The sequence below is a fragment of the Paenibacillus sp. B-A-8 genome (assembly GCF_048572915.1).
In the GTDB taxonomy this organism is placed as follows: domain Bacteria; phylum Bacillota; class Bacilli; order Paenibacillales; family Paenibacillaceae; genus Paenibacillus_AQ.
The window spans coordinates 4,094,680-4,152,350 of the sequence record NZ_CP183882.1 but is presented as its reverse complement, the minus strand read 5'-3'; the positions used below and the strand labels follow the sequence as shown (position 1 = coordinate 4,152,350).

Sequence of the window (57,671 nt, the reverse complement as noted above, 5' to 3'; positions counted from 1 at the left end):
CTAAAGAAGAATATTTCTATGCATTTTCCAGGCCGTGTTTTTCGACGATTTGATCGTTTGATTGAGGCTGGCCTATACCCTCGCTAATCAAGCTTCGCAGGCTGCCATTGATGTTTAAGCCCCAGGCGTCCGAGCAGACGGTGTAGCATTCGTACGCTGGGACGAGCCCCACGTGCGTAAAGTTAACCTCCGTTTTGTCGCCCTTCTTGACGATTTCAAAGATTACGTCAGTATCTTTCCATTCGCTATTGTCCTCTATGAAGTTGAAATAGTTGTCTACGATGTGCCAAACCACCTTTTTACCTGGAACGAGTTCAGTGATCTGGAGGGTGCAACGGTGGATATCCTGGTAGTGATGCTTAAATTGACCGAGCTCGTCGGTCTTGCCTTCAATTTCTTCTGACCACCATCCGCGGACATTATTAATGGCGCCGTATACCTCCTCAGGGCTCTGATCTACCATGAAAGAAGTCCTGTAACTATGATTCATGTGAGTGATCTCCTTCGCTCATTTGTTGAGTTGCAAACAGAGTATAGAATACGTACTTGTAAAATGCAAGTACAAATAGTATAATTTTGCTCATGAAAAAGCGAACTTCAACCGTTTGTCCCATCGTCTATGCGCTCGATATATGGGGAGACCCGTGGAGCCTGATCATCCTTCGTGACGTCCTAATCCATAACAAGCGGTATTACCGCGAGTTTCTTGCTTCAACAGAGCGCATCTCTACCAATATTTTGAGTGCGCGGCTCCAATCGCTCATTGAAGCAGGCCTGCTCATTAAAACAGAAGGCAAATCAAACCGCGCACAAACGATGTTTCGCCCAACGCAAAAGGCACTTGATCTGTTTCCAGTCGTATTTGCCATTATGCACTGGGGTCTTAAATACAATACCAATACCGATATGAGCATACCAATCATGCAGGAGCTAACAACAAACGAAGAAGGGTTGAAGCAGCGCCTTTTGCGGAATTTCGACGATTGTACTTTCTAAAATTTTCGCCCTATTTATGATACGGAGAACCGTACCACAAGTAGAACGAAAAGACTTTTTTTCGGATTATGGAAAGACGGTCTCGTTTATAGCAGAAGTTCCCTCTGTAAGTCGTTTGTTCCTAGCGGGACTAGCGGTCTATGAGGCGTCAGATCTTACGGTTGGTAATCACACTATTACTGCAAGCTACAGCGGCGATAGTCACTATAAAGATTCTACAAATAGTTGGCTACAAAACGTGAATAAAATATGCTCTCAAATCAGTATGAATATCTTACAATCTACTATGGTGGGGGCTCGGTCGATGTACAAGTCGGTACACTCGGCATGTCATCCCTACTCGATCTTACTCCATCCAGCGCCTAGAAAATTATTTGCTCATATAAACATTTTCATATTCATTTCCTCATTGAGTTCCTGGAGACATTTGAATATTCCTTCATGATCGTCATGCTCTGAGATTCCTTGACACTCACTCCCCGACCCGAAGATCGGTTTCATCCGTATGAATCAGCGGTTTTCGTAACAAAGTGGAGCGAATCTCCCATTTTGGCCGCTAGCACCTTAATGATATATTGTTATACTCTATGCGCTGGAACGCAAAAGAAGACAACTTCTACTGAAGGTGCTCCTAGAGTGTCGATAAAGTCCAATGAAATAGTTAGGGGAAGATGAGCTGCACGGGAATGACGGCGTTCTTAGGTGAATAAATATTCTCTATCTGTTCAAGTAACAGCTTTACGGCTGTTCGTGCCATTTCCTGTTCATCCTGCTGTACATAAGCTACGAATGAAAGATGTGGATTATCGAAAGATAGCAAATCGATATTTGAGTGATTGTTCAGACGGCTGATAGCAGCCGATGTAAGGCGTGCGGTTTCTTCGGTTAAGGAGAAAGCCGCCGAAATTCCACTATGCCCCTGCAAGAAGTCGCTTACATAGTCCAATGCTTGCTTACCGCGTAGAATGTCGAGAGGGATGTGACACCACAAGCTCTTGTCGATTGATATACCTCGATCTGTGTAAGCCTTCTCGAAGCCGAGCGTGCGATCCTCGATGGCTGTATTGGCATTCTCAGGTGAGATGAGCGCAATCTGATGATGACCCTTGGATAGCAAATGAGAGACAGCCTTATACGCACCGCCGTAATTGTCTGATGTAATCGTGTATGTCTCAATGTTGCGTAGGTAGCGGTCGATGAACACACATGGGAATTTATCGAGCGACAGACGCAGTAGTGATTCGTTGTACTTCTCATCTTCTGTTGGAAAAACGATCAGTCCCTTCACACCGAGCCCCGTTAGTGTACGAATGGCGTTCGATTCGATAGAGGAGGACTCTCGCGTGATGCTTAGTACCATGCTGAGGCCAGCTTCAGACAGGAATTGTTCCGTGTAGTCGACGAGCTTCTGAATGACACGGGTTACCATCGTCGGAATAATGAAGCCGATGAGCGGCAAGGACGACGCGCTGTGTGGAGATAATGGAGAATCAATGCTAGAAGAGACGAATGTGCCTTTGCCTTGTACGCGTATAATTAATCCTTCATCAGCTAGCTGGGTTAAGGCATTTTTGACGGTTATTTTACTTACTTTGAATTCGTCCATTAATTCTTGTTCAGAAGGGACGCGGTCCGTTGGCCGGAGCTGCCCAGATTTAATTTTCTGTACAATATCTTCTTGAATTTGCTTGTAGAGCACCAACTTTTTCAAATAAGTACATCTCCCTTAAAATTTAATGAATTTTATAATCAATTGGTTATATAAAATATATTACGTATATATTATAATGCAATTTATAAAGCGCTTACAATACAGAATTAGGAAATTTTTACGAAGGGGTCTTTTCATTGAAAGGTTAGAATCATGTTAAGAAGGTTGGTAACGAGACGTATTGAAACCGCTTAAATTAACAGAAGTGACCAGTCACCCAGCATCTCAAATGAGTAACAAAAAAAGAGAGGATGACGAACAAATGAAAAAACGCATTACATTAATCTCCATCGTTACAATCCTTATGATGTCACTAGTTTTGTCGGCATGTAGTAAGTCTTCTAGTTCATCAACTGAAACACAGCAGTTAGGCGCTGATGCCGGTGAGAATGCAACAGAAATGTCATTTTGGACATTCGTAGATTTGCATGGCAAGCATTTGGATAAAATGCTGGGGTTATGGAACCAACAGAATCCAGACAAACAGATTAAGTTGAATGTAACGGTTATGCCTTACGATGATATGCACAACAAGCTCTTATTGGCAGTTACAAGCGGAAAAGGTGCTCCTGATATTGCGGATATCGAGCTTGGTCAATTCCCTAAATTCTTGGAAGGGGACAACGTTCCACTGGAATCTTTGAATGATGTATTTGCACCATACAAAGACGTTGTCGTTCCTTCACGTGTCGATATTTACACCAAAGCTGACCAGGTTTATGGCTTTGATTATCACGTAGGTGCTACGCTTGCTTTCTACAACACGGAAATTCTCGAACAAGCAGGTGTTGACTACAAGACAATCAAAACTTGGGAAGATTACAAACAAGCAGGTATCAAGGTTTATGAAAAGACTGGTAAGTACTTAGGTACTGCTGATACATCCGCTACGTGGCAAGCCTCGCTGTTACTTGCTCAGCAAAACGCTGATTTTACAGATGAAAATGGCAATCCAAAAGTTAACTCACCTGAGATGATTAAAGCGTTTGAAATGTTAGTCGACCTGCAGAAAAATAATGTTATTCATACGATCCCAGGCGGACAACCCGACACAGAAGAAGCAAAAGGCGAATACAACAAAGGCAACTACGCAAGCGCATTGATGCCTGAGTGGTACATGTCCCGCTTTGTAAACGAAATGAAGGACCTTAAAGGTAAGTATGCAATTGCTCCATTGCCTGTATTCGAAGAAGGTAATCCTCGTTCCGTTGGCTTAGGCGGTACTGGCACAGTTGTTACTAAGACTGGTAAAGACGTTCAGTTGGCAAAAGAGTTTGTAGCTTTTGCTAAGCTTTCGAAAGAAGCTACTACTGAAATCTGGAATACACTTGGATTTGACCCAATCAATATGGAAGTATGGAAAGATGAGGCTGTAACGAAAAACCCAGATAACGAATACGTCCAGTATTTTAAAACAAATGCATTTGATACTTTGAATGAAATCAAAGACGAAATTCGGGCTATCAAATCCGTAAAAGCTTCACCGACGATCGGCAATGTGCTCAATACGGTTACTCTGAATGCGATCTTTGAAGATGGCCAAGACGTGAAGGAAGCTCTCGATGAAGCACAGGCAGCAATTGAACAAGAATTGAAATAAAAATAATAAGTAAATGGTTATGATTAAGCCTGTCGGCAAGAATGGTGCTCGGCAGGTTTAGTCATAGTCAAGGGAGAGTGGGATTATGATAAAGAAATTTGTATACTCTCAAAAGGTTGCACCTTATGTATTTGTGTTGCCATTCATAATCATATTCTTGATATTCTGGTCTTATCCACTTGTAAATTCATTTGTAATGAGTTTTCAAGATAGGATGTTGGGACAGGATCCAAAATGGGTTGGTGAAGCGAATTATTCGAAGTTATTCACAGATAAAGTGTTTTTGACGGCTATTAAAAATAGCGTTGTATACATGCTAGGAACCTTAGTGCTGTTAATCCCTTTCCCAATGTTATTTGCAGTTATGATAAACAGTAAGTTAATGCTGGGGAGGGAGTTTTTTAAATCTTCGTTCTTTCTTCCTGCATTGACATCTGTCGCAGTGGCGGGTACTATTTTTCGCCTAACATTCGGCGAAATGGATGGTTCATTAATGAACAGTTTTCTAGGTCTATTTGGTGTAGAGCCTACTAAATTCTTGAAAGATGCAGAATGGAGTATGGCTGCACTATTAATTCTTGCATGTTGGCGATGGACAGGTGTTAATATGCTGTACTATCTATCTGGTTTGAAAAACATTGACAATGATTATTATGAGGCTGCTTCAATTGACGGGGCATCTGCTTGGCAGAAGTTCAGATCGATTACAATGCCATTATTGAAGCCGACCACGATATATGTTACGACAATTAGTGTTTATGCAGGTTTGGCAATGTTTACCGAGAGCTTAATGATGTTTAACGGTAACAATTCACCGAAAAATATTGGCCTAACTATAGTGGGATATTTGTATAGACAAGGAATTGAGAAGAATAAGCTCGGTTACGCTGCAGCAGTTGGTATCGTTCTATTAGTCATTGCTATGATTATCAATTTAACGCAGCTGAAACTAAGTGGAATGTTCAAAAAGGAGGAGGATTAAAATGGACACTAGTCAGATGAAGAACAACTTAATTGCTAGAATAGTCATAATTAGTACCTTTATTATACTATTCGTTATAATTATGGTTCCATTCTATGCAGTGGCCCTCTCTTCCTTTAAACCAGGTGAAGCTTTAATAAGATATGGTCTTAACTTAAGTTTGAATTTTGAAATAATGAGTTTTGATAATTTTATCTATTTATTTACTGGACAACATGATTATTTTGTATGGTTTTGGAACAGTATGACGTTAACAATCATTCAGGTTGCTTTAACACTGTTTGTAAGCGCTTTTGTTGCATATGGTTTTGCAGCGTATGATTTCAAAGGTAAGAACTTCCTCTTTGTATGTGTGTTGCTCATTATGATGGTGCCATTTGAAATATTGCTGGTTCCTTTGTACAGCTTAATAAATGATTTGCAAATGGTGAATAGCTATTCGGCAATCATTATGCCGGGTATAGCTAATGCCGGGACGATATTCTTCTTTAGGCAATATCTCAGAAGCATACCCAAAGAAATTATTCAATCTGGGCGAGTTGATGGAGCAAACGAATATGCGATATATTTCAGAGTGATTATGCCGATTATGAAGCCTTCCTTTGCGGCAATGGCCATTCTGAATGGTATGAATAGCTGGAATAATCTATTGTGGCCATTCATGGTGTTGGGAGATCAAAATAAATATACACTGCCAATCGGGTTAAAAACATTGTTAACTCCTTATGGGAATAACTATGACCTTCTGATCGTGGGCTCCTTCTTCTCCATCATTCCAATCTTCATATTGTTTATCGCTTTCCAGAAATATTTCATTGATGGTATGACTGCGGGTGCTGTTAAAGGTTAGTATCTATTACTTATGAAATAGGTGATAAGATGGGAGTCCAACAAGAGGAGTTACGCGTCATTAAACCATTGATCGAGCAACGAGCTGATCCTTTTATATGCCGACATTCAGATGGTTATTATTATTTCGTGGCCTCGGTTCCAGAGTATAATCGGATTGAAATCCGTAGGGCACAGGACCTTGAAGGGCTTATTACATCAGCTCCTATAGTGATCTGGAGAAAGAGAGAGACTGGCATTCTTAGCGCCAATATTTGGGCGCCAGAGCTGCATTTTATTGATGGAAAATGGTACGTATATTTCGCTGCCGCGCATACGTCGGAAACGACAGAAGGCTTGTTCGACCATCGGATGTATGTACTGGAGAATGAAAATGCAAATCCGCTCGAAGGCAGCTGGACGGAAAGAGGACAGGTTCGTACCGCGTGGGAAAGCTTCTCCCTCGATGCCACTACCTTTGAGCACAATGGTAGCCTCTATTACGTATGGGCACAAAAGGATCCGGAAATCGAAGGCAACTCTAATCTCTACATATCTAAAATGAGCAATCCGTGGACGTTGATTGGGGCGCAAACGATGATTACGATGCCCGAATATGACTGGGAGATCATCGGGTATAAAGTGAACGAAGGCGCGGCATTTGTTCGCAAAGATAATCGGGTATTCCTCACTTACTCTGCTAGCGCTACTGATTTCAATTATTGCATGGGCTTGCTTGAAGCCGATGCGGACTCGGATTTGCTCGATGCTGCCTCATGGCGCAAGTCGAAAGTACCGGTTCTCACGACTGATGAGAGCATCTCGATGTATGGTCCTGGTCATAATAGTTTCACGGTGTCAGAGACTGGCGAGAAGACGCTGTTTGTGTTCCACGCAAGAACGTATAAGCATATTGTAGGAGATCCGCTATACGATCCGAATCGCCATACATTTGTAGCGGAGCTGTTGTGGACGGAGGACGGTAGACCTGATTTTCGCGGCTCTGTTGCGGCACTTGCACGTTCTGTACAATACGAATAGATCTGCAAGCGCCTTACAAAATTCTAAATGGATTGGATTAGTTGAACTTATGTCGTACACGGGGAAGCCTTTATAATTAGAAATAAAAACAAGTACCCATCCAATCGATGGGTACTTGTTTGCAATGCAATAGAAGTGATGAATTACGTAATGTTGTACTAACTATTTGGTGATCGGTATAGACGAAATAGTAATCATAGCATTACTGATTGGATAAATGTGTTGCTACTGTCATGAGTGTCATGCTAAGTTAAAAACAATCTATTTCATGAAGCAATAATCAATACGATGTGAGTAGTACAGACATAATAGTGATGTGGACGGAATCCTGTAATGGTTCAAGGAACAAATCAACATCTTATATTAATCGTGTTAACGTAAATATATATGTATTGTATGAAAGTGGGTATACCTATTGGATTCGAAGATAGCAGCATATATAACATTAGTTTGTACTTCGGCTGTTCTGAATTTGTCTATACTTGTCTTTACTTATTGGAGGAGACATTATTATACAAATATCGCTAATTTGTTCATGTGGAATACATTAACTTCAATGATTTATTGCTTTGGTTATGCCTTTAGCTTAACATCGACTTCGTTAGAACAGCTTAGATTTTGGAATATTGTACAGTATGCAGGGATGCCATTTTTCCCTCCGTTAGGATTAATGTTTGTCATGCAATATTTGGGTTATAAAATAACGAGAAAAAGAATAATCGCTCTACTTACAATGCCTTGTATTACTTTTCTCATCAATGTAACTAATGAATCCCATCATTTTTACTATAGAATATATGATATCCATTCGGTGCTTGGGGCTCCATATAGTGAGATTGAGTATGGGGCATGGTTTGCCGTACATAATATTTACATTTTCAGTTGTATGTTAGCTGCGCTCTTATTGCTGCTTTCACGCTGGAAGGAAACCGTTAGTGTATATCGATCTCAATTATTTGCCCTCATCTGCGGTCAATTGCTTCCAATAGTGACTGCATTTTTATTATTCATAGGAGTGACACCCGATGGTATCGATCCTGTACCCATGGTTATTTGGTTTTCTTCTGTTTTGTACCTTTGGTCTATTACCTCCTCTCGAATGTTATCAATAATGCCAATTGCGAAGGAAACGATCTTTAATAGTATGAACGATGGTGTCATTGTGCTTAATGATACCTATCAATTAATCGAATATAATCAAGCTTGTAAAAATATGTTTAGTGAATTGGATCGATCAACGTTAGGGCAGCCATTTGATCAAGTTTGGTATATGCTAACGGATCAATCATTCCCTGTTCAATTAGATACGATCTCAGATAAATTGAATGTTACGATTCATCAAGGTAATTATATATATCAGCTACGTATTTCTATGCTTCAACAATCTAATAATAACTCTGGCTTACTAATTATATTTACGGATATAACAGAGCTACATACATTACAACAAAAGTTAGAGCATCAAGCCTATTATGATGATCTTACACAAATATACAATCGTCGTGCCTTTTTCCAGAAAAGTGAGCAAAGCTTAATGAAAGCAAAGGGTGAATTATCATCCTTTGTGATTATTCTATTTGATATTGATTTTTTCAAAAAAGTGAACGACACTTATGGGCATCAAACCGGAGATCAAATACTAGTACATGTGGCTCAAATATGTAAGGCTGAGATGGGAGAACATATACTATTTGCTAGATATGGTGGTGAAGAATTTGTACTTGCTTTACCTGGTTATACACTATCGGAAGGGGAAAACTTCGCTAATTACCTTAGATTTTGCATTGAACAGAAGCCTCTAGTTGAAAATGACAAATTGGTAACGATTACCTCTAGTTTTGGGGTATCCGTAACGACAGGAGCTGTGGAGGAAACAATCCATCAACTTCTTCATAAAGCTGATGAAGCACTTTATGCTGCCAAAAGAGCTGGTCGAAATCAAGTGCGGGTTTTTATTGAAAAGTACGAATATGTGGAATAGTACAGCAAATTAAAATAGAGGCGTACATCGGAGCCGTGCTTAGTTTAGTAACTTGGTGGATTGAGAGCAAAATGCCTATCAATCAAGAAGAAATATACTTATGAGTGACTGTTTCAACAGGATATAACAGTCAGTTATTCTGATATTGAAGGATCATATGCTAGTGATGCTATTAGGCAATTTACAGAAAGAGGAATTGTAAACGGTATAGGTATGAGAATTACCTGTATTTCGCTCTATAGATGTTACGGTGAGCCGTATCATAAGTAACGGCAAGTTTCTTTTGGGTAACCCAACAAAACTGTGCATGAGATGTCGGATGGGTACTTCCGAATCTTGTTATTCTGTACCTGAAGGGAGGTCATTTGAATGGATTGGCTTGCAAATCTGAATAGAGCTTTACACTATATTGAAGAGAATCTTGATGAAGACATAGATCTGAAGGAAGCAGCGAGGCTGGCTTGTTGTTCGGACTATCATTTTTCAAGAATGTTCTCCTTTCTTGCAGGCATTACACTATCGGAGTACATCCGCCGGAGACGCCTGACCCTTGCGGCATTCGAGCTTCAAGCCGGTGATTTAAGAATTGTGGACGTGGCAGTGAAATACGGTTATAGCTCGGCAGATGCCTTTTCTAGGGCCTTCCAAGTCTTGCATGGGGTTCCGCCCTCTTCGGTTAGGTCTCATGCCCCATCTTTAAAAGCCTATCCTCGAATGACCTTCCAATTAACTATTCAGGGAGGAAGCGAAATGAATTATCGTATCGTTGAGAAAGAATCGTTCCGTATTGTAGGTATTACGAAAAAGGTGCCTATCCAATTTAATGGCGTGAGTTCAGAAATTGCATCGATGTGGAAAGGCTTAACCAGCCTAGACATCGACCAATTGAAAAAGCTCTCTAATGTTGAACCACAGGGGTTGATTTCAGCATCGACAAATTTTTCTGAAGGGCGAATGGAGGAGAAGGGAGAGCTTGACCATTATATAGGTGCAGCTACATCCGAGGAGTGTCCTGAAAATTTTGCGAAATTAGAGGTTCCCGCATTGACCTGGGCCGTTTTCGAAGCTGTCGGACCGTTTCCCGATACTTTACAAAATGTCTGGGGGCGCATCTATTCGGAATGGTTCCCTTCCGCAAGTTATGAGGTAGCAAGGGGACCGGAAATATTATGGAATGAAGGCAAGGATGTATCTTCCCCCAATTTCAGGAGCGAGATTTGGATACCGGTTACGAAAAAATAGTATAGAGACTATGTTCATAAAATTAAGGCCATACCGCATAGGATGGCCTTAAAACTTGCCGTTACAGACAGAGCGGTGAACCGTATCACAAGTAGGGCGAATTATAACGGTCATTAATAACGAGTCAACCTTCTTCCCAATTGTCATCCCACGCAAATTCGGCTATGGGGCATGTGTTGTACAGCCGAAAGCACAGGAATTTACGACTTGAATGTCGAAGTTACTCCTAATTACTCATTTTTTGTCTTATGGAGGGCTTTCGATGATTACCGCAACAAAGATGCACATCCCTTATGTACGGCACACCTTGGTTGCTCGTACGGATCTGCTTCGTCTGCTTGATGAGGGTATGGACGCGAAGCTTACGCTCTTATTCGCTCCATCTGGTTATGGGAAAACGACGGCGCTAAGCGAATGGGCCAAACAAAGCGGCAAGCTTGTTGCATGGGTGTCACTGAGCAAGCAGGACGATGATTGGAGCACCTTCTGGAACATGGTCATCGTTTCGATCCAGAATCATGTCGAGGACTTTGGCCTGACCATTTTGCCTTTGCTGGTGGAGGGGTCCTCTGCATCTTCCACATCGATGGAGTCGGCGATGAACGTGCTACTAAACGAGTTGAATCAACTGCCGGGTGAGCTGGTCGTCATGGTTGACGATTATCATCTAGCGACGATGCCAGCAATCCAGAATTCGATGAGCTATTTGCTTGAACACCTTCCAAACCACATTCATTTATATATCGCAAGTCGCAACGACCTCCCATTTCCGACAGCAAGATTATTTGCAAAAGGCGAGATGCGGCGGATTACGATCGAGCAATTGAGGTTCCGACCAGAAGAAGTAAACGATTTCTTCCGAGAGACGACGGAGTTGAAGCTGTCGACTGAGCAGCTCAATATGCTGTATGACCAAACCGAGGGTTGGATTTGCGGCTTGCGACTTGCGGCCATCTCACTGAAACGAAGCGGCAATGTGACTGAATCGATCCGTCAATTCAGCGGCCATCAGCAGCACATATCCGATTACTTGCTCGAGGAAGTCATTCGCGATCTGCCAGAGGCGATGCGCGATTTTTTGTTGCAAACTTCCGTGTTAAGCCAAATGAATTATGCATTGTGCGAGGCGGTGACCGGTCAAGCGAGAGGTCAGCAGCAGTTGGAACAACTGGAACAGCTTCAGCTATTCATCATTCCTATGGACGATCAACGCAACTGGTATCGCTATCACCATCTGCTGTCTGATTTCCTGCAGTCGATGCTTGCTCGAACATGGCCTGAGCTATGGATTCAGGCGAATGCGCGTGCCGCGCAATGGCACGAACATAACGGGTTTATTGTAGAAGCGGCGGAACATTATTTGGCGGGACGGCAGTATGAAGATGTAGCTCGCCTGATTGAAGCGCATCTGTACGAACTTCTTGGAGGCAAGAACACCGTCGTTGCTCGTTGGGTGATGCAAGTGCCTGAGCAATATGTAGCGAGCCGACCGCTTGTTGAACTTTTTTATTTGCTCGTGATGGTCGGCGTTCGGCAGTTTCATAACATTCCGGATCGAGCGGAACGGCTTCGTGTTCGTTACCAAGCTTTGAAGGATCATATAGATGCTGACGTATGGCGCATGACCATGGGGGACATCTATTATCTCTGCGGTACTGCTGCCTATGTGAAGAAAGACCTTCTGAGCACTGCTGACTATTTTATCCGTGGAGATACGTTTGCACTCGAACAAAGCTTATTTATTCAAGGAGGCAACAATAAGCATTATTCGGTCGAAGAGTTTGAAGACCATCTGGGCTACATTAACGATTACCATGGTGCAGCACAATTTTTCATTCGGATGATAGAGTATTGGAGAGATCGTGTTAACCATCCGTATGCGACACCGATGTATGCTTCCTATGCCAAGGTATTGTACGAGTGGAATCGGCTGGAGGAAGCGGAGGACTGGCTAAACCGCATTATGCATGTAGACGGATTCGCGCCGGTGTCTCGCAATCGGTATCAGCTCTTTGTGGCAGCTTCTAGAATTCAGCAAGCAAAGGGGAACTCACTAGAAGCAGCGACACTGCTAGAACAACTTAAGCTGAAGATCGATTCACCCGATTATGAGATATTCATACGCAAAATCGAAGCGGAACAGGTGAGCTTAGCGGTGCGTCAAGGCGACATTGCGTCTGCTCAGCGATGGTTGGAGCACTGCGGGATGTCGCACTCGGACGAAGCAACGCTGGACCAAGTTTCCGAACAATTGGTGCTCGTTCGCGTGCTGGCCGCATGCGGACAATTCGAATCAGCGCTATCTCTCGCAGCAAGATTGCATCATCTGTTGGCGAAGGAAGACCGTCTGCGGGACCGCATTCACATTCTGAATTTACAAAGCATGATGTTATATGGCGACAATCAAATGGAGCCAGCACTTGCGAAGCTGGCTGAAGCTTTGCGTCTCGCCAAACCTCAAGGGTTTATTCGCAGTTTCGTGGACGAAGGCTCGGCGATGGCAGAGCTGTTGTCTATTTATGTGCAGTCGTATGGAGACAAAGGTGCGGGATCGAAGGATGCATTAAGTTATGCGCGTCTCGTGCTGCAAGCGTTCCATGTTTATGACGCACATCCACGAGTTAATATCCGATGTTTCGGACGGTTGCGCGTAGAGACAGAGAATGGCTCTGTGGTCAAATGGCGGACTTCCAAAACTGAGGAATTGATGGCATTCCTCATTTACCATCGCGGCGAGGCAGTAAGTAGAGATCAAATTCTCGATCGTTTGTGGGGAGAGGTGGAGGTAGACCGGGCAGGGGCCCAGTTTAATACAACGACTCACTATTTGCGAAAAGCTTAAGTCAAATCGGAATTGACGGTATCGTCCAGCATGTGGAAGGCGGTTATCGAATCGATATAAGCCAGTTGTACTGTGATCTCGATGAGTGGGATCGTTTGCTGGCCGCACAGGCGCAAATCGACGACTTAAAGCTGCGTGACTATGCCAGTGAGCTTGTCCAATTATACGGAGAGGGCTTTATGGCTGGCACTTCGTACGAATGGGCAGAGCCGACGCGAGTTCGCCTGGAAAGCGAGTACGTCGCAACGTTGCTTCGCCTTCATGAACGTGAGGAGAAGAAGGGGCAATATGATGCGGCTGCGGAACTGCTGCGGAAGGCGCTTGTACATGATCCGCTAAATGAGTCCATTCATGAACGGCTCATTCGCGTGCTGGTTATGGCGGATGACCGCATCTCGGCGATCAAGCAATACGAGGTATTAAGAATGCTGCTTCTGACGGAGTTCGGGATTAAGCCGAAGGAAACGGTCAGGAGATTGCTGGATATAAATTGACGCATATTCCTCCATAAAGGGAGTGTCCCAAGGTTATGAAAAATAACGGAGGGATGCTCCCTTTTCACTAGCATTTGTTTAGGATTTGTTTAGACTGACTGTGATATGGTGAAGCAGAAATCGATATTATTCTGCGGAAAGTTTAGACAAATTGCGGGAGGGGAAACACGCTTGTATAAACGTATTATAAATTTATCGCTTTTGATTTGTATGCTCGTATCCTTAGTATCACCAGGGTTCGCGGCCGCTGAACGGAGTACTGACGCACCTGCAGCAGTACAAGAGCAAGGATCTCTAAACTCATCGAGTGCTCCGATAAATTCATTTCAAGATGTTAAAACGACGGACTGGTTCTATAATGCTGTGACGTATGTGAAACAAAACGGAATATTCGGCGGTACGGATAATGACAGCTTCTCGCCCAAAGGCACAATGACTCGTGCCATGTATGTAACTGCACTTGGGCGGATGGCAGGAGTGGACATCAGCCAATATTCAATTTCCTCCTTCTCAGATGTACAAGCAGGCACTTGGTATGCACCTTATGTGCAATGGGCAATTGAAAAAGGCATTACAAGCGGTACAGGTGACCATAATTTTTCGCCGAACGCTGCTATATCAAGGGAACAGATGGCAACGCTGACTTTGAGGTATTTTGAAAGCTATAAAATACCTTATCAGACGAACGCCAGCCTGACCTCTAAACCTAACGACACAGCCGATATTTCGCCTTGGGCGGTGGATGCGGTCGTAAAGCTTTGGCGGGCAGGCTTGCTTCATGGAGATGCAAGCGGTAATTTCAATCCAAAGTCAAATGCATCTCGCGCGGAAGCAGCTGTTTTCTTCATGCGAAACAACGAAGTTGTGAAGACATGGACTACCCAGAATCGAGTAGTTCCAACACCAACACCAACACCAACATCAACAACATCAACAACATCAACATCAACATCAACTCCCGACTCTGGCAGCGGTAATGGCGCTAACCCAGGCGACACGAACGCAGGTCCATATATTATTACTTTTGAAACAAACGGCGGTTCGGCCATTAACAGCCTTTCTCTCAAGCAAGGAGCGACGCTGAATAATCTTCCGGATCCAATGAAGTCAGGCTCTATTTTCGTTGGCTGGTATAAAGATAGCGCTTTGTCGGAGCCAGTATATACAGATGCTATCGTCAACAGAAATATGACGTTATACGCAAGATATGAAGAACCATTCGAAACTCAAACTATTCCTAGTGTAACCATGTTGGATCAGGACAAAGGCTTTACGATTGAAGTAATCGATGGTACAGGAAGCATGACAGCAGATAGAGTTAAAGCTGAAATGACCTTTGAAGCGCTAACCCATCCTGATTTTGCAACTCATGTGGGTATTCGAGTAAAGGGCTCCAATGGCGAATTTACAGTAGGTGCAAATGGTGGTGCATTTGAAGAAGGCGGCACCTATCAGCTCAAGCTGAATAACGCCAATCTTTCTTTTACAGGCCAAGATAAATCCACTAGAACATACGTATTTACCATTGCTAAACAAGAAGTTCAGCATGTGACGCTGAATCCTGACTTGATTTATATTCCTTCTTCGGAAGTCACGAATATGACCCAGAATGGTAAGGCTGTTACCCCTGGTGCGATTCCTGTTATAGACTTGAATACCGGCGATGACGGAGCCGTTCAAGCGGTTGGTAACGCTACAGAGGGTACATTCCAATATAATGGGAAACAGAATATACAAGTCGGCAATACCGTTGCTATTTATAACGGAGTTGCACCGAATCAGCGTAATCTGGCAACAAGCGTCGACGATGACGGTGAAGTGGTTTATGTAACGATTCGGGCGATCGACGGCAGCACATATACATACGAAACGGCAGACGCCAAAAAAGTTCTCTTTACGCCAGACGTCTTGCCGGTCAGCGATACAGCAGATATGGATGGGGATTTAAGCAATCACTCCATCACGGTAAGCGAGAATACGATGAACTATAGCGACAGCAAATATGCACAATTGGGTCTTACTGCAAGCACCGTTGTACAAGCAGGTGACTTCATCGCCTTCTACACAGGTGTATTCGGTGATGCTTCGTCCCAGCTTGCCGGCTATGCTCAAATTACCGGAGTCAGTTCTTCGGGAACTAACGAAGTCATTACTTATACAGATGTAACGCTAGAGCAAATAACGGCTTCGATGGATTACTATACACAGCAAAATATAGAAGGAAATCAGTTGCTTCAGAACACCGATGTAGCGGCTATGGAAGCTCAAATCGAGGAGCAAGCTCTGGAAAGCGGATTTGTGAATAAAGCTACGCAGTATTTAGCAGCTTTGGCAATCGATACGGATAGCTTCAAAGAACTAGATAGCGAATTCGATATGAAAAATTACTCTATTACTTATGCCAATGACTCATCTGTCTCCGATCACAATGTTATGCGGTTGAACGGAAATAGAGTGCAAGTAGAAAATGTGAGTGTTAAAGCCGATATAGGTACAGAACTGCAACATTTTGCTGATATGTCCGGTTTAAGCGCTTCTCTTCAAGTGAGTTGCGATATTGTAGTTGATGCAGGCGGCCAGCGCAACATTGTGATTCATTTGACCGGCACCTTCGAGCAAGAAGTACGAGTTTCGCTTTCTGCCGATGCCAATACCGATTGGGGACTATTTCTGGGGTTCATCCCTTATTTGAGAGAATACGAGGTTTCCCCAACCGTAGATGCCTATACCTATACAGCGATTAATTTCGACGCTGAAATCGGCACATTTGAGAAGGATGAAGAATGGAATTGGAATGATAAAAGCAAAGTACAGAACATCGCCAAACAAATAAAAGCTCTAATGGACGCAAAGGATGCTTTGGATGAAACTCTCAGTGGCGTAGATTCATTAGACAGCTCATTGCCGGCCCTATATCAGAATATGCTGAGTAACGAGACGGACTGGGTTGACCTCTTTGATGTAAATCTTGTTGATATCAAAATGCGTCTTTTGATGGGTGTCATTCAAGTAGAGTTTAAAGGGGATTTTGTTGTAAGCGCAAATGCGAATCTCTCTATCGGTAGTACGTTCAGTTATGAGAATGGGAAGAGATATATATTCAATGTGAAACTTTTTGCTAGAGAAGCGACGAACAAGACCGTAAGTCTGCTAGATGAGAAGTATCAATTTACATTCTACATCATGGGTACTTTGGGCTTACGGGCAGGTCTTCGGCTGGAGTTGGCAGTAGGTCTATTCTCTACTGAGGCGAATAGCGTAGGTGTGCAAGCGGACGTTGGCGCTTACGCGAAGTTGTGGGGCTACTTCTATTACCAGCTGACCTATCTATCTTCTCAGGGCAAGACCTCCCATTATGCCGGAGCCATAGATCTGGAATTCGGCGTGTACACGGAAGTCAAATTCAAGGCACAGCTGTTTAAGGGTACCTTCTCGTACGAGCCAACCCTGTATGAGGATGAATGGCCACTCTATACGGTAGGTTCCCGGCAGAACATTCTTGATTTTGCCTATTCACAGGGTGATGCGCCTAGAGTTAATCTGCACGGTCAGTCAACAAAATCGGCCATTTTACCGTATAGCATCTTTGATATGAGCACGATGGATCTGCAGACAGGCGAGGTTACGGAACAATCTTATGACAGATCCAAGGATTTCACGGTAAGCATATCCAACAAAAATTTCATATACGATGCTAAGACCAACCAAGTGCTCTTACAGAACTATAATTACGATCCGACTGGCATGGATGCCACCATGACGATCACTTGGAGAAGGGCACCTTTAACTTTCGGTTCTGCTCCGATTGCGCGTACGATTCCATTACACTGGGACGATCTCAAGGATAGTTATAGTCTCTACTTGTACTCGCATGAAACGAATGATGGGAAGCTGACGCTATTAAAGACAATTAGCGGGAAGTACAATGATCCGATTCCGGTAGAGCCCGTTCCTACAAGAAAAGGATATAAATTCGATAATTGGTATAAGAATGATTCCGATGCTGGGCCAACTGTCCTACCGGGTAGAATGCCGTCTTACGACAGCATGTGGGTTGCAAGATGGACTCCGAAGACGGACACCCCTTATAAGGTGGAAGTTTACTTGCAAAATGTCTCCAATGATTCCTACACGCTTAGCGGCGAATTCACCTATAAGGGTACAACAGATTGGCCTGCAACCGCGCGGCCCCCTGCCTATGCAGGTTTTGCTACACCGGCCGAACAGTTCACTGCGGTTAAAGGCGACGGGAGCACTGTCGTAAAGTATTATTACGCTCGCAATGTGTACAAACTGACCTTTGATCCAGGCCATGGCAGAACGCCAATCACATCTTCGCTTAAGTTTGGTGCCCCTATTACCGCACCTATCGTGAACATGCCGGGCTATGTGTTTTCTTCTTGGCGCGACACGAATCTGAGCGAGAACGTTCCTGCGTCAGCCAATGTTGTTGCGCCTACGATGCCGGCTATCGACACGACTTATAAAGGGAAATATAGCTTAGATTCACATGTGCCTATTACAGTGGAGTATTATCTTGGCGATACCACAGGTTCTTATTTCCAGCTAATGGAGGCAAAAACCAAGTATGGAACTGCATTTTTAGGATTCGATAGTAGAGATATAGGGACAATGGATGCGAGATGGATGTCACCCTACTCGAAACTCACAACAACGGTACCTTCGCCTTTATCGATTTACGTAGACCCAACCCTGGATCTTCGTATCAAGTTGTACTTCGTTCCTTATTTGTTTAACCTGACATTCGATGCCAATGGAGGCATGGGCGGCACGGTATCACAGCTTGCATATGGGTCGCCGATAATTCCACCTACGGTGACAAAGCCAGGCTATACGTTTGAAGGTTGGTCACAGTCCGTTCCAAGTACAATGCCCGGTAACGATCTGACCTTCACGGCCGTTTGGCAGGCCACGGGCTATCAGGTATTGTATTATCAGCAGAATCTGGACGATGACGGCTACACAGAAGTGGAAGCCGTTGCCGGCAGCGGTGGAATTGGATCAACAGCTACGGCAACTCCGAAGGATTATACCGGCTTTACCTATGACAGCAGCAATCCTAACAACGTTACCTCGGGTACGGTAACCGCTGACGGAACGCTCACCCTTAAGCTATATTACACACGTAACAGCTACACGTTATCATTCATTGATTCAGTAACGAGTACTAACTATTCGACAGCTCAAGTCAAGTATGGGGCGACGATCGTACCGCCTGCTGATGTAACACCTTCAGACTTTTATCCCCCAGGCTTTGTACTAATAACTTGGGACCCGTTGGAAAATGATACGCCGTCGTTGGAGACGCCAGAAGGAGCAACCATGCCGGCACACGACGCGAGCTATAACGCAAGGTTTGGATTTCCGGGCGGTCAGATCGGACTATAGTTTTGGCGAGTTTCGGTCATTTGTACAAGCAGATCGAAATGAAACAGTGATAAGGATTATTGAAGGGCACCGTTTAGGGTGCCTTTTGAATTCGCACTATAGATGTTATTGTCAAAAGAAAATAAAGTATTAGACTGAAAAATAAAGTGTTAGACTCGGAAAATAAAGTTATAGACTAAGAAAATAAAGAATTAGACTGGTAACGTCCCATTACGCTAACGGGCAGGATACTGACAAAATATACCGAATGTTAAAATAAGAAAAACAAGACGTGGAGGGATAAGTTTGACTGAGGATTTTTATTGCGATGAGGTATTAAGTGGTCGTACTTCTGTACAAAAAGTATTTGAAACTGATAACGTTCTTGCATATCATCACACTCGCCCTTTTTATCCCGTTCACATTGTTACGATTCCGAAGAAGCATATCTCATCTCTTCTGACACTGGAACAAAGCGACAATGAGCTCTTAATTGAGTTGATGGACGTTGTTAAAAAGGTTGCATCGCAAGTGCAGTCTGAGTATGGAGCTTGCAGGGTGTCGACTAATTTGGGGAAGTACCAAGACTCAAAACATCTTCATTTTCATGTAATCTTCGGCGAACCATTACGCTAATCGTATTTGTCTTGCTCGCTAAACTAACGGGACACTATAGTTCAACACTGAGAGGGGCTGTCGCTAGACAGCCTTTCGTTACGCTAACGGGCAGAATAACGGAAAAAGATGGAATTTATGGATTGCTACTATTATAATAGTAGCGTAATAATACTTGATTTTTGGAGATGATGGATGCGTGATTTATCGTAGAAAGACATACAAAATTGACCCTCAGATATTACTTGATTTTAATGAACATTTTAATCAAACACTCTTACCTGCACAGTTAAAATATGGTTCAAGATTAGTTGGCAGATGGTCAACTGAGGAAATAGACGGTGTGTTGGAGGTATTTGCTATTTGGGAATATGACAGTTACGAAGATTATGAGAAGATTGAATCGCAAGTGAAAAGTGATGAAGAACACGTAAAGCGAGTGCAGGCTTGGTTCGATAAAATCGGGCGTGAGAAGATAAAGATATTTATGAAGGACAAGATAAATGAGGAATTTATAGAAACGACAGTTCCTCGAGAAAAAACTATTCTTACATAATGAATTAATTACCAACCATCGTTCAACTAACGGGGAACGATAGCTCAATACAGGCAGAAGTAGATTGCCTTTAGGACCGGCTGCTTCTTGTTATGTTAACGGGTAGAATACTACCAATATGATCTAAAATGAGTTGGGATTATATCCCATGACATACGTTGAAGAGTTAATTAGGAAAAGGAGGAAGTGAAAGGTGCAGATCTTCGATACACGCCAAATTAACAATTTAATGACTGGGGTTGGCCTTGCTTGTGAACTTGAAGCTAACACTGAAATGAATCGAGCTTTCGTAAAAGTACAGGTTATTAATGAACAGAAATACTTAAATAAGTTAGAACCTGAATCGGCTAGGTTTTACTTAAGAAAATATGAGGTACCCACAACGTATCTAGAAAATGAATGGGATGTTACAGACGACGAACTTGTCGAATCGATTCATGAAATTAATATTATAGGAATCAAAAATCTCGAGAAATATCTGGCTAAGTATCTAGATAATTTCGGAAGACTGGTATGCGAGTGGAGTTGTGAAAATCCGTTGTAGATGGAGAAATGACGTTACGCTAACGGGAAACGTTAGTGGAATAGCGGTTGCTTCGGCAGCCGTTTTTTATTTGTTCAACTAACGGGCAGGTTAGTTAAACAGTGTTGTTTAATTTGTGTTCATCAATCGGTACATAATGTGGAATAAGAAAATTTGTCATTATTTTAATGTGTAGTAGACTTAGTAACTACAGTTTTTTCTTCCTATTTAGTTGGAATGAATTTTTTGTTTTTTAAACGAAGAGGAGAGTCAATATGGAAGTAGTATATTTTGCAGGTGGATGTTTATGGGGAGTACAAGCTTTTATAAAAACTTTACCTGGAGTTAAGTTTACAGAAGCAGGAAGAGCTAATGGAACAAACCATACACTTGAGGGTGATTATGATGGGTACGCCGAATCTGTAAAAACAGGATTTGATCCGACAGTTGTAACGATCAGGGAATTAATGGGGTATTTATTTGAAATCATTGATCCATACAGTTTGAATAAACAAGGACAGGACGTTGGCGAGAAATACAGAACAGGAGTATATAGTGAAAAGCTTGAACACTTAAAAGAGGCGAAGGCGTTTCTTAGTGAGAGAAATGATTATGACCTTATAGTTGTTGAAGTATTACCTCTCACAAACTATGTGAGAAGTGCAGAAGAACATCAAGATAGATTAGCTCAATGTCCAAATGATTATTGTCATATTCCAGAGGAAATATTAAGTAGGTATAAGTAAGGGAGAATATTAAGCTAACGAGACACGTTAGTGGAATAGCGATTGCTTCGGCAGCGTTTTTTTATTTGTTCAACTAACGGGCAGCTTAGTTCAATACAGATAAGACTCGGCTAGTTCCTTGCGGTTCTGGTGCTGGGCTCTTTTGGAGTATCTACTATGATGATATTTATATTGGGGTTGGGAAAACACCACAGATGGCTATTTGTAAATATGCACTCGTTATTAATGATGTGCTACTGTGTAAAATTAATGCGGCATAAGCTGCCAAACATAGATTATTAAATACGTTATAAGACCGATCAGACTCAGTTGACCCGTCTTATTACTATCTATTTGTATAAGGCCATGTTAAATCTTATTGTTGATTTCTGACCATAAGAAAACCGCCACGGAGAGTTTGTGTCGGCTGGCTTTCTTAAACATGGCTTGAATACGCCTCAGGGTAAGACGGCTACTTCGTTCCTGAAGCAGACTAAAATTAGAAAACAGAAACTTTTCTCAAATTTTTAGGTCTTATGTAATATCTATAAACTTTAATTGAGGTGAAGCACTTGATCAAAATAATAAAGTATATACTTGCAGGAATTGGCATCATTCTTGCCTATGGCGTGGGGGCTTGGCTTTATCAGAAAGGAAGTCAAGTTTTTTTCAATCAAACCATCCATGAAAGTGAATATAGAGGACTTGTTATTTCTTTTTTTAGCTTGTATTTACTCATTATGGTGCCTGCGATATTTTTAGGCGCTTATGTAATCAATGAAACATCATTAAATAATATATTTAGATGGCTTCTTACTGCCTTTATTTCCGTTATTGTAGGTCTTATATTCCCTTTACTATTCACTGCCGGACATGTATGGTCCCCTGAAGGACAGTTGTTGTTGTGCTTCTTCATGCCATCAGCGTTTATTCTAGGTTTTATATATAATCTTCTGTTCTTCAAAAAAAAATCTGCAAACTCATTAATTTAAAAATGGCCCTACAAGATGTCAATATCATTAAGATAACTCAAAGACAAGACTTAAATTAAACATGAATTCAGAACGGCATGGGGAGAAGCCCAGTGGCGTTTGCTCTTTTCCCGGGAGCACATACATAAAAGAGCACAGTAAACAAGCGAATAGAATATTCGCTTAAAAAAATCTTCATGTGAACCCATGATTTTCCCTTTGAGCGTGGAACTATCAATCATCATGGACAGCGTTCTTCCCTCGTTGCATAACCGTCGTTGCTGAACAAGGGTATCTACATAGATTCTGTTGCATAAGTCATATACTGCAATCAAATGTAAAAGTTTATACTTTTTGAGTTTAGGCGACATTGAAAATAAGTGTCCGTATCCACAAAGTCGGTAGCAATATTTAGATCAGAACCCTCAATAGCGAGTAATCGATCATCTCAGTCATGCTTGATATTCGTATAAGACACTGTAAATTCGTGGAACAAGGACTCTACAGCAGACGGGAGAATTTTATTTCTCTGCTGGATAAAAGCAGAAGTCGTTGCAGTGTTTACATCGTAACCCTGTGAATCCAAGAGTTCATTATATATGCTGTTACCTCCCATGGAGATAAGAAACTGCCTAACCGTCTCAAAGAGCAACATCTTCGTTCATGTAAAATCTTTATTGTGCTTTTTGACATAGGTGCTGGTGTGGGTGACATTTCTCGCATTAGTGATATTAGAGTTTCTTTTAAAGTATTCGCATACTCATTCATTGGTGTAGCCTCCTCATTTTTTAGGGGCTTCGGAATACATTTCTACCTTCTTGTCAAGCTCTATTTATTGTTACGTGCAAAGAAAAGCGCAGGCTATCTTTTTGATAACCTACGCTTTTCTTTAGTTTTAGGGCCTGTATCTTAACTTAATGATTTTGTACAAGATGTAGGGCCTTTTTTTATTATAAGATTTGTCGAGAGTTGTATACACCAGTAACATCCATTGGCGGCAACAAGGAGAGCTGATTTTTTCTGTGATCACGGGGATCGAAAAGATAGATATTTTGGTAACCGCCTGAATTGGCCTCAGTATACACTTCGTAAGCTGGGAAACCATCGTGGCTTCCCTGAATTGAGATGGTGTCATTTTTATAAACGTAGAGAGTAAATTCATAATCAATGTTACCGTTAAAGACATCTGGACTTGGAATGAAGGGATTGCCTACACTACATGAGCAAACAAACTTCATGTAATCGCTACCACTACCTCTCAAGCTTGCATCGGTTCGCGTGACAGTCAAACCTGCATCAGAAGCTTTTGCAGTGTGAGTCGTTGTGGTTAAAGTCGTATTATTAAAGTGATATGCAGTAGTTGTTCCGATATTCTTAAAGGAGGTCCAGCTTCCACCAGTATTCGTAAATTGTACATTTATCTGCTGTGCGGTACGAAAGTTTTCGGTGTTTGCAGTATTCTTGTCAAAACCTCGATTATCTCCTTTAAATGATACAACGTAGGCGGGTAAACCATACTGTACTGGGAATCTACTTTGTCATGAGGGATAAATGTTACCAATCGAATGTTAAAGTTAACTGCCATATTAATAAACTCCTTTTCTAAAATAAATTATTAGGCAAGGGGGTAAAATGAGAAGATTTGAGTACCCCTAATCAAACCTTCTATTCTTGCCTTCACTAAAATAAGAGTTTTAAAGGGTTAGAATACAACCGAGAAAATTTATTTTTTAAGCAAAGCACTCAACGCTCTTAGTCGTTTATATAGAACTAGATTGAGAACGGCATTAAGCTAAAGGGCAGGGTAGTGCAACTTAGTTAGTCGGATTACGTTTATTAAAGGAAGATACTGGAGAGATAAAGGAGGCGTGTAATGAAGCGAAAAATCGCTATTTTCCTTATGATGATTTCAATAATCGTAAGTATCTTCTCTATTTGGTACTTCACACCTAAGCGGTACTCAGAGACAGTAAATGGTGTTTATTATCAACTAGGGACGGAAGGCATAATCGAGCGCATAAAAGTACATCTTGATGGGAAATTGCAAAATCATATAAATGGCAAAAAAACCTTTACAGGTGTTATTAATTTTGAAGGAAGTAAGGTTCCTCAAATTCCTAAAGATAGAACAGAATTAAAATTGCATTACGATGGTCATAATTTCACAACTATTTTCTCCGGTTTTCGAATCATAATAGATGATAAAGGTAGAATAGAGCCTAATATTTTCACTTACGGTTGGGTATATACTGATGATAAATTTTCTGAATTTACAATTAAAGTTATGGATGATAATGACCAGTGGTCCCCATCAAACGGACATATGATTACTACAGCACCAGCGAATGATAGGCAAGAAGCAATGAAAAGGTCTCAAGAGTTAATTAAGGAGTTTGAAGAGGAAAGTAGGAATTGATTGAACTAACGAGATACGATAGTTGAAGAATACACAATTTATTTTAAGAAGGAATTTAATAGGGAAAATGGTATAATTAAAAAGTCTAAAATTCATTGATATAATTTTAGGAAATAGTTGTTAGAGGAGGCGTTCATTATGAAAGATAAAAGAATTTATATTATTAATGACTTCAAGGGGATAACAACTAATTAACAAAGTTGTTTAGTGTTTCCCCGAATTTTGAAAGGGGAAAATTATGATTGAAGAAAATGTAAAAATCGTAGAATTAAATGCAGAAAACTGGTACGACTGTTGTAAATTAGAGGTATCAACAGAACAAAAAGAATACTTGGAACCCAATGCCGTATCAATAGCTCAGTCAAAGTTTGAGCCTACTTTAAAGCCATACGCTATTTATTTTAAAGACATAGTGGTTGGTTTTTTAATGTACAATTCTGTTCAAGAAGAACTAGATGGTTATTGGGTTTATAGAATAATGGTGGATAAGAAATTCCAAGGTAAGGGTATAGGGAAAGCTGCAACTAAGTTAATGATTTCAGAGATGGTTAAATTACCGAATTCAAAAAAAATTGTTGTTGGTTATCATCCTGAAAATTTGGGAGCACATAATTTATACTCGAGTTTGGGATTTATTGATAATGGTGATAGGTTCGGTAAGGAAATGGCAGTTGTTAAAAATATAACCGAGTGACAGATGGATAGTATTTCAAAAGGACCATTCTTTGGTCCTTTCTTATTGTGTATGATGGAAAATGGTAAATATTAGATTGACATCATATTGTCGAGTTATGCGGATGCAATCATGAATATAATAGACAAGCTAGAAGAATCTAGATTATGAAGGATTAAATTTAATGGAGCGTGCCCTTGAAAAATATATATAATGAATTGCATACAGCGGAAATACTGAATCGTATCGAGAATTTAAGTCCAAATTCAAAACCACAATGGGGAACAATGAATGTTGCTCAAATGTTGGCTCACTGCTCAGCATTTCAAGACATCGCATTAGGAAATTCCTTTCCCCCTAGATATTGGCTAGGAAGGCTAATAGGAAGGTTTGTGAATTCTATTTTTTATAACGACAAGCCGGTACCACATAATATGTCAACAATTCCAACCATACTTATTTTAGATGAAAGAGACTTTATGACAGAAAAAGAAGAACTGAAACAAAAGATTTTAACTTTCCAAAGTAACGGTCCAGAGAAATGTTCATCCCATCCGCATCCTTTTTTTGGAAAGTTCACTCCTGAGCAATGGGGTAAAGGGATTTATAAACATCTAGACCATCATTTAAGACAATTTGGTGCTTAGTATTTTTTGAAATGAATAATAATTGTTCAGTTTTCCCATCTAGACACTATTCCATCGTATTTTAAAGGAAGAGTTTCTCGAAACATCTATTCATTAAACTAGAATCCTTTTAGTCCTATAAAAAGACTGTTAATAATAACTTTTTCGCTAACAGAACACATTAGTTAACCGGAATAGTGACAGTTTATGACTTTATTTCCATTGTCGATTCACCGAATGGGAGTAATGAAAGAAACTCCGAAAACCCATTATATTCAAGGGGTTTCGGAGTTTCTTTTAGAGTCAACCCTGCACAGGGCTGGTCTTCAATTCATGGATTTTTTGGAGCGTATGAAGACACTTGGTTTTCTCGTCATCATCCTCTGTGTGGAGATACCACTCCACAAATCTGTACCCGAATACGAGAAGGATCAGCTCATAGACGCAATGATCGTCGACATGGCATGCATCCACATACTCCGAAAAGCCTTTGTAATAGGCAGGGATACATAGCTGGTAGTGTTCGACCATGTGATCGATATCTGCTTCATCCGCAATCAGGCTTGCGAGATCCTCACCCAGGTAGCCCCAGCCGCATGTATCCCAGTCGATAAGCGAGATTTTCCCGTCGGCATAGATCAGGTTGGTCACCCAGAAGTCCCGGTGGCATAGCACTAGGGGCAATTGCTCGATGCGGGCGAGTATCTCATCTGTGTGCTCATCGATGTCGATGAGCATTTGCCGTATGTGGTGCGGGAATTCACAGTCCTCCGAGCGTATATAATTGTAGACAACTGGCCACGACCGGTAATGCAGATACGTATTTTTCATGAAATCCACATGGCTCAGGTTGGTCAGGTTCTGCAGCACAGCGGGCTTCTCCGCATACAGCTTGCCTTGATAGCGTCCTAACTCTAGCGCGGCCTGTTCATACATGTCACAGGTTAAGTCTAAACCAGTTACGCCATCGATATATTCCAGCCACAGCTGGAATTCATTTTCTTCGTCATTCATCTCCGCATGGTAACATGTTGGCCAACGGAAGGTATCCGAGAACGTCGTTCCCAAGTCAGACATATAGAGATCATATTCCCGGCGCCAGGAATCCGGATCGTTGTAACGTTCCCATTTCTTCTGGATTTTCAGCACGATACGATACGGCGTTTTTTCACCATCCGCGGTTTGGGCGATCCCATTTACCAGGTGCACATTTCCCACAGTTCCGCCCTGTAATGGCATGGTTTGGCAGTCAGCCGAGATTATATCCTTCTTGAACTGTCGGCTTAAGGTATAGATCAGCGTTTCAAAGTTAATATTCATTTCTTCCATCCTCCATTTTTCTTCGTTTGCTTGCTTGACATAGCTATCGTTTTATTTCGAGCCCTCTTGTCGATGAGGTAGCTTGTTTTATCCTGGACATACTTTTGCTCATGCTGCTGGGCAACATAATGCTCCCACCGTTCACGCGGCAACGAACCGTCGGCAAGCGCGGCGAGAACGGCACAGCCCGGCTCGCTCTGATGGCGGCAATCTGCAAACCGGCATTGCGGGAACCAATCCTCCACATCGGTAAAGCTTGCGCGTATGCCTTCGCCTGCATCAAAAAGCCCGAGCTCACGCATTCCCGGCGTGTCGATGACCATCGTACCGGAGGGGAGCATGAACAGCTGACGGTGCGTTGTCGTATGCCGCCCCCGGCTGTCAACCTCCCGAATCGCCTGAACTTTCATTACTTCCTGTTCTATCAATGCATTGAGCAGAGACGATTTACCGACGCCGGACATGCCGAGAAAAACGACTGTTTTACCAGGCATCAAGTAGGGATCGAGCTCGTTCATCCCCTGGCCGGTATGGCTGCAGATCGCGTGAACAGGAACATCAGAGATGCTTTGTGTGACTTCTGCGAGCGTGAGATTATAATCTTCAACGAGATCAGACTTGGTTAGAATGATGACCGGCTGACCGCCGCTCTGTCTAGCTTGTGTCAGGTACCGCATGATGCGTGTAATGTTGAAATCCCAATTCAGAGAAGTAAGGATAAATACATAGTCAAAATTAGTCGCGACTACCTGTTCCCGTATGGTTTTGGCATAGCCTACAGCATGCCCTGAGTAATCCGCGCGTGAGAACTTGGAGCGACGGGGCAATACCGTAACGATGAGAGAATCTCCGCTCTCGTTGAAGTGCAGCAAGACAAAATCACCTACGCACGGAAAATCCACGTGTGTTTCCACGCTGTGATAGAATGCTCCTTTGAGCACCGCCGTTACTTCGCCGCGCTCGGTCATGACCGTGAAGCGCTCGCGTCGAAGCTCCGTCACCCTGCCGGGCAATAATCCGTCGGGGATTGCTTCTATTTCTGTGTAGCCATAGGTTTTCAAATTCATCATAGTTTTTTGTTAGCTCCTTTAATGTTGCTTTTTGGACGCAAAAATGCCACGGACAAGCAGCCTCTAAAGAAGCTGCTGTCACGCGGCATCAGGACGCAAAAAAGACACGACCTTCATCGTATCTTGCAAACAGCAATATTCACGAAAGGTTACTTTGGATGGCATACCAAATAATAGGGACGTTTCCCCGCTTTTTTCGTGTATGCCAACTATTAAGTTTTAAGACCAAACCACCATATAAGTAGTTGCCACTAAAACACATCTCCCTTCGTGTCAGGAACTTGCTTATCGCTAAGCTGTCTATAAAATAACCTATTTTGGAAAAAAAATCAATTCTTACTTTTCTCCAAATCGTAGTGGAGTACGAAAGAAAGTACCTACTGATGTTAAGTCAATAATCTATGGGAGGGTATATCAAAGATCGGCGAAATTGCAGGAATTGACAAGAAACTCATTGAATACTAGTAATTAATAATTAAACTAACGGGCAGTTACATAGGAGTTATTTAGAAATAGAACCTATTGTGTATCTTCTTTTTATGCATATATGGAAAGAGGTAACATACTATTGTGAAAAATCTTCGAGGAAAGAAGTGCTAATAGAGAATGAACTAGAATGGAGATAACACTTTGAATTAAAAATAATGAGGTGTAATATGAATCCAACAATTGAAGCCTTTTTTACGGATAAGATTATAGTTGAAGCAGCAAAAAGGTATGGGTTCATGCCTGAAGAGTTAATTTTATTGGGGAAGAATCAAAACTTTACCTATGGAAGTAAAAACAAAGCACGTAATCTCATCATTCGGATAATACATGAATCTCACAGGACGCTGGAGCTTATACATGGTGAATTAGAATGGATACAATATCTTGCGAAAAACGGTGTTACAGTATCCACTCCAGTGAAATCAAGTAACGGCGAGCTAATTGAAAAGATGGATGGTTTTTTTGTTGTAGCATTCCAAAAAGGGCTTGGTGCCTCATGGAGTGATGAAATATCTCAAAATGAAGAGTTTAATAAATTGGGAGAAATTGCAGGGAGAATGCACGCACTAGCTAAAAAATATGTTCCTAGTACAGCCGAGATAACACGATACGACTGGCATGAAAATAGTTATCTTCAAGAATTCATAACTTATATTCCTTCTTCCCAGAGCCTTGTAATCGCTCATTTTGAATCCTTGATGCAGAGTATCCATAAATTATCACGTGATAGTGAAAATTTCGGACTTATTCATGGTGATTTTTGTTTTGGTAACTATACAGTTCAACCAAATGGAGGCATCACTGTATTTGACTTTGATGAATGTCAATACGGATGGTTCACGCAAGATATTTCTGTTAATTTATTCTATGGTATTGCAGTGCCTAGTCCTGATGAAGATGTTCCAACTTTTGTGAACAGGTATCTAACTTCGTTCTTGGAAGGTTACGAAAAGGAAAATACGATTGATATAAGATTGTTAAGAGACTTACCACTATTTATAAATTTGAGACAAGCAATCCTTTATTCAGCTCTCTATCGAAACGGGAATATTGAAGCACTCGATGATTGGTCTAGGGAGTTCTTAAAGCGTGCCCGATATAATATGGAAAACAATATTTCACTGGTTGAACCCGATGATATTTTGAATTTTATAACTTAATAGAGCATAAACGTGAATAAACGGCAGCCGAGTTGATGGGCTGCTGTTTCTCAACTAACGGGTAGAATAGTTCAAACGCTTTGCGAATAACTACGAGCATGGAATTAATTGCGGAGTTCGCAGATTAATTGGTATACAAAATTACACAAACACTCGAAACCATTTTTAAACATAATCGTATCATATTGTAAAAAATGCATTGAGGTGAAGTTATGAAAGCTTTTGATTACTTAAGAAGAGCCTATTATAAGCTTAGTTATTATTATCAGAAGTATCAATTGATTGTAATGTCTTTTTTAGTTGTTGGAATAGTTGATTATTTTTTTATTTACGAGATTTTCGTCTCATTATCAGCATTAGTTCCTGTTTTTATTATAGAAATTGCTCCGATCATTATTATCATTTTATCAATAATTATTATTCGAGGAATCGTTAAATTTATAAAGAAGATGAAAGAAAACAAACACTTACTATTTTTATTCTAATAAGAAGAAGTTATCAAGAAGCTTTGCCCGTATTTCAGGGTGTGTACAACACCATATTCACGTTACTGTTCATTGGATTCTCCCATAGCATTTCGAGGATTTAAGTGAGCTTTTTATTAAGCTAACGGAGAAATAGATAGCTCAATAACGACACAAAGGCAGCCGATCAATGGATTGGCTGCCTTTGTTCAACTAATGTGTAGGATAGATTAGAAAGTGAGAAAATATATTTACATTTACGAACGTAAGTTCTAGAATGTGATTGGGATTTTATTACATAGGAGGTTCGTGTATATGATAAAACGAATTTCAACACCATTTAGTTATTCCTCTGCTGTTGCGGTTGGTGATTGTGTGTTTCTCGGATTACATCGGGGTTTTGGACAGAGTTTTACAGAACAAATCCACAATACTTTCTCACACTTAAAAGAGACTCTTAATCAACTTGATGTATCACTGGATAATCTAGTTAAAGTGAATGTATACCTAAAATACATTAAGGACTTACCTGAAATGGAACAGGTATTTTACGAGTATTTTGAAAAGGATAAGTTCCCTGCTAGGATGACATCTACAACAGAGTTCATTGACTCTGATTGTCTTATGATGATTGACGGAATAGCCTACAAAGGTTGAATAAACGGACACGTTAGTCCAAATACCCTGTGAGCAGTTTGCCTATGCGGCAGCTGCTCCTTCTGTTGTTAAGCTAACGGACAGGATAGTTTTAAGGTAAATATTTACACAGAAACAAGTAATTAGTATGATTAAAGGGTATCGAGCAAACAGCCAAAGGGGGTTTTTAAATTGGAATTTGTTCTTTCCCATAAAAAGTTTAACGCCAAAAGAGGATCCCTTGTTAGTACAATTACTGGAGTGTTAGAACATCTTTCGGCATTGTATGCGAATATTGGGGAGGCCAAGGAGAAAGACGGCACTTGGTCTTTACTAGAAAGCACTCCAACATGCCCTACATGTAATGGGATAGGCACTGTCATTGGTGATATAGATCCAAGTCGTATGGTCGCAACTGAACTCTCGCTTAAAAAAGGAGCTGTGCTTTTATGGGCGGGTACTAACTGCGGACCTGTTGTAAAGATCAGAGAATTGGCTAAAATGATCGGAATTAACTTTGAACGGCCACTTGCTGAGCAGGATAAGCGATTTACTGATATTTTACTTTATGGATATGATAAGGAACCTGTAACATACGTTCACAAGAAAAAGGAACTTAGAAACTATTATCGTGGATGCGTTTTCGATTTGAAATATATGCGTGATGCAGGAACAACTAGTAAAGGAAACCTTTGGGCGATTAAATTATTCTCCAGACATGATAAGTGCCCAAATTGTACCGAATGCTTGTTGGAGCAGGAACGCTTGGTTATGGGGAATTCCCTTTCAGATGTGTTGAGAATGCCGATTTCAGAATCACTATTGTTTCTCCAGAAATTACGAAATTGTCTCGACAAGCAAGTGTTAGATAATTATTGCGAATTGATTAATGATCTAGAAATGCGTTTATCTTATCTTAATAAAATTGGTTTAAAGTCTCTTTCGGCATTCGATGTTAGAGACTTGGTGAATCCGAAAATTGGTTAAACTAACGGGATACGATAACTCAATAACGACACACGGGCAGATCAGCGGGGGATTTATGTTGTTTATTCAGGAGGTTTTTTTATTGTGGGTTATGAACTGGATTTTAAAAAAAGGGTACATGAAGTTATTACACAGAAACAATTATGTTCAGTTATGAATGACACTAAGTGGGGAAACTTACAAAGTGATGTAATAAATAAACTCCCTTTTACCCCGCCATATCAAGCTAAGTATGTACTAGATGATGTACTTTATCCAGAGAACTTTGAAACCGACGTCTGGTATTTAGGGGATTGGATAGAAGGACTTTCACCTTTTTTTTCCGTAGAATGGATACGGGTTAGACCAAGGTATCAGAAGCAGAAGGGGAATCTGCTTCCTCCTGAATTAATTGACATAAGTAAAAAATTTCTTTCGATTTTACATGAATTAAGAATTCCGTATAGAGAAGAAAACAATACATTTTTCATTTATGGATACATTTCAAATACTTCTCACTTTTCAAAGGTAATCATTTAAGCTAACGGGACACGTTAGTGGAATAGCGGTTGCTTCGGCAGCCGTTTTTTATTTGTTTAATTAACGGGCAGGATTGCGTGGTGGTAGACTGATGCCTCCGCATGAATATTGAGCAGTAAAGAACGGTTTAAATTAAAACCAACCTTCCATTTATTAGGATTATATTGCATAATCATTAGCACAAACAGATGAATGCTTTTACATTAAGCGCTGCTAATTAATATGCTCTGTCCAATGATATTGAAACTTGGGTTCATCTTTTTTTAATAGAGAAGGCGACAATATATTCATGTCAGAAGACTTGAAAAAGAAAAAACGATATTGGCTAGGACCTATTGAAATTGACATAAAATATCTGGAAAGAGTAATTGGACCAGAAGAACATTTGGAATATGTAAAGGAAATTAAATGGTGGAACTATAACATTGATCAAATTAACGGTAGATTAGAATCTGGATGGGACATGCCTCCGTTGATTGCAGAAAATGGAATGGGAGTTTTAGATTACATGACGGTAATCATCGACTCGGTGCATTACAGAAATTAAACAGGGAAAAATATTATCTTATTATTTGGGACGATCATTCATATGAAGACATAATAAATCATTTGAAAAATTGTGGTGTTAATATGAGATGATAGACTTTATTTGAATGCTATTTGAAAAGTTACGTACTTCATTCACGCTTCGAAGCCTGACGACTCCTCGGTTCGCCCGAAGAGGTAGGAATTAAACTTACGAGTCACTATAGTGGAATAGCGGTTGCATCGGCAGCCGTTTTTTATTTGTTCAACTAACGGGCAGATTAACGTAATCATAATTGTTTTTACTTCTCGTGAAGGATATATCGAAATGATGCCGAATGATTTTACATAATTCTACCAAAAAAAGAAGGGATTTGTGTGAATGAAGAAGTAATTGAAAAGAAAGAATAGTCCAGAATAATACTGGGAAAACCGATTCAGGTTCGTCTAGTTTCCGACCTGCAGAAATCGCAGTTCTATTACCGTGATTGCCTCGGATGTTCTGTGGATGATTGGGGACATGCCGAACGCGATGAAGTGTCCTTCATACTTCAGCAAGCTGTTTCAAGCGAGGATGTAAAACCAAATGTCGTCTCTGCAAAGCGCCCGAATTATCCTACAGAATGGATAGGTCCTGACTACGGCTGGGACACTTTCCTGCACATCGGTTGGGAGGAACTAGACCAATTTGTCGAAGAAGTGCGTGTGAATGGTGGCAATATCGGAATAGAACCGTTTACGGGAGCACACGGCGATTGGGAATTTAAGAATGCCCATATCCTTGATCCTGACGGATACAATATTGTTCTAGGTGCAATGCGAAAGATTAAGTAACGATAGTTTGTCAATAAGCTCACGGAGAACGATAGAGGAGCAGAATGCCGTGGCAAATGCTCCTCTTGTTGTTAAAGTATTGCGCAGGATAACGTTATGGTAAGATGATGCCAATAGAACACACGGGGTGAAAAAATGAGAATGTATGCTCTTCTTAAAGAACCAATAGGGGACATAAATAAGGTAATGATTTATGAATCAAAGCATCGCGTTTATGTATTTCTATTTGAAACTCATGAAAATAAGGGTGCAAATGCTGACTATTGTTATGAAACATTAGGAGAAGCAATGGAATTCTGCAATGAGGAACTAAACATAGTTGAGGAACAGTGGGTTATTATTAACGATCCAAAAGACGGGGAACAACACGATATTATTTACTAAACCAGTATTCACAGCATTGAACTAACGAGACACGATAGTTCAATAATACAAATTGATGAGCAGGAGCTACGGTATCCTGCTTTTTTCATTGGACGGGCAGGGAGGTTCCAATATATGGTATATTTAAATAAGACGAAATCCTACTTATTGGAGGCCATAAGAATTGTCCAATCCATTATTGGGGTATGGTAGAGGGAGCGTGTAGTGGAAAAGATAGCTGGAATTTTTTTGTTTTTTATTTTTATGATTCCTATGTATGGAGTATTAATATGGACTTATTTTTGTCCTGAGGATAGTTTATTATGGGGGAAACGATGGATGTATAAAGAAGAACCTGAAGTATCTGAGGGGGCAATTCGTTATGCAAAAGTAGCCTCATTGACAGTTATTGTGGTACTGACTATTATATTTGGAGTCCTAATATTTAGTTAGCATCAACGTCCGTTTGTACTTTTTTGATTCTCGTGATACCTCAATCTTGTTCAAATAAAATCTAGGGTTGTTCCCAATAGTAAGCAAAAAGCGGTTAACCTAACGGGACACTATAGTTCAATAATGAGAGGTAGCCCTTTGTTCAACTAACGGGCAGTTATGCGTAACTTCCAGGGAATGTAAACATCTAAATAACGTAAGGAACGAGGAGGCAGACAATTCATGGGAGCAACGAATGTATGGGATGCGGAGTGGGAGGTTAACGAAGAGCAGGCGCGGACGCTGATCGGCAGACAATTCCCTCAGCTGTCATCGAAGCAAGTGAAGCGATTGGGCTGGGGCTGGGACAATACGGTTTTTCTCATCGGTGACGAGTACGTGTTCCGGTTTCCAAGAAGAACGATTGCAGTTGGCTCGATTCGTATGGAAGGGAAGCTGCTGCCGAAGCTGGAGGCATATATGACCATCCCCTATCCGAAACCGTTGTTTTATGGCGAAGTAAGTGACGAATACCCGGCACCATTTCTTGGCTATGCCTACGTGCCAGGAGATTTCCCAATCGGTTTGACGGAAGAACGCCGGGCTTTATCGGCAGAGACGCTGGCGAAATTTTTGCGGAGATTGCATGAGTTTCCGGTGCAGGCGGCGTTGAAGTGCGGAGTTCAGCAAGATCATCGAAACTTGACGGACATAGCATCGCGCAAAGTGAAATTGGAGGGCTTTCTATCGAAGGTGGTTGAACACTTGTCGCCGGAGGAGTCCGGTGTGATCGAAGCGTATATTAGCGGGCTGCAAAAGGACCGTGTCGAGGCGGTGAATGCACTGCTACATGGCGATCTTCATTTCAAAAATATGCTTGTGAATGAGAACGGGATCGTTTCCGGCATCATTGATTGGGGCGATCTGAGCGTAGGCCATCCGGCTTGCGATTTGAGCGTTGCTTATAGCTTTTTACCACCTTACGCTCGTGGCGTGTTTTTCGAAATGTACGGAATAGCGGACGAGGAAACGAAGCTGCTGGCGCGGCTGATCGCGGTATACATCCCCATACTGATCTTAATGCAAGCGGTCGATGACGGGAATGAAGCCATTGCGGCAGAGGCGAAATCCAACATCATGCGGGCACTGTCGGATTAGGCTCATTATTTCATTGCGGCTATGGGGCTATGGCTATCGGCACCATTTTGTCGTTTAAAGGCCGCGATAAGGTACGATCCGCCTTCTCTGATGCCGCTTTATGTTGAGGAACACGAAATTCAACAGAGTAACTCGTTGCGCTAACGAGACACGTTAGTTGAATAGCGGTTGCTTTGGCAACCGTTTTTTATTTGTTTAACTAACGGGCAGGATAGCTGAAGATTAATTGCAGTAAACCTTACCATAAGTGGCGGCGAAAAATTGGGTAATTCAGAGGGCATAGGTGTTTAATAAAACGCTAAATATGCATATAGTAGATAAAGAAGTTAAAAATAAAACTCAGTTATCAGGGGAATACTTTAAAGCCGTTGACCCTTCTGCTAATGAAGCAGAGGGGTCTTTTTGTGTTCTAAGAATAAAGCTGATAAAAGTGTGCAGTTTACGATAGCGATCTAGTAGTTGTATCGTTAGCATTTAGTATGATGAAATGATACATTAGGCAGATAGGCCAATAAGATAAGTTAAAATTTAAAAAGGAGAATGAGAATGAAATTTAACGATTATTTTGAAACAATCCCGCATCTTAAAACCGACAGATTAATATTACGTGCATTCTGCAGCGATGATATAGAAACTTATTTAAGAATTATCCACGATCCACAGGTACAGCAGTTCTTAGGCGGAGGAGTTAGCCTTTTCAACAAAGAACCGGATATATCAAATTGGTTGAACAATGTAAATGGTAGGCTTCTTAAAACAAAAACAGTATTTACATGGTGTGTGGAGCTTAAAAGAGAAAATAAGGTAATAGGAAGAATTGATCTAGGTGGGTTTGTAAAAAAATCAATGGCTGAGATATCCTACTATTTCTCTCCAGAATATTGGGGAATGGGATTTGCAACGGAAGCTGTGAAGGAAGTAACCCGTTTTGGATTCGACGATTTAAGATTGCATAGAATGCAGGCAATGGTTATGTCGGAAAATATACCTTCATTAAAAGTATTGAAAAAGGTGGGATTTACTGAGGAAGGAGTACTTGAAAAATATTTATTTGGTAAGGAATTTCATGACACAGTTATGCTGGCAGTGGTTCGTGAGCAAAATTTGAATTAAGAAAGGTATTAGGATACAATGATGAACCTAGTTAATCAGGCCATCTTATTAAGCATATTGCATGCATTGCATATTTATATAACATAACTGCAAGGAATGTAAGACCAAAAAATATTTAAAACCGGTGAAGCAGTTGAACATTCAAACAGAAGTTATTTTCTGAAGGTAGTGCATTGAACTAACGGAGAACGTTAGTAGAATAGCGGTTGCTTTGGCAACCGTTTTTTATTGTTCAATTAGCCGGCAGAATACTTACAATTTGTGGCGATTTTGCGTTACATCATTAGCATTAGGTTAAGTAATGATATTTTGATACCTAAAAAATTGGAACAATGTGGTAAAATAGAATGATGGGAGAAGTACTCAACAAAAAATAGAGGAGGAGACAAATCTTTCATGGGCAACGATTTATATAGAAAACTAGGTGCAGCCTTTCTAATTTCCGCTGGAGTAATCTATGCGATCGAACGAGTGGGCTCTTTGATAGCTCGCAGCCATGAAATTGCAGCGTTGTATGAAGCAAACATGTTCAATGCCTTACCTAAAACTCATATTACAAGCTTCTTCGATAATATCTTTGTGCCAATCCTTGCGCTCCTCGGCATGATACTTTTTGTATATGGGTTTCCGAAAAAAATCAAATGAGATAACTCATTCAACACGATGTGAGCACACTTTGGATTGTACCGCGAAGCACTATGCAAACGGAGAATGTTAATGAAAAAGTGGCCACTTCAGAAGTTTTTAATGTTTTTACCGCTGGGGCCCAAAAGCTCAATCATACTTAATAAAGTTATAGAGGAGGTGCTTAGATGGCGGAAAGAAGATGTGGTATTGTCAAATGGTACAAAGAAGATGAAGGTTACGGACGGATAATGTTAGACGGGCAGGAAGGTAACCATGTTTTTGTACACTTTAGCGAAATACTACCAGATCCTATTAGGTCACCGAACGGCTTTCGGTTTCTTAAAGAAGGTCAAAAAGTTGAATTCGACCTATTCGAGTTTCCGAATATAGTTGATTCTCAGCGTAGGACAGCTAAGAATGTGCAAATAATAGAGGAATGAAGGAATAGAGACGTACTTGATGAATGTATGGACTTTCAAAAATCATAATTAAGCTAACAGGAGAGGATAGTTCAATAAACATGATAAGGCAGCCAATCATTCAACATGATCAGCTGCCTTTGTTCAATTAACGGGCATTTATCTTCAACTACTAATTATAGTTTTCTAGCTTTGATTACAAAAGTTACAGGAAGCATCATTGCTTTTTTTGCGAAATCGTCGTTATCGTCCCGCGATTTAATGATTTCATCATCAGATTCCTCAATCATTTGCTCAATAACAAATCCCGCTTTTGAAAGAGCATTTACATAGGTTGATAGTTTACGGTCAGATAATGTTAGCGTACTTTCGTCAAGAGTTACCGAATACCATGATTCATCGAAATAACATTTTTTAAAAATAAGCATATCATTTTCTGCAACAACACATTTATGTATAGGGTGAGACCAACTGAAAATAAATACGCCATCTTTTTTTAGGTAAGAAGCAATCCTGCTAAAAGTACCCTCAAGGTCGGTTGTCCAGCCTATAGCATAAACCGAATAAACAAAGTCAAAATAATCCTCAGGTAGGCCACATTTTTCTTCCATGGGAGAACAGATTAATTTTGCTGAAAGTCCGTGATCTGATAAATATTCTCTTGTTTTTTCGATTTGGTTTTCTGAAATATCCACACCCCATAGTTCAGATGCTTTACGTTCTCCGAGATATTGCAATGATTGACCGCTTCCGCAGCCTACCTCCAACATCTTTTTTCCTGAAACATCGCCAAAAAGCTGGCATTTTTCTTCTGAGACGAATGCTCCATATAAAGGAAGTGCAGTTGCTCCTAAAACATCATTTCCTTTTGTATCCCAAAATAAGCTGTTTGTTTCATGAATAACATTCTTGTCCATGTCGACTGAGATTGCGCTACCAACCTCACCAGCGCCTATAATGTTTGGTCTATAAATAGAATTCTTGTTCATGCCGGTATCATCCCCCAATATAAAAATATGAGTCTAATCATATATCCCGACTTGCAAGTTATACCAATAACACATATCGAATACGAACACGCTGTGCTATTGATCTCAAAATAATGTACCATTTTTCTATGAATACATCCACCTAAAATCTTCCAGACATATTCCGGTTGATCTCACAGTCTCAATGTGCCAGAGGGAACGATAGTGGAATAGCGGCTTCATCGGCAGTCGTTTTTTATTTGTTCAAATTTTGGGCAGGATAGTTGAAAAAGGAACTTAAATTTAAATCTCGAATATCTAATGTAAACGAATAGTTGAAAATTTGAGGATAGACAGGAGTTAGATACGATGATACAAGGTTTCGGAGGAATATTTTGGAGAACTAAAAATCTTGAGGCTGTGAAAAAATGGTATAGTGAGGCGTTAAAAATTGACATAGAAAATTGGAATGGAACGGTGATAACACCCCAACTGGGAAATAAGACTATCTTTTCTTTCTTTTCAGAGGATGATAATTATTTTCCAACAGAACAACAAGTGATGTTAAATTTCCAAGTGCAGAATATAGACGAGACTATTAAGCATCTTGACCAAATTGGTGTACCTCTTGCAAAGAAAAAAGAGATTAGTGAATATGGAAAGTTTATTTGGATTGAAGATCCTGAAGGTCGACTGGTCGAGCTTTGGGAAAAATAACGAGTTGTAATTCTTTGCTATTGCGCTAACGAGGATGTTAGTTCAATAGATACAACGGCCACAGGTCACATGATCGGTGGTCGTCTTTCGTTGAAGTAACGGGCAGCATAATTAAACATTCTTCCTAAATAGGTTATTTCAAAAGTGAGCAATTGAAAAGAGATCACTCCAACCGTCCAGGGTATAATATTCGTATACAAATAATTACATAAATTAAATCCTTATAAAGAAGGAGAATGTGTAATATGGCAAATATCGAGCACTTACAGACCGTAAATGTTCCAGCTTCAACGGTATATGAAGCATTGACCACTGCAAAAGGACTTTCAGAAATATGGACAACTGAACTAATAGTCAATAACCAGATCGGTTGTATAAATGAGTTCCGATTCGGCGGCAAAGGCTTAACAAAGATGCGAGTTGATGAGCTTGTTACCGATAAAAAGATTTTGTGGCATTGTGTTGATTCAGATCCAGAATGGATAGGTACGACAATTTCTTTTGATATAGAGGAAAAAAACAAGAAGACTTCGATCATTTTCCGTCAAATGAATTGGGAGGAAGTGACCGCATTTTATCGCGCATGTAATTATAACTGGGCTATTTTTTTGTACAGTCTTAAACAGTATTGCGAAGAAGGCGAGGGTCTTCCGTATCATAAACGGAAGTTTTAGAACCATTAAAAACACGGACTATCATTCGTTTAACTAACGGAAGCTAGTTATAAATTAGATAGTTTAAAACCTTCTATAAGCAGCAAACCAGATTTAATAGCTCTAATAGGAGGTTTTGTTATGATCTTAAGTGAGTTGTGGCGACTGTATGAGACTGATAAACGGATCCAAGGATCTAGTCTGAAAACATTGAAAGCATACGCTCTCTAGCACAAAATGCTGATGTAGGCACTCGGTGACCTGGACATAACCGAGAAAACTTTAACCTTGCTTAAGGAGTCTTAGCGAAGCACTCTAATCGGTTGAAGCCTAGCAACTAAAGGGCGAAATCGCTCGATTAACGACACCTGTGGCTATCGTGGAAGAGAACTCTATCGCGTCTCTGGTCCGGTTATTGTCCGAACATGCTGTCCGCGGAACTGTTTCGGCGTATAGATGGAACGTGATATCGTGTAATCGATCAGTTGTATCGAAAAAAGATAGCTGGTATGCCGGATACGAAAAAAAGTCGACCATTTCATTGATGGTCGGCTTCTTTTTGTTCTATTGCGCGGTCAGGATTTGTGGACCTTCAGCTGTGATGGCAATCGTATGCTCGTATTGGGCGGCGAGCTTGCGGTCCATCGTCCGTGCGGTCCAGCCGTCTGGATCGATTGTCATGTTATAGGTGCCTTCGGTGATCATGGGCTCGATCGTGAACACCATGCCTTCCTTGATGCGGATCCCTTTTCCGGGCTTGCCGACATGCATATAAGTCGGCTCCTCGTGCAGGTCCCGGCCGATGCCATGGGCGAGAAGGTCGCGCACGACGCCGAAGCCATGCGCTTCCGCATGCCGCTGAATCGCGTTCGTCACATCGCCGAGCCGATTGCCGGGCTGCGCTTGCGTGATACCGAGGTCAAGGCATTCCTTCGTGACGCGTATCAGCTTCTCAGCCGTCGGCGAGATCTGCCCGACAGCATAGCTCCAGGCCGAATCGCCGAGCCAGCCGTCAAGCTCCGCGACCGTGTCGATTGTCACGATATCGCCTTCCTCAAGTGGCTTATTGCTAGGGAAGCCATGTGCAATTACGTCATTAACGGAGGCACAGGTCGCATATTGATAGCCATTGTATCCCTTAGTGTATGGTTTGGCGCCTTGCTTCAAAATAATGTCCTCGAATATGCGCTCAATCTCGTTCGTCGTGATGCCCGGTTTAATGAGCGGGGCGATTGTGCGATGGCATTCGGCCACCACTTGGCACGCCTTTCGGATAGCCTCGATTTCATGCTTGCTTTTTAAGATGATCATGTTTGTATCAGGACTCCTTCGTAATAGCTTGCATAGCGAGTTGGGCGATTCGGTCGACGTCCAGGTCGGAATTACCCGCATAGTAGTGCAGCCCACAGCAGCCGACCAGCACGGCAAGCATATGGTCGACACTGTCGTCTTCGCACTGAGCGATCGATTGTAGTGGAACATACAATCGTTCCATGAATCGTCTCTTTGCGGAGAATCGATCCTTCTCAGGCAGGCCTGCATAATGTTCCGCCGCCATTTTGTAGACGAGATATGCGCGGGCGTCTGACAGCCACAGCCGGATCAGCGCCTTGCAATACGTTAACAGTTGCTTCTTATCTGGCAGGCCGCCTCTGGTATTCGCCCATTCGGCAAGAACTTGCTCGCACTGCTCGAAGCCGCTGCCCAATACATCTTCTATTAATAAATGCCGGTTAGGGTAATAATGGTATACTGTGCCGTAACCAAGCTCGGCCTCGCGGGCGACATCGCGAATATCAAAGCTGCCACCTGTGCGAAAGTAGGCGCGAGCGGCGACGTCCAGGATCTGTTCTCTTCGCTGCATACGTATAAGCTCATTTTGTTCTTTAGTACGGGGGCACATCGATGCGTGAACCTCCTTGTATAGACCTGCAAATTTGTCGATATAAAGATAATAACGCTTGGGGTGTAGAAATGCAAAAGATTTGTTGGTGTTCGATGAGACAAAAGTACTGAGAAATAAAGAATTGCAACTTTTTTAGAAAGAGTTTGATAATGAAAGATCTACATCCCTTTGTTGATTCTCTAACTTTCGAACAATGGAGTAAGGAATTTACAAGCATTTAGACTAATAATTTAAGTGTTGGGCTTATAGTTGTTAGTTACGCTAACGGGGAACACTTGCTCAAGCAGGCTAGAAGATTAAAACCTCTCTTTAGAAGTAAACCTTGTAATAGAGAGGATAAACATCGAGGATCTCACTAAGAAAACTGCTCTATAGTCGGAAGCGGTAAGGGATCCAAGCAGAGAGAAGTTTACTTTACGACAGAGTGCAAAGTATGGTTAAGGAAGTGCCTGCCAGTCGTGGGGATGCCAGTAAATCCTTATTCGTAACGGATATCAATCCAACTAAACGCATGGCCATTCCTACACAATTAGGTGGACATTAAAATAGCTTGAGATCGAGACGTAAATATACGCACAACTACGTGGCGAACGCAGGAGAGAAATGTATCGACGGTTTTTTAGCATACAATAGCGGAAGATCCCTTTTTGAAATCTGCCGCTATTCAACTAACGGGCAGGATAGCATGGATGAACAAAAAAAGGCTCCTACTTATCTGGAGCCTTTTTTGCTGCGCATCATTTCTTTTGGAAATAAAAGTTGCAATCCCAAGTTACATTTCCATCTCATTATTGTTGATATTGTGGAAGGATAAGAGGGCTTCGGGAGTAATACCTTTTGGATACTCCTGTTCCCAAACTGCGTTTTCTGTATAAGCTTCATACCACATATCAGCGATCACATCAGGATCACTCACTTTTCCAGACCCTGGTTCAGTAATGAATAAAGCTAATGAACGGTGACCCACGTAAATCCCTTTATCCGCCAGTTCTGTATGAAGGTTCGCAACATAGTTACGTAGACCTGCAATACCCACGCCAATATTCCCCATCAAAGCCATTGGATGTAATGCTGAGAAGCCTGTTGTAAATAGTAATGCGCCATCTTGGCGCTCAAGCATATCAGGTAAAACTGCATTTACGATATTGATTGAACTGGCTGCATAGCCTTCGAATGAATCACGAGCATTTTCAATTGTTAATTCTAAAACTGAAGTTGGAGGATAGTTACTTGGTACAGGACTAACTTCTAGAACATCAATTTTTCCGTATTTTTCTTTAATTGCTGCAATAGCCGATTCAATTTCTTCTCTACTGTAAATATCAGCTGTAAAGTATGAAGATTCGATACCCTCGGCTGTTAGTTCTTCTACCATTTCTTGAAGTTTCATTGCATTTCGCGCAACCAACGCGACTTGAAAGCCTTCCTTACCGAAACGCTTTGCCAAAGACAATCCTAAACCTTTACCTGCTCCAATGATCGCTAATGTTTTCATATGTTTATCTCCCTTTATTTATTATTGCAATTGCATTTATTGACGCTTCTCATCTTATAACGTAGTATTAATGTGTTCAATGGTTAATATTAATCATTATGATGTTTAAAATACACATTAATGTATAATGAATATTATCTTTGTTGAAAGGAGAGTTTTCAAATGAGTAAACTAAAGGTGGATCTGCGTATTTTAAAAACAAGGAAGGCTATTAAAGAAGCCTTTTTGACGTTAGTTCAAACAAAAGGTTATGAACGGATTACGATACAGGACATTGCCGAAAAAGCTATGATAAATCGAAACACTTTTTATTTACACTATGTGGACAAACCTGATCTGATGGGAAAATTATGTCAGGAAAGTATAGGGAAATTAAATGTTTGCATTAACTTGGAGAGGTCTGACAGCGATGAAATGAATAGGGACACATTTATTTCAATCTTAAGCGAAACGTTCAAAGTGATTGAAGCCGACATTGTTTTCTTTAAAACGATGCTTAGTCAAAATGGTTATCCCAATTTTTCCACATATATAAAAGAAGCATTAAAAAGTATTATGTTATCCGGTTTTGGTGATGACTATAATAATCAAAAAATGAGAATCGGCTTGGAATATATAATCTCAGGATTAGTAGGTGTGATTTGTATGTGGATTAGAGATTCTGAGGATTTGTTAGTTGAAGAGGTCGTCGAACAGTTGAGTGAAATTCATTTTCATAATATATTGGATTTGTTGAAAAGAATTTGACAACAACAGTTTGGCTTTATTGAAGTATCGGGGAACGTTAGTGGAATATCGGTTGTTTCGGCAGCCGTTTTTTATTTGTTCAATTAACGGGCAGGTTTTGGGATTAGAAATCCATAAGAGACAACCCAAGTTGAATTCTGTTAAAATGTAGTTAATGTAAAATGTAGATATCTCTAACAAAGGAGAACTGAAAATGAGAAAACTCGTTCTTTTTATGCACGCATCGCTTGACGGTTTTGTAGAAGGGCCGAATGGTGAAATGGACATTGGCTGGGTTTCCTACGATGCTGATTTGGAGAAACATGCGAAAGAAATTCTGAGTACTGCCGACACTGTCATTTGGGGACGAGGGACTTATCAAATGATGCACAGTTACTGGCCATCTGTGCCTTCGGACCCATCAGCTTCGCAGCATGAACGGAATCATGCCGAGTGGATCGAAAAGACAGCTAAAATCGTTTTTTCCACGACGCTGGAGAATGTCGAATGGAATAATTCCAGACTCGTAAAAGAAGATGTCGAGGAAGAGATTAATAACCTCAAACAGCAGCCAGGCAAGGATATGGTCATCCTCGGCAGTCCTAGGTTCGCACACTACCTTATGCAGCTTAATTTAATTGATGAGTATAAAATTACGGTTTCTCCCGTCTTGCTCGGTAAGGGATTGCCGCTATTCCAAGGTCTTAAGGAGAAGATCAATCTTAAGCTAATCGAAAACAAGACCTTTGATTCTGGAGCCATTGGTCTCGTTTACCAGACGGTAAGATGAACTTGTCACTTAAGGTGATTGACTAACGGGGAGCGATAGCTAAATAACGACACAAAGGCAGCCGGTCAATGGATCGGCTGCCTTTGTTCATCTAATGGGCAGATTATCGGAATGGGACCGCAGTCGAAATAAAGGACAAAATTGTTCGATTAACGACACCCGTGGCTATCCTGGTTATTGACCCAACACGCTGTCCGCGAATCAGTTTTGGCTTGAAGATGGGAACGAGATATCATTTACTCGATCACCTGTATCGAATAAAGAAAGATGCTATGCCGAATATGAAAAAAAGACGACCATTTTGTTGGTCGACCTCTAATTATTCTATTGCACAGTCAGGATTTGTGGACTTTCAACCGTGATGGTGATCGTATGCTTGGTGTGAACACCATGCCTTCCTTGATGAGGATGCCATTTCCGGGCTGCGTCTGCGTGATAGAGAAGTCAATCAGCTTCTCGGCAGTCAGTGAGATCTTCCCGACAGTATAGCTCCAGTCCGAATCGCCGCGCCAGTCGTCGAGCTCCGCGTGGCAGGATAAAGTAGTGATTATCGACTTAAAGAGTAGTTATGTAAGGTTCGATAAAAATTGATTATAACTATGAATTACCAAACGGTTTATCGAAAAAATAGTAAAATAATACTGTTAAGTACGAGGGTTTTCGATAGGATTTTTATTTAGATTATCCTTTCTGCGTTTATATAAGCACATGTTTTTCTTTTGAAAATTATTTTTTCTTCAATGTAACATTGAAATGAAAGAGAGGGCAATAGCGTTGATTGAACATAGCAATCTTGAAGAATATTTGGATCCTGTAAATTATGATCTTGAATTTGACGGTGAAATGGACAAATATCAGTTCTATCTTGAGCTTGCAAGATCAAGTCCTGGTGAAGTGTTAGAACTTGCTTGTGGTACAGGCTTAACAACGATACCCCTGTCGAAAGCCGGCGTAAAGATGACTGGTGTAGATATCTCTTCGGCGATGCTCGCATATGCGCGGCTGAAGGCGGAAGGGTTGACTGTTACTTTTATGGAAGGCGATGCCCGTACCTTCGAATCGGACAAGCGATATTCGATGATCTATTTGACTGGTAATGCATTTCAGGCATTCTTAAGTGATCAAGATCAAAACGATTTGCTTACTACCGTTCACAAACATTTACAACTCCATGGAATCTTTGCATTCGAGACCCGTAATCCAGAGGGAACGGATTTATCCGATCAAGAGGAGACAGTATGGGGCTCCTTTATTGATAAGGATGGGAAAAACGTCAAGGTATCAGGTACACAATGTTACGATGCTAGCCAGCATATCATGCATTGGGTCACGATGCGTGATTGGGGGGATAAACGAACGACTTCCCGAATTGCTTGTCGGTTTACAGATCAGGCTACACTGCAATCTTTATTAACCCGTCATGGCTTTCGCGTCGAACATCAATATGCTGACTGGGATAAAACGCCGTTCTCTCCGTCATCTTCATCTATCATTAGCGTTTGTAGGAAATGCTAGGAGAGACGTAATGCATTGCAATAAGAAATCCCCTCAAGTCGAGGGGATTTTTGGTGATCCTAAGCAGATTCCCCCATAAAGTCCGCCTTTATTCAACTAGACGGCAAGATAGCGTAATAGCCTGCCTGAAAATATTGTATAATTTGTAATACTAAAGCGGGGGAATAGAATTTGAGGAATATTGTTGAGGACTCACAGTCTACTGCCAAATATACTTCCTTATTTTCATGTTGTTTCAAATATCCCTCCTCTCCCAACAGATAAGACGAAGTAGAAGCATGTAATGGAGGTGCGAAACAAAATATTAACAAAAAATCAGGTATTTAACCTGATTTATAGAATTGAATTTATAGTTCAGATAAACAAAAAGTTGGAATCCATCCGTATTCATCATTTTCTGTTTTACAGTATGTCCAATCGTTTAAATGCTCTAAGCCTAATAGTACATCATCTTGATTAACTGTTAGTTCATGAGCTGAATAATCTTTAGTAACTATTGCTATGTCATGTAGATTGGGAGCAGTTAAAATCTGCTTCGGAACCCATCCCTCTTTGCTTGTAGCAATTGATTTACTGAAAATCCAATTAGGAAATTGGGTATCTTTTTTTCAATACAAAACCTCTTGTTCTTTTCTTAAGATTATTGGGTCAGGATAACTTGATGTATGACCTTTAATTACAATGAATCGTTGCAGCTAACGGGAAGGATAGTTCAATCGTTTCTCGAATGTTTTATAAGTTGGATAGTTTTATGAACTTTGTGAATGTAACGTTATCTGAAAGATACGCAAATCTTATAGTTGAGGGTGATTCGTTTGAAGCAAGGAATTATTGTGTTGATGAACGGAACTTCAAGTTCAGGAAAGACTAGTATTTCTACTGAACTGATGAATCAGAAAGAGATTCTTTTTCATCATTTATCAATAGATGATTTTGTTAAGGATTTTTTTAATAATAAATTTTCAGATATTGAACCTGCGAGAGAAGTCGATGAGCAAGCTATCGCACAAATAATGTTTGATCCCTTAATCTCAATGTACTTTTCGACTATTAAATTGTACTCAGAAATGGGTTTGAATGTAATAGTAGATACCGTAATCGAAAATGACAAGTGGTTTAATGAGTGTCTTGATATATTTTTCGATCAGCCTACATTATTTGTAGGTGTATTATGCTCTAAAGAAGAACTCATAAGAAGAGAGCAAACAAGAGGAGATAGAGTAATTGGACTTGCGGCTTCACAGTTCAGCAATGTATATTGCATTGATGAATATGACCTGGAAGTAAATACTGAAGTGATGAATCCAATAGAATGTGCCGAAAAGATATTAAGTTATATTAAGTCCAATAAGGAATACTCGGTATTTAAGAAATTAAGTAAAAGAACGGTTAGCGTTTCCTAGAAGACGTATTCATCAGATAACACCAGATTCCAGCAAAATAGGCAGTTTAACATGCGACTAAGCTTCTATTATAATTTATGATATTCTATTGAAACAGGTTGAAGCGAGAGATGCAGGAAAGGCAGGCACATGTCATGAGGCTTATGTTTTCACACGTGAATACAGCGGAAGAAGCCGCTGAAGTTGCTCGATTGGCGGCAGAAATATGGCGCGAATATTATGTTTCCATTATTACAATCGAGCAGATTGAATACATGATTGGCAAGTTTCAATCGATACCAGCGATTACGGATCAGATCCATCATCAGGGCTACGAATATTACTTGATCCATAACGATGGCTCTGCAGTCGGATATATTTCAGCTAGACAAGAAGAAGGGAAGCTCTTCTTGAGCAAGTTTTATATAAGCAAGGAGTACAGAGGCCGCAGCTACGCGAGCCAAGCATTGACATTCCTGGAGAAGCTGTGCAAAGACCGAAACCTAAGCCATATTTGGTTGACGGTCAATCGTCATAACGAAGCCAGTATTGCGGTATATGAGAAAAAAGGCTTCCGAACCGTGCGGGAACAAATTGCGGATATCGGGAATGGATTCGTCATGGATGATTTTATTATGGAAAAAGAAATCCCAGTTCCATAAGCAAATAGAGACGATTCTCGAATACAACAATATATTATTTGGATCCGAACCGAAATGAAAGTAACTCATTAGTCAGAAACTCGTTCAACTAACGGGGAACGTTAGTTAAACACAAGATGGAGCAGTTGCTGTTGGCAGCTGCTCCATTTTTCATTACGCTAACGGGCAGGATAGTTGAATGATTTCGCGAATAACTTAAGTCAAGTCATGACGAATTTACGAAGTTGGCAAAAAGACGTCAGCCGAAAGAATTTCTTAGTTTAGGAGGAGTCTATATGATATTAGAAAAAGTTATAAATAGAATTGTAATACAAAGTGAATATAAGGAACTTGTTGATAAGTATATAGATAATATACTTACCGAATTTAAAGGTAAGATTCATAGCATTTATATGTGTGGCTCGATTCCAAAAGGAACTGCTAAACCTTTTAAATCAGATGCAGACTTTACTATTGTATGTGTAAATCCCAAAGATATTGATTACGAAAGATTGTCAAATATTAAAGACAGGCTTTTGGAAGAATATCCAGTAGTAACTAAGATTGATACGATAATTTGCTCGATTGACGATGTATTAAGTAAACCAAATGAGTGGGGTTTTTGGGTAAAGATAATTTGTGTTTGCATATATGGTAATGATGTTGGTGAACAAGTACCACCGATAATTATTTCTCCAAAGTTCATTTTAGACTTAAATACAGAGACCAAGGAGGAAGTAGATCATATACATAGTTTACTTTCTAATGCTAGTGATAACACAATGAAAACTAGATATATTAAAGGTTACTCTAAGAGATTAATTCGTGCATTATACTCTTTGGTTTTAGAAGATACAGGTGTATGGCAAGATGACATTATTAAGATGAAGAATGCCATATTAAACTATTGTGAGATTGACTCCGCTTTAGTTGATTATCTGTATGCTTGTTACTTGGATAGTAATGTACTTGTTGAAGAGTTTCTGGGAATTGCAGTTGAAGTATATAGTTATTTTGAGAACGCCTTAAATGCAATGGCTGCTTCCAGAACTTCCTTCGGCTAACACCATATTGACGCTCCGGGTCACTCTGAGAAGCGAGTGATCACATCCAGCTCCCTAAGCCCGTCGGGACGTCACTGCGTTAGGTGTTCGGCAAGCCTCACAACTATAAGCAGAGACTCTAATTAAAACATAAGACTATTGAGCTAATGGGAAACGATAGTTCAATAAATACAGAGAGGCAGCCGTCCAGATCGATCGGCTGCTTTATCTTTAAGCTAAAGGGCAGGTTAGTGCAATATAACTTGATCAATTGTGGTACTATGATTAAAATAACTTCCAAAAGTGGTGATATCATGAAATTTGTTTTGGTATTTGGTCCGCAGGCAGTAGGTAAAATGACAGTGGGGCATGAACTGGAAATGATATCTGATTTAAAATTGTTCCACAACCATATGACGATAGAATTGCTGGCTCCTTATTTTGGTTTCAGTAGTGAAATGTGGGGATTATCGGATAAATTCCGTCAGGATATATTTGAAGCAACCGCCGCCAGTAAATTGTATGGAATGATATTCACATATGTATGGGGATTCGATTTGCAGAGCGATTGGGATTATGTCGATAAAATTTGTAAAATATTTGAGGATCAAGGTGCGGATGTCTATTTTGTTGAACTTGAAGCCGATCTTGAGGAGAGAATAGAGCGTAACAAGACTCCCCATAGACTTGAACATAAACCGACAAAGAGAGATATCACATTCTCTGAACAGGATCTAAAACAGACAATGGAGCAACATCGATTGAACTCGTTAGAGGGAGAAATTAAAAAAGAAAACTATTTGAGAATAAACAATACGAAAATCAACGCTCGTGAAGTTGCTGAAATCATAAAAAATAGATTCGCTTTATAACGATTCTTGTTTAACTAACGGGACACGTTAGTGGAATAGCGGTTGCTTCGGCAGCCGTTTTTTATTTGTTCAACTAACGGGCAGTTTAGCGTGGTAGTTTCTTTCGAAAGTTTCGGCTACTTTCCGAGCTTTTGTTCAGTGCTCTTTGATATAATTGATTTCAAATAATTGTAAGATCGGGGTGTTAAGTGAGCCATATAAGAGGAGTAATTCTAGAGGGTTTTTCACATGCTGGAAAAACATCTGTTTTAAAAGCCCTAAAGCAAGTTCATGCACAAAATGAATCATCTGAGCGCAGTATCATAGTTTTAAGTGAACATTATTCTCAAGTGTTAAACAATGTTCAGGGAGGTTTGCAACGTTTAAATCGTGATGAACACCTTCAGTTGCTGAAGGAACGGGTAAACATGTTACGACAATTAAACGAATGGGCAGCTTATCTGGGTCCAGATGCATCACAGGCATCAAGAGGTATTTTTTTTATATTGGAAAGATTTCATTTGAATCATAGAGTAGCATTTCCCACCGAGCTTTCACATGAAATCGAATCGCTTGAAAATGAATTGTTTAACCTCGGTGCAAAGTGTGTTTTACTAACCGTATCTTCTGGCAACGTAGAGCAAAGAATCCAAAGTCGAACACCCCACGAATGGACGAACAAAACAGTAGAAGAAATCAGAAATTCAGCTGATGAATTTATCCAAACCCAAACGGAATTACGTAAACAATCTAGTTTATCTATCCTCCCGACCATAGAAATAAATACTGATAAAAAAGAATGGATTACATATGCAAACAAAGTTTTGGATTTATTAAGCTAACAGGATACGAGAGCTCAATAAACCAGCGGCAGTCTAGGGCTTTATTTTTAAGTCCAAATCTGCCGCTGGTTTTTATATTGGGGCAGTCTAACACTTTATTTTCTACAGACACTAAAAAGAATAATAGTTTACGACCGTCACCGTATAATATTTCTTTAAATAAGAATCTTAAATAACTGCACTTTCTCCTTAAGAAAGTTCATTCCCATGGTGATGCACTAAAGATTGTTTGTCTGTTATCATTAGAATAAGTTTATTGTACTGCTGTGAGATGATTTTTCTAGGGTAGGAGGACTGCAGAATGAAGACAATTCGGGTACTGCTCGCCGATGATGAACCGGTGATATTACGCGGCTTAAAAAAACTGATTTCATGGGAGAATCTTGGAACTACAATAGTTGGAGAAGCCAACGACGGTCTTGAACTGAAGCAACAGATCGATGAACATAATCCTGACTTGATTATTAGTGATATAAGTATGCCTGGCTATACAGGAATCGATATTATCCGCGAGATTCATGAAGCTGGCAGGTCGGTAAAGGTTATTTTTATAAGCGCTTATCAGGAGTTTACATACGCTCAGCAGGCATTGCAATATGGTGCGCTGGATTACTTGGTGAAACCAGTGAACAAGAACCAGCTGGAGCAGGTGGTAACTAAAGCTGTTTCTCTTATTCGTCAAGAGACAGAAGGTGAACGCAACAAAGAAAAGCTGAACCATTACGAACAGAGGAACCATAGATTAACCATCGAAGAAATGCTTGATAAGCTGACGGACGGGAACAAGGGAACAGCGGATACCCTGCAAGATATGGGAATTATTGCGCTAAGCCGCTACGTTAGTATTTGTATTGTAGAGACGGATGAATCCTCAGGGCAGCCATCCAGATGGGAGGAACGTGAACGTAAGCTGATTGATTTTGCACTCTCCAACATTATTAAAGAAACCGTGGAGCAAAGAGAAAACAGTTATATGTTTCGTAAAGGTGAACGTTTTTGTATTCTACTCCAGCATGAACATGGGGAGGAACCGGAAAGACTTGCTGTGGATCTGCACGGGAAGGTTAATAGCTTTCTCAAATTGAAGGTCTCCATCGGTGTGGGCAACATCGTAGACGGAATGGATGAAGCTGATATTTCATATCGCAACGCTTTGAAAGCGCTACACTGTAAATATTTCGCAGGTCTAAATCAAGTCATTCCTTATAAAAAGAATGAGTGTGAAAAGGAATCGTTAATCGTAACGCCTTTGCAAGAAATACAATCTGCTCTAATCATCGCCTTGAAGTCTCAGAACAGAGAGCAAATAGCACATGAGAGCGGGCGCCTACTTCAGAAGATTCGAGTCATGGCTGACGGGAATAGAAATCAAGCGGTGTCTACCGTTTATAATACGATCCTCCAACTTGAACAGGAGCTTATGCAATTTGGTGTGGAGGCAGATCCTTTCGTACAGGATACTTGTCCTATTCTGGAACGAATGGCGAGTCATTCTACCTTCCAAGAGGTGGTGGAATATTTCCAAATTATTCTAACCAAAATGTCTGAACAAATCAGCAGCCGTATGGGTAACAAGGAGCTGAAGCTACTGTCTCAGGTGAAGACTTATATTGATGAGCATTATCCGGAAAATATTACGCTGGAGTCTATGGCGGGGATGATGTTTATGAACTCCTATTATTTCAGCAGCTTCTTCAAAAAGCATACCGGACAGAACTTTAAGAATTATGTAACTGAGGTCCGAATGAATCACGCCCTCCGTCTGTTGCTGCAAAGCGATATGATGGTTTATGAGATTGCTGACAGCGTAGGATATAACAATGCACGGCATTTTAGCGACATGTTTAAGAAAAAATATGGGAAACTGCCACAAGAGTATAAGCAATCCTTCAAAAGCCAATAGTCAGATGGATAGCAAAGGAGATGCCTTCATTCATGTTTATCTGGGGCCGAAGATCCAAAAGCCTATTTGTTAAGTTCTCCGCTTCATTTTTACTAGTCGGCCTGATTCCGTTATTTGCGCTTAGCTATATCTCTGTTCAGACTTTCTCTGGGTATGTCGAGCGTTATACTACAAGTAACTTGCAGCAAATGGTGTTATATATGAGTTATAACTTGAATTCGGCGTTTAATCAGTACAATGAGATATCCAAACTGATGTATACAGGGCGTTATGAAGGCTTTATCGAGAGCTATTCACAGAACCAAACCTATAACGTAAATGAGCTAGAACAAATCAATACGATCTCTATAGAATCTTTTCTAAAAACGGTTCTGTACAGCGACTCTTTCATTACTAGTGTTTATTTTCACAGGGAGTCAGACGATAAGCTTTATTATCAGGAAAAAGAGAACAAAGGGATTAACTTCGATCTGCTGCCCTATAAAGAATGGTTGACGGTAATGGCTCCGAACCCATCTCATGTGGCTATTTTTCCGACTCACTCCGAGGAATATTTCATAGGGTCAAAACGTAGCGTGTTCACGATTGGCCGTACATTGATTGATATTTCTGGGCGTGTTGCTAAGGAGCCAAAAGTAGTAGGGACCCTGTTTATGGACGTAGATGCATCACTATTCAACCAGTTTTTTAGGGAGCTGAATCTCGGAGAACAGGATGATCTGTTTCTTCAAGATGGTGAGGGGAAAATATATTTTGCGAATGAGAGTGCAGCAGCGAACGTTGAGGGTCTACATGCTCGGAAAGAAGAGGAAATGATTGTTCTTAGCGAAGATATTCCTTTTCTTAACGGTAAGGTGACTGCAAGAATTCATCGCGCGAATTTATTCGATCAGCTTTTTTCAGCCCGTACGACCGTGTTTATTGCGATGTTTATTTGTGCGATGGTAATGATCCTTATGGGAGTCTGGTTTTCTAGACGATTGGCTGCCCCGATTCGAAACTTGATTAAGCAAATGGCTATCGTAGAATCCGGTAATCTCGATACTCAGATGGTAGTGAGCAGTAATGATGAAATGGGTAGACTTAGCCATGGCTTTAACCGAATGGTTGAGCGTTTACAGGCCTATATAGATGAAGCTTATGTGGCCCAGATCAAGCAGAAGCAAACGGAGCTGAATGCTTTGAAGAGCCAGATTCGTCCGCATTATTTATACAACACCCTGGAAGTTATTCGAATGAATGCAGTGGATAAAGATAATGACGAGGTTGCTGATATGATTCTATCGCTCTCCAACCAGTTGAAATATGTGATTGATTATGGGGAGGATAAAGTAAGCATCCGAGAGGAATTGGATCATCTGCGGGATTATTTCTATATCATTTCTGTACGGTATGAGAATAAGTTTGAGCTTGTCGTGGACGTCTCGCCGGAAGTGAATTTGAATGGGTACATTCTGAAATTGTCTCTTCAGCCGATTGTTGAAAATGCTATTCAGCATGGACTACGTAGTCAAGGAAGAGGTACAGTCGGGTTAACCATCGAGAAGCGAGAGGATAAGTTGCTAGTTACGATCTATGATGATGGAATTGGAATGAGCAAGGAAAAGGTTCAACAGCTATCTGAAAATCTAGAAGAACCTAGTTCGCCAAGCAAAAATGTTGGCTTAAAAAATGTTCATGAGCGGATTCGTACAGTGTATGGTAAAGAGTACGGATTGTCCATCAGCAGTCGGGAGCATATTGGGACATCGATTCTTTTGTCGTTTCCAATTGTAGAGAAGCCGTTTATAGTCGCAGATGGTGAAGGAATATAAAGGATAGGAGATGAGCGGAAGACTGAGGTCTTTCGTTCTTTTTTTGGAATATTACTTGAACACATCTTAAATTCACCGCATATCGCGCTTAAAAAAGTTCATTCAACCCATCAATAATGAATGCTATTCTAATACCAACGGAAACGCTTTCGAGAGATGATGCGCACATCTTGCTTCAGTTTCCACAGTGAAACACAAAAGGGGAGGCTACTAACTGATGTATACAAAAACAATGATAAAATTATCCGTATTGTTGCTTGCCACAACGACAGCTTTGACTGCTTGCGGCGGCAATAATAACAGTGCCGGCAATAATGCAGGCAATACACCGGCATCCGAAGCACCTGCAAATGCAACGCAGGAGACGAAGAAGGAAGTTGCCTTCACGATAGGCTACGCATCCGGAGATCCGGCAACCAAAAAAGCTATCGCAGATACGGTCAAAAAATTTACAGAAGCAAATCCTAACGTTACCATCAAAGATTTGAGTGAAACCTCCTCGGCAGCCTATCTTGACTGGCTCAAAACCAAAGATGCAGTGGGAGAATTCCCGGATTTGGTGGAAATGCGTGATACAGAAGTCTTTGCTGATGCAGGTAAAATTGTAGAGCTGCCTTCCGATCTACTAGATTTGTTCGAAGCCCCACCTCAAGTGGATGGAAAAGTGTGGAATGCACCACTGCAGGTCAACGCACCACAAGGAATTATTTACAGCAAAAAAGCATATGCGGATGCAGGGATTACCGAGCTTCCTAAAACCTATGATGAATTCATAGCCATTCAAGAGAAGTTAAAAACTTCGGGTATTACTCCGATTGTAGTAGGCGGAAAAGATATTTTCCATATGGGCTTCTGGGTGAATAAATTCCTGATCGATGATGTCTACTCGAAAGATCCGGATTGGAACTCCAAGCGTACAGCAAAAACTGTCAGCTTCACAGATGCTAATGTTGTTCAAGGGATTACTGATTTCAAAGAGCTATTTAAGAATTATGTAGATAAAGGCTGGCTGAGCACGGGCGACAATCAAACTGCTTCGATTCTTGTTTCCGGGAAAGCAGCACAATTGTACTCCGGTACGTGGATGTTTACACAAATTGCAGAAGCAGACCCGAACTTTGAATTTGGATTCTATGGTCTTCCTGACCGTGAAGGGAAAACCAATGTGATTGGTCTTCCGTCTCCAGCAGGCTGGTCCTTATCCACTGAAGCCGTTAAAGACGCAGACAAAACAGAAGCCATCAAAGATTTTATCCGTTTCTTCTTCGCCCCAGAACAATATTCGAATTATTTAGCGACGATAAATGCAATTCCTTCTACTAAAGAAAAAGTAACTTATGATACCAGCGAACAAATGCAAGTGGCATTGGATCTTATTGCTGACACGAATGTAGTAAAGTCCTTAGCGATCAACAACTGGTGGGGTGATAACTTGATTCCACCACAGTTCCGTAACTGGTATTACAAATTGCTGCAGGATCTTGTTGTGAAAGATGGAGACGTAACCAAATATATGCAAGATGCTGATAAAGAATATGACAACCAAGTGAAGGCTAATCAGATGTAAGAGCAGCGCCTGTTAGAGCGACCTCTGCTGCTGCAGAGGTTCTCTTTTTAACAAGCCTGTCTCAGGGGAGGGAGAGCAGCTATGGCTACATCCGAAGTTAATACTGACAAGTCATTGATAGCCACTGTGCAGCAGAAAAAGAAAAAGAAGAAATGGCAGTCTTATGCACTACTGTTCATACTGCCATCATTTATTCTATATACCTTGTTCGTTATCGTCCCTACGGTTGGGAGTGTTTATTTAAGCTTTACCTCATGGGATGGCATCAGCGATCAAGTGAGATATATCGGCTTTGCTAACTTTGTGGAAATATGGAATAGTCCAAGGGTGCATAATGCTTTGAAAAATACGATGATCCTGACCATTTCACTTGTTGTACTAGAGAATATTGCTGCTATTGCAATGGCTATGATGGTTGATAAGGTACGCTGGTTCCGGAATTTATTCAGAAGTGTATTTTATTTCCCTACACTGCTTAGTGGGATTGTAATGGGTTTTGTGTGGGCGATGATCTTGAATTACAACTTCGGTG

General features: G+C 40.8%; 53 protein-coding genes and 1 pseudogene (1 of these 54 running past the window's edge). 45 read left to right on the top strand and 9 right to left on the bottom strand.

Annotated features, from left to right (window positions below; genetic code table 11):
• Positions 1-16: 16 nt before the first annotated feature.
• Positions 17-490 (bottom strand): SRPBCC family protein, encoded by a 474-nt coding sequence (locus tag ACN6MV_RS18535; RefSeq protein ID WP_094869783.1) that lies wholly within the window; start codon positions 488-490, stop codon positions 17-19.
• Positions 491-582: 92 nt separating this feature from the next.
• On the opposite strand from ACN6MV_RS18535, the gene ACN6MV_RS18530 reads away from it, so the two are divergent.
• Positions 583-996: a winged helix-turn-helix transcriptional regulator gene (locus tag ACN6MV_RS18530; protein ID WP_042128723.1), complete on the top strand. Its 414-nt coding sequence runs from the start codon at positions 583-585 to the stop codon at positions 994-996.
• Positions 997-1,012: 16 nt separating this feature from the next.
• On the top strand, positions 1,013-1,441 hold the full coding sequence (locus tag ACN6MV_RS18525) for an Ig-like domain-containing protein (RefSeq protein WP_419884601.1): 429 nt from the start codon (positions 1,013-1,015) through the stop codon (positions 1,439-1,441).
• 216 nt (positions 1,442-1,657) lie between these two features.
• Here ACN6MV_RS18525 and ACN6MV_RS18520 read toward each other — a convergent pair whose 3' ends face one another.
• Positions 1,658-2,707 carry a GntR family transcriptional regulator gene (locus ACN6MV_RS18520; RefSeq protein ID WP_042128721.1) on the bottom strand — a complete coding sequence of 350 codons (1,050 nt, stop codon included), beginning with the start codon at positions 2,705-2,707 and terminating at the stop codon, positions 1,658-1,660.
• Between the two features lie 262 nt (positions 2,708-2,969).
• Between ACN6MV_RS18520 and ACN6MV_RS18515 the strand changes: the two genes are divergently transcribed.
• The 14 genes from ACN6MV_RS18515 to ACN6MV_RS18450 all read left to right on the top strand — a co-directional run bounded on the left by ACN6MV_RS18515 (position 2,970) and on the right by ACN6MV_RS18450 (position 22,516).
• Complete coding sequence (locus ACN6MV_RS18515) at positions 2,970-4,307, top strand: ABC transporter substrate-binding protein (protein WP_076120577.1); 1,338 nt, start codon at positions 2,970-2,972, stop codon at positions 4,305-4,307.
• 85 nt (positions 4,308-4,392) lie between these two features.
• Positions 4,393-5,289, top strand: a complete 897-nt coding sequence (locus ACN6MV_RS18510) for a carbohydrate ABC transporter permease (RefSeq protein ID WP_042128717.1) — start codon at positions 4,393-4,395, stop codon at positions 5,287-5,289.
• A gap of 16 nt (positions 5,290-5,305) precedes the next feature.
• Positions 5,306-6,139: a carbohydrate ABC transporter permease gene (locus ACN6MV_RS18505; protein WP_042132268.1), complete on the top strand. Its 834-nt coding sequence runs from the start codon at positions 5,306-5,308 to the stop codon at positions 6,137-6,139.
• A gap of 29 nt (positions 6,140-6,168) precedes the next feature.
• Positions 6,169-7,158 (top strand): family 43 glycosylhydrolase, encoded by a 990-nt coding sequence (locus ACN6MV_RS18500; protein WP_042128715.1) that lies wholly within the window; start codon positions 6,169-6,171, stop codon positions 7,156-7,158.
• A gap of 415 nt (positions 7,159-7,573) precedes the next feature.
• Entirely contained in the window at positions 7,574-9,139 is a 1,566-nt protein-coding gene (locus tag ACN6MV_RS18495; protein WP_042128713.1) for a histidine kinase N-terminal 7TM domain-containing protein, read from the top strand.
• A gap of 369 nt (positions 9,140-9,508) precedes the next feature.
• Entirely contained in the window at positions 9,509-10,381 is an 873-nt protein-coding gene (locus ACN6MV_RS18490; protein ID WP_042128711.1) for an AraC family transcriptional regulator, read from the top strand.
• 262 nt (positions 10,382-10,643) lie between these two features.
• The gene (locus ACN6MV_RS18485; protein ID WP_419884600.1) at positions 10,644-13,223 is read left to right on the top strand and encodes a hypothetical protein; all 2,580 of its coding nucleotides are present in this window, start codon (positions 10,644-10,646) and stop codon (positions 13,221-13,223) included.
• A 32-nt stretch (positions 13,224-13,255) separates the two neighbouring features.
• Positions 13,256-13,717, top strand: coding sequence for an AfsR/SARP family transcriptional regulator (locus tag ACN6MV_RS18480; protein WP_419884599.1), 462 nt, complete (start codon positions 13,256-13,258; stop codon positions 13,715-13,717).
• Between the two features lie 171 nt (positions 13,718-13,888).
• Positions 13,889-19,126, top strand: coding sequence for an S-layer homology domain-containing protein (locus ACN6MV_RS18475; protein ID WP_419884598.1), 5,238 nt, complete (start codon positions 13,889-13,891; stop codon positions 19,124-19,126).
• A gap of 285 nt (positions 19,127-19,411) precedes the next feature.
• Positions 19,412-19,741, top strand: coding sequence for an HIT domain-containing protein (locus ACN6MV_RS18470; RefSeq protein ID WP_042128707.1), 330 nt, complete (start codon positions 19,412-19,414; stop codon positions 19,739-19,741).
• A gap of 178 nt (positions 19,742-19,919) precedes the next feature.
• Entirely contained in the window at positions 19,920-20,276 is a 357-nt protein-coding gene (locus tag ACN6MV_RS18465; protein WP_042128706.1) for an NIPSNAP family protein, read from the top strand.
• Between the two features lie 193 nt (positions 20,277-20,469).
• Positions 20,470-20,820 carry a hypothetical protein gene (locus tag ACN6MV_RS18460; RefSeq protein ID WP_042128704.1) on the top strand — a complete coding sequence of 117 codons (351 nt, stop codon included), beginning with the start codon at positions 20,470-20,472 and terminating at the stop codon, positions 20,818-20,820.
• Between the two features lie 254 nt (positions 20,821-21,074).
• Entirely contained in the window at positions 21,075-21,545 is a 471-nt protein-coding gene (locus ACN6MV_RS18455) for a peptide-methionine (S)-S-oxide reductase (protein ID WP_042128702.1), read from the top strand.
• A 551-nt stretch (positions 21,546-22,096) separates the two neighbouring features.
• Positions 22,097-22,516: a hypothetical protein gene (locus ACN6MV_RS18450; protein ID WP_042128700.1), complete on the top strand. Its 420-nt coding sequence runs from the start codon at positions 22,097-22,099 to the stop codon at positions 22,514-22,516.
• Positions 22,517-23,445: 929 nt separating this feature from the next.
• Here ACN6MV_RS18450 and ACN6MV_RS18445 read toward each other — a convergent pair.
• Positions 23,446-23,982: pseudogene (locus tag ACN6MV_RS18445) on the bottom strand (DUF3238 domain-containing protein); the annotation flags it as partial.
• 386 nt (positions 23,983-24,368) lie between these two features.
• On the opposite strand from ACN6MV_RS18445, the gene ACN6MV_RS18440 reads away from it, so the two are divergent.
• From ACN6MV_RS18440 to ACN6MV_RS18430, 3 genes are all read left to right on the top strand, one after another.
• The gene (locus ACN6MV_RS18440) at positions 24,369-24,911 is read left to right on the top strand and encodes a hypothetical protein (protein ID WP_419884597.1); all 543 of its coding nucleotides are present in this window, start codon (positions 24,369-24,371) and stop codon (positions 24,909-24,911) included.
• Between the two features lie 238 nt (positions 24,912-25,149).
• On the top strand, positions 25,150-25,605 hold the full coding sequence (locus ACN6MV_RS18435) for a GNAT family N-acetyltransferase (protein ID WP_419884596.1): 456 nt from the start codon (positions 25,150-25,152) through the stop codon (positions 25,603-25,605).
• A gap of 176 nt (positions 25,606-25,781) precedes the next feature.
• Positions 25,782-26,231: a DUF1569 domain-containing protein gene (locus tag ACN6MV_RS18430; RefSeq protein ID WP_042128691.1), complete on the top strand. Its 450-nt coding sequence runs from the start codon at positions 25,782-25,784 to the stop codon at positions 26,229-26,231.
• 282 nt (positions 26,232-26,513) lie between these two features.
• Here ACN6MV_RS18430 and ACN6MV_RS18425 read toward each other — a convergent pair whose 3' ends face one another.
• Together ACN6MV_RS18425 and rsgA are read right to left on the bottom strand one after the other, a co-directional pair.
• Positions 26,514-27,530 carry a phosphotransferase family protein gene (locus ACN6MV_RS18425; protein ID WP_419886780.1) on the bottom strand — a complete coding sequence of 339 codons (1,017 nt, stop codon included), beginning with the start codon at positions 27,528-27,530 and terminating at the stop codon, positions 26,514-26,516.
• Positions 27,527-28,600, bottom strand: coding sequence for a ribosome small subunit-dependent GTPase A (gene rsgA, locus ACN6MV_RS18420; RefSeq protein WP_419884595.1), 1,074 nt, complete (start codon positions 28,598-28,600; stop codon positions 27,527-27,529). Before rsgA ends, ACN6MV_RS18425 begins: the two co-directional genes overlap by 4 nt.
• Positions 28,601-29,256: 656 nt before the next feature.
• Between rsgA and ACN6MV_RS18415 the strand changes: the two genes are divergently transcribed.
• The 12 genes from ACN6MV_RS18415 to ACN6MV_RS18360 all read left to right on the top strand — a co-directional run bounded on the left by ACN6MV_RS18415 (position 29,257) and on the right by ACN6MV_RS18360 (position 38,347).
• Complete coding sequence (locus tag ACN6MV_RS18415; RefSeq protein WP_419884594.1) at positions 29,257-30,249, top strand: phosphotransferase enzyme family protein; 993 nt, start codon at positions 29,257-29,259, stop codon at positions 30,247-30,249.
• A 779-nt stretch (positions 30,250-31,028) separates the two neighbouring features.
• Positions 31,029-31,370, top strand: coding sequence for a RidA family protein (locus ACN6MV_RS18410; RefSeq protein ID WP_341113570.1), 342 nt, complete (start codon positions 31,029-31,031; stop codon positions 31,368-31,370).
• Positions 31,371-31,541: 171 nt separating this feature from the next.
• Complete coding sequence (locus ACN6MV_RS18405) at positions 31,542-32,336, top strand: hypothetical protein (RefSeq protein WP_042128682.1); 795 nt, start codon at positions 31,542-31,544, stop codon at positions 32,334-32,336.
• A gap of 84 nt (positions 32,337-32,420) precedes the next feature.
• Complete coding sequence (locus tag ACN6MV_RS18400; protein ID WP_052414642.1) at positions 32,421-32,855, top strand: DUF6678 family protein; 435 nt, start codon at positions 32,421-32,423, stop codon at positions 32,853-32,855.
• 289 nt (positions 32,856-33,144) lie between these two features.
• Positions 33,145-33,402, top strand: coding sequence for a hypothetical protein (locus ACN6MV_RS18395; RefSeq protein WP_419884593.1), 258 nt, complete (start codon positions 33,145-33,147; stop codon positions 33,400-33,402).
• Positions 33,403-33,797: 395 nt separating this feature from the next.
• On the top strand, positions 33,798-34,214 hold the full coding sequence (locus tag ACN6MV_RS18390) for a VOC family protein (protein WP_419886779.1): 417 nt from the start codon (positions 33,798-33,800) through the stop codon (positions 34,212-34,214).
• Positions 34,215-34,349: 135 nt separating this feature from the next.
• On the top strand, positions 34,350-34,598 hold the full coding sequence (locus ACN6MV_RS18385; protein ID WP_419884592.1) for a hypothetical protein: 249 nt from the start codon (positions 34,350-34,352) through the stop codon (positions 34,596-34,598).
• 204 nt (positions 34,599-34,802) lie between these two features.
• Positions 34,803-35,030: a hypothetical protein gene (locus tag ACN6MV_RS18380; RefSeq protein WP_082651286.1), complete on the top strand. Its 228-nt coding sequence runs from the start codon at positions 34,803-34,805 to the stop codon at positions 35,028-35,030.
• Between the two features lie 222 nt (positions 35,031-35,252).
• Complete coding sequence (locus ACN6MV_RS18375) at positions 35,253-36,167, top strand: phosphotransferase (protein ID WP_419884591.1); 915 nt, start codon at positions 35,253-35,255, stop codon at positions 36,165-36,167.
• Positions 36,168-36,713: 546 nt separating this feature from the next.
• Entirely contained in the window at positions 36,714-37,280 is a 567-nt protein-coding gene (locus ACN6MV_RS18370; RefSeq protein WP_419884590.1) for a GNAT family N-acetyltransferase, read from the top strand.
• Positions 37,281-37,676: 396 nt separating this feature from the next.
• The gene (locus ACN6MV_RS18365) at positions 37,677-37,925 is read left to right on the top strand and encodes a hypothetical protein (protein WP_419884589.1); all 249 of its coding nucleotides are present in this window, start codon (positions 37,677-37,679) and stop codon (positions 37,923-37,925) included.
• Positions 37,926-38,092: 167 nt separating this feature from the next.
• On the top strand, positions 38,093-38,347 hold the full coding sequence (locus ACN6MV_RS18360) for a cold-shock protein (RefSeq protein ID WP_042128665.1): 255 nt from the start codon (positions 38,093-38,095) through the stop codon (positions 38,345-38,347).
• Positions 38,348-38,502: 155 nt separating this feature from the next.
• On the opposite strand, the gene ACN6MV_RS18355 is transcribed toward ACN6MV_RS18360, so the two are convergent.
• Entirely contained in the window at positions 38,503-39,315 is an 813-nt protein-coding gene (locus ACN6MV_RS18355; protein WP_419884588.1) for a class I SAM-dependent methyltransferase, read from the bottom strand.
• 348 nt (positions 39,316-39,663) lie between these two features.
• On the opposite strand from ACN6MV_RS18355, the gene ACN6MV_RS18350 reads away from it, so the two are divergent.
• Complete coding sequence (locus tag ACN6MV_RS18350; RefSeq protein WP_419884587.1) at positions 39,664-40,011, top strand: VOC family protein; 348 nt, start codon at positions 39,664-39,666, stop codon at positions 40,009-40,011.
• Between the two features lie 245 nt (positions 40,012-40,256).
• On the top strand, positions 40,257-40,685 hold the full coding sequence (locus ACN6MV_RS18345; RefSeq protein ID WP_375103226.1) for an SRPBCC family protein: 429 nt from the start codon (positions 40,257-40,259) through the stop codon (positions 40,683-40,685).
• A gap of 543 nt (positions 40,686-41,228) precedes the next feature.
• Here ACN6MV_RS18345 and map read toward each other — a convergent pair.
• The 3 genes from map to ACN6MV_RS18330 form a co-directional block, all read right to left on the bottom strand.
• Positions 41,229-41,975: a type I methionyl aminopeptidase gene (map, locus tag ACN6MV_RS18340; RefSeq protein ID WP_042128661.1), complete on the bottom strand. Its 747-nt coding sequence runs from the start codon at positions 41,973-41,975 to the stop codon at positions 41,229-41,231.
• Between the two features lie 7 nt (positions 41,976-41,982).
• A complete protein-coding gene (locus ACN6MV_RS18335; protein WP_419884586.1) occupies positions 41,983-42,528 on the bottom strand; it encodes a TetR/AcrR family transcriptional regulator in 546 nt (181 codons plus the stop codon).
• Between the two features lie 814 nt (positions 42,529-43,342).
• Positions 43,343-44,065: an SDR family NAD(P)-dependent oxidoreductase gene (locus tag ACN6MV_RS18330; protein WP_419884585.1), complete on the bottom strand. Its 723-nt coding sequence runs from the start codon at positions 44,063-44,065 to the stop codon at positions 43,343-43,345.
• Between the two features lie 162 nt (positions 44,066-44,227).
• Here ACN6MV_RS18330 and ACN6MV_RS18325 point away from each other — a divergent pair, with 162 nt between their 5' ends.
• The 12 genes from ACN6MV_RS18325 to ACN6MV_RS18270 form a co-directional block, all read left to right on the top strand.
• The gene (locus tag ACN6MV_RS18325) at positions 44,228-44,812 is read left to right on the top strand and encodes a TetR/AcrR family transcriptional regulator (RefSeq protein ID WP_419884584.1); all 585 of its coding nucleotides are present in this window, start codon (positions 44,228-44,230) and stop codon (positions 44,810-44,812) included.
• 193 nt (positions 44,813-45,005) lie between these two features.
• Positions 45,006-45,581, top strand: coding sequence for a dihydrofolate reductase family protein (locus ACN6MV_RS18320; protein WP_419884583.1), 576 nt, complete (start codon positions 45,006-45,008; stop codon positions 45,579-45,581).
• 774 nt (positions 45,582-46,355) lie between these two features.
• Entirely contained in the window at positions 46,356-47,096 is a 741-nt protein-coding gene (locus ACN6MV_RS18315; protein ID WP_419884582.1) for a class I SAM-dependent DNA methyltransferase, read from the top strand.
• A gap of 815 nt (positions 47,097-47,911) precedes the next feature.
• Positions 47,912-48,499 (top strand): chloramphenicol phosphotransferase CPT family protein, encoded by a 588-nt coding sequence (locus ACN6MV_RS18310; protein WP_419884581.1) that lies wholly within the window; start codon positions 47,912-47,914, stop codon positions 48,497-48,499.
• A gap of 134 nt (positions 48,500-48,633) precedes the next feature.
• Positions 48,634-49,140, top strand: a complete 507-nt coding sequence (locus ACN6MV_RS18305) for a GNAT family N-acetyltransferase (RefSeq protein WP_419884580.1) — start codon at positions 48,634-48,636, stop codon at positions 49,138-49,140.
• A gap of 275 nt (positions 49,141-49,415) precedes the next feature.
• Complete coding sequence (locus ACN6MV_RS18300) at positions 49,416-50,183, top strand: nucleotidyltransferase domain-containing protein (RefSeq protein ID WP_042128647.1); 768 nt, start codon at positions 49,416-49,418, stop codon at positions 50,181-50,183.
• A 293-nt stretch (positions 50,184-50,476) separates the two neighbouring features.
• Entirely contained in the window at positions 50,477-51,034 is a 558-nt protein-coding gene (locus ACN6MV_RS18295) for an AAA family ATPase (protein ID WP_042128644.1), read from the top strand.
• A 188-nt stretch (positions 51,035-51,222) separates the two neighbouring features.
• Complete coding sequence (locus tag ACN6MV_RS18290) at positions 51,223-51,855, top strand: DUF4515 domain-containing protein (RefSeq protein WP_419884579.1); 633 nt, start codon at positions 51,223-51,225, stop codon at positions 51,853-51,855.
• A 301-nt stretch (positions 51,856-52,156) separates the two neighbouring features.
• Positions 52,157-53,758, top strand: coding sequence for a response regulator (locus ACN6MV_RS18285; RefSeq protein WP_419884578.1), 1,602 nt, complete (start codon positions 52,157-52,159; stop codon positions 53,756-53,758).
• A gap of 32 nt (positions 53,759-53,790) precedes the next feature.
• Positions 53,791-55,572 (top strand): cache domain-containing sensor histidine kinase, encoded by a 1,782-nt coding sequence (locus tag ACN6MV_RS18280; RefSeq protein WP_419884577.1) that lies wholly within the window; start codon positions 53,791-53,793, stop codon positions 55,570-55,572.
• Between the two features lie 217 nt (positions 55,573-55,789).
• Positions 55,790-57,139, top strand: coding sequence for an ABC transporter substrate-binding protein (locus ACN6MV_RS18275; protein WP_419884576.1), 1,350 nt, complete (start codon positions 55,790-55,792; stop codon positions 57,137-57,139).
• Between the two features lie 81 nt (positions 57,140-57,220).
• Positions 57,221-57,671 carry the 5' portion of a carbohydrate ABC transporter permease gene (locus ACN6MV_RS18270; RefSeq protein ID WP_419884575.1) on the top strand. 488 nt of this gene lie beyond the right edge of the window, so the window shows 451 of its 939 coding nt (coding positions 1-451); it begins with the start codon at positions 57,221-57,223; its stop codon lies off the right edge, out of view.

Coding starts and splice junctions, on each gene's coding strand:
- ACN6MV_RS18485 (WP_419884600.1), top strand. CDS start 10,644: ATGATTACCGCAACAAAGATGCACATCCCTTATGTACGGCACACCTTG.
- ACN6MV_RS18525 (WP_419884601.1), top strand. CDS start 1,013: ATGATACGGAGAACCGTACCACAAGTAGAACGAAAAGACTTTTTTTCG.
- ACN6MV_RS18370 (WP_419884590.1), top strand. CDS start 36,714: ATGAAATTTAACGATTATTTTGAAACAATCCCGCATCTTAAAACCGAC.
- ACN6MV_RS18410 (WP_341113570.1), top strand. CDS start 31,029: ATGATAAAACGAATTTCAACACCATTTAGTTATTCCTCTGCTGTTGCG.
- ACN6MV_RS18345 (WP_375103226.1), top strand. CDS start 40,257: ATGGCAAATATCGAGCACTTACAGACCGTAAATGTTCCAGCTTCAACG.
- ACN6MV_RS18300 (WP_042128647.1), top strand. CDS start 49,416: ATGATATTAGAAAAAGTTATAAATAGAATTGTAATACAAAGTGAATAT.
- ACN6MV_RS18435 (WP_419884596.1), top strand. CDS start 25,150: ATGATTGAAGAAAATGTAAAAATCGTAGAATTAAATGCAGAAAACTGG.
- ACN6MV_RS18365 (WP_419884589.1), top strand. CDS start 37,677: ATGGGCAACGATTTATATAGAAAACTAGGTGCAGCCTTTCTAATTTCC.
- ACN6MV_RS18355 (WP_419884588.1), bottom strand. CDS start 39,315: ATGAACAAGAATTCTATTTATAGACCAAACATTATAGGCGCTGGTGAG.
- ACN6MV_RS18285 (WP_419884578.1), top strand. CDS start 52,157: ATGAAGACAATTCGGGTACTGCTCGCCGATGATGAACCGGTGATATTA.
- ACN6MV_RS18530 (WP_042128723.1), top strand. CDS start 583: ATGAAAAAGCGAACTTCAACCGTTTGTCCCATCGTCTATGCGCTCGAT.
- rsgA (WP_419884595.1), bottom strand. CDS start 28,600: ATGATGAATTTGAAAACCTATGGCTACACAGAAATAGAAGCAATCCCC.
- ACN6MV_RS18500 (WP_042128715.1), top strand. CDS start 6,169: ATGGGAGTCCAACAAGAGGAGTTACGCGTCATTAAACCATTGATCGAG.
- ACN6MV_RS18415 (WP_419884594.1), top strand. CDS start 29,257: ATGAATCCAACAATTGAAGCCTTTTTTACGGATAAGATTATAGTTGAA.
- ACN6MV_RS18325 (WP_419884584.1), top strand. CDS start 44,228: ATGAGTAAACTAAAGGTGGATCTGCGTATTTTAAAAACAAGGAAGGCT.
- ACN6MV_RS18305 (WP_419884580.1), top strand. CDS start 48,634: ATGAGGCTTATGTTTTCACACGTGAATACAGCGGAAGAAGCCGCTGAA.
- ACN6MV_RS18385 (WP_419884592.1), top strand. CDS start 34,350: ATGAGAATGTATGCTCTTCTTAAAGAACCAATAGGGGACATAAATAAG.
- ACN6MV_RS18395 (WP_419884593.1), top strand. CDS start 33,145: ATGTCAGAAGACTTGAAAAAGAAAAAACGATATTGGCTAGGACCTATT.
- ACN6MV_RS18350 (WP_419884587.1), top strand. CDS start 39,664: ATGATACAAGGTTTCGGAGGAATATTTTGGAGAACTAAAAATCTTGAG.
- ACN6MV_RS18510 (WP_042128717.1), top strand. CDS start 4,393: ATGATAAAGAAATTTGTATACTCTCAAAAGGTTGCACCTTATGTATTT.
- ACN6MV_RS18455 (WP_042128702.1), top strand. CDS start 21,075: ATGGAAGTAGTATATTTTGCAGGTGGATGTTTATGGGGAGTACAAGCT.
- ACN6MV_RS18330 (WP_419884585.1), bottom strand. CDS start 44,065: ATGAAAACATTAGCGATCATTGGAGCAGGTAAAGGTTTAGGATTGTCT.
- ACN6MV_RS18535 (WP_094869783.1), bottom strand. CDS start 490: ATGAATCATAGTTACAGGACTTCTTTCATGGTAGATCAGAGCCCTGAG.
- ACN6MV_RS18505 (WP_042132268.1), top strand. CDS start 5,306: ATGAAGAACAACTTAATTGCTAGAATAGTCATAATTAGTACCTTTATT.
- map (WP_042128661.1), bottom strand. CDS start 41,975: ATGATCATCTTAAAAAGCAAGCATGAAATCGAGGCTATCCGAAAGGCG.
- ACN6MV_RS18490 (WP_042128711.1), top strand. CDS start 9,509: ATGGATTGGCTTGCAAATCTGAATAGAGCTTTACACTATATTGAAGAG.
- ACN6MV_RS18515 (WP_076120577.1), top strand. CDS start 2,970: ATGAAAAAACGCATTACATTAATCTCCATCGTTACAATCCTTATGATG.
- ACN6MV_RS18425 (WP_419886780.1), bottom strand. CDS start 27,530: ATGAATATTAACTTTGAAACGCTGATCTATACCTTAAGCCGACAGTTC.
- ACN6MV_RS18280 (WP_419884577.1), top strand. CDS start 53,791: ATGTTTATCTGGGGCCGAAGATCCAAAAGCCTATTTGTTAAGTTCTCC.
- ACN6MV_RS18360 (WP_042128665.1), top strand. CDS start 38,093: ATGGCGGAAAGAAGATGTGGTATTGTCAAATGGTACAAAGAAGATGAA.
- ACN6MV_RS18335 (WP_419884586.1), bottom strand. CDS start 42,528: ATGCAGCGAAGAGAACAGATCCTGGACGTCGCCGCTCGCGCCTACTTT.
- ACN6MV_RS18375 (WP_419884591.1), top strand. CDS start 35,253: ATGGGAGCAACGAATGTATGGGATGCGGAGTGGGAGGTTAACGAAGAG.
- ACN6MV_RS18320 (WP_419884583.1), top strand. CDS start 45,006: ATGAGAAAACTCGTTCTTTTTATGCACGCATCGCTTGACGGTTTTGTA.
- ACN6MV_RS18440 (WP_419884597.1), top strand. CDS start 24,369: ATGAAGCGAAAAATCGCTATTTTCCTTATGATGATTTCAATAATCGTA.
- ACN6MV_RS18295 (WP_042128644.1), top strand. CDS start 50,477: ATGAAATTTGTTTTGGTATTTGGTCCGCAGGCAGTAGGTAAAATGACA.
- ACN6MV_RS18275 (WP_419884576.1), top strand. CDS start 55,790: ATGTATACAAAAACAATGATAAAATTATCCGTATTGTTGCTTGCCACA.